This is a genomic window from Lentzea sp. NPDC059081 (genome assembly GCF_042738015.1).
Lineage (GTDB): Bacteria > Actinomycetota > Actinomycetes > Mycobacteriales > Pseudonocardiaceae > Lentzea.
The window spans coordinates 184,687-239,972 of record NZ_JBHYGW010000005.1; the positions used below are offsets into that span (position 1 = coordinate 184,687).

At 71.9% G+C, this 55,286-nt stretch carries 55 protein-coding genes (1 of these 55 running past the window's edge); 18 read left to right on the forward strand and 37 right to left on the reverse strand.

Annotated elements, in window-relative coordinates; translation table 11 throughout:
* Window positions 1–296: 296 nt before the first annotated feature.
* Genes ACFWV3_RS14000 through ACFWV3_RS14015 form a run of 4 tightly spaced genes read right to left on the reverse strand, consistent with a single transcriptional unit; the run spans window position 297 to window position 3,285 of the window.
* Window positions 297–671: an ester cyclase gene (locus ACFWV3_RS14000; RefSeq protein WP_382411501.1), complete on the reverse strand. Its 375-nt coding sequence runs from the start codon at window positions 669–671 to the stop codon at window positions 297–299.
* Window positions 668–1,090 (reverse strand): Dabb family protein, encoded by a 423-nt coding sequence (locus ACFWV3_RS14005; RefSeq protein WP_382411502.1) that lies wholly within the window; start codon window positions 1,088–1,090, stop codon window positions 668–670. The genes ACFWV3_RS14000 and ACFWV3_RS14005 overlap by 4 nt, the downstream gene beginning before the upstream one ends.
* A complete protein-coding gene (locus ACFWV3_RS14010; protein ID WP_382411503.1) occupies window positions 1,090–2,205 on the reverse strand; it encodes an MFS transporter in 1,116 nt (371 codons plus the stop codon). Before ACFWV3_RS14010 ends, ACFWV3_RS14005 begins: the two co-directional genes overlap by 1 nt.
* Before the next feature lie 45 nt (window positions 2,206–2,250).
* The gene (locus ACFWV3_RS14015) at window positions 2,251–3,285 is read right to left on the reverse strand and encodes a TDT family transporter (protein ID WP_382411504.1); all 1,035 of its coding nucleotides are present in this window, start codon (window positions 3,283–3,285) and stop codon (window positions 2,251–2,253) included.
* A gap of 70 nt (window positions 3,286–3,355) precedes the next feature.
* On the opposite strand from ACFWV3_RS14015, the gene ACFWV3_RS14020 reads away from it, so the two are divergent.
* Together ACFWV3_RS14020 and ACFWV3_RS14025 are read left to right on the forward strand one after the other, a co-directional pair.
* Window positions 3,356–4,285, forward strand: coding sequence for a LysR family transcriptional regulator (locus ACFWV3_RS14020; RefSeq protein WP_382411505.1), 930 nt, complete (start codon window positions 3,356–3,358; stop codon window positions 4,283–4,285).
* Window positions 4,269–4,625 carry an HNH endonuclease gene (locus ACFWV3_RS14025; protein WP_382411506.1) on the forward strand — a complete coding sequence of 119 codons (357 nt, stop codon included), beginning with the start codon at window positions 4,269–4,271 and terminating at the stop codon, window positions 4,623–4,625. The genes ACFWV3_RS14020 and ACFWV3_RS14025 overlap by 17 nt, the downstream gene beginning before the upstream one ends.
* On the opposite strand, the gene ACFWV3_RS14030 is transcribed toward ACFWV3_RS14025, so the two are convergent.
* The gene (locus ACFWV3_RS14030) at window positions 4,622–5,068 is read right to left on the reverse strand and encodes a hypothetical protein (RefSeq protein ID WP_382411507.1); all 447 of its coding nucleotides are present in this window, start codon (window positions 5,066–5,068) and stop codon (window positions 4,622–4,624) included. The two genes, ACFWV3_RS14025 and ACFWV3_RS14030, sit on opposite strands and share 4 nt — an antisense overlap.
* A gap of 89 nt (window positions 5,069–5,157) precedes the next feature.
* Complete coding sequence (locus tag ACFWV3_RS14035) at window positions 5,158–6,072, reverse strand: hypothetical protein (RefSeq protein ID WP_382411508.1); 915 nt, start codon at window positions 6,070–6,072, stop codon at window positions 5,158–5,160.
* Between the two features lie 138 nt (window positions 6,073–6,210).
* Here ACFWV3_RS14035 and ACFWV3_RS14040 point away from each other — a divergent pair, with 138 nt between their 5' ends.
* Both ACFWV3_RS14040 and tsaA read left to right on the forward strand, forming a co-directional pair.
* Window positions 6,211–7,614 (forward strand): YdiU family protein, encoded by a 1,404-nt coding sequence (locus tag ACFWV3_RS14040; protein ID WP_382411509.1) that lies wholly within the window; start codon window positions 6,211–6,213, stop codon window positions 7,612–7,614.
* A complete protein-coding gene (gene tsaA / locus ACFWV3_RS14045) occupies window positions 7,614–8,009 on the forward strand; it encodes a tRNA (N6-threonylcarbamoyladenosine(37)-N6)-methyltransferase TrmO (RefSeq protein ID WP_382411510.1) in 396 nt (131 codons plus the stop codon). Before ACFWV3_RS14040 ends, tsaA begins: the two co-directional genes overlap by 1 nt.
* 182 nt (window positions 8,010–8,191) lie before the next feature.
* Here tsaA and ACFWV3_RS14050 read toward each other — a convergent pair whose 3' ends face one another.
* A complete protein-coding gene (locus ACFWV3_RS14050; protein ID WP_382411511.1) occupies window positions 8,192–10,768 on the reverse strand; it encodes a hypothetical protein in 2,577 nt (858 codons plus the stop codon).
* Window positions 10,769–10,909: 141 nt separating this feature from the next.
* Here ACFWV3_RS14050 and ACFWV3_RS14055 point away from each other — a divergent pair, with 141 nt between their 5' ends.
* The gene (locus tag ACFWV3_RS14055; protein ID WP_382411512.1) at window positions 10,910–11,083 is read left to right on the forward strand and encodes a hypothetical protein; all 174 of its coding nucleotides are present in this window, start codon (window positions 10,910–10,912) and stop codon (window positions 11,081–11,083) included.
* Between the two features lie 118 nt (window positions 11,084–11,201).
* On the opposite strand, the gene ACFWV3_RS14060 is transcribed toward ACFWV3_RS14055, so the two are convergent.
* Entirely contained in the window at window positions 11,202–13,037 is a 1,836-nt protein-coding gene (locus ACFWV3_RS14060; protein ID WP_382411513.1) for a transketolase, read from the reverse strand.
* A gap of 134 nt (window positions 13,038–13,171) precedes the next feature.
* Here ACFWV3_RS14060 and ACFWV3_RS14065 point away from each other — a divergent pair, with 134 nt between their 5' ends.
* Complete coding sequence (locus ACFWV3_RS14065) at window positions 13,172–13,363, forward strand: DUF3040 domain-containing protein (protein ID WP_382411514.1); 192 nt, start codon at window positions 13,172–13,174, stop codon at window positions 13,361–13,363.
* Here ACFWV3_RS14065 and ACFWV3_RS14070 read toward each other — a convergent pair.
* Genes ACFWV3_RS14070 through ACFWV3_RS14090 form a run of 5 tightly spaced genes read right to left on the reverse strand, consistent with a single transcriptional unit; the run spans window position 13,288 to window position 17,967 of the window.
* A complete protein-coding gene (locus tag ACFWV3_RS14070; RefSeq protein WP_382411515.1) occupies window positions 13,288–14,376 on the reverse strand; it encodes a pyridoxal-phosphate dependent enzyme in 1,089 nt (362 codons plus the stop codon). The two genes, ACFWV3_RS14065 and ACFWV3_RS14070, sit on opposite strands and share 76 nt — an antisense overlap.
* On the reverse strand, window positions 14,373–15,167 hold the full coding sequence (locus ACFWV3_RS14075; RefSeq protein ID WP_382411516.1) for a Rossmann-like domain-containing protein: 795 nt from the start codon (window positions 15,165–15,167) through the stop codon (window positions 14,373–14,375). Before ACFWV3_RS14075 ends, ACFWV3_RS14070 begins: the two co-directional genes overlap by 4 nt.
* 13 nt (window positions 15,168–15,180) lie before the next feature.
* Window positions 15,181–15,948 carry an ABC transporter ATP-binding protein gene (locus ACFWV3_RS14080; protein WP_382411517.1) on the reverse strand — a complete coding sequence of 256 codons (768 nt, stop codon included), beginning with the start codon at window positions 15,946–15,948 and terminating at the stop codon, window positions 15,181–15,183.
* The gene (locus ACFWV3_RS14085; protein WP_382411518.1) at window positions 15,945–17,000 is read right to left on the reverse strand and encodes a FecCD family ABC transporter permease; all 1,056 of its coding nucleotides are present in this window, start codon (window positions 16,998–17,000) and stop codon (window positions 15,945–15,947) included. Before ACFWV3_RS14085 ends, ACFWV3_RS14080 begins: the two co-directional genes overlap by 4 nt.
* A complete protein-coding gene (locus tag ACFWV3_RS14090; protein WP_382411519.1) occupies window positions 16,993–17,967 on the reverse strand; it encodes an ABC transporter substrate-binding protein in 975 nt (324 codons plus the stop codon). The genes ACFWV3_RS14085 and ACFWV3_RS14090 overlap by 8 nt, the downstream gene beginning before the upstream one ends.
* Window positions 17,968–18,082: 115 nt before the next feature.
* Here ACFWV3_RS14090 and ACFWV3_RS14095 point away from each other — a divergent pair, with 115 nt between their 5' ends.
* The gene (locus ACFWV3_RS14095; protein WP_382411812.1) at window positions 18,083–19,261 is read left to right on the forward strand and encodes an MFS transporter; all 1,179 of its coding nucleotides are present in this window, start codon (window positions 18,083–18,085) and stop codon (window positions 19,259–19,261) included.
* Window positions 19,262–19,335: 74 nt separating this feature from the next.
* Here the strand turns inward: ACFWV3_RS14095 and ACFWV3_RS14100 are convergent, their stop codons facing one another.
* The 3 genes from ACFWV3_RS14100 to ACFWV3_RS14110 are packed head-to-tail and all read right to left on the reverse strand — an operon-like array spanning window position 19,336 to window position 20,908.
* Window positions 19,336–19,890, reverse strand: a complete 555-nt coding sequence (locus ACFWV3_RS14100; protein WP_382411520.1) for a hemerythrin domain-containing protein — start codon at window positions 19,888–19,890, stop codon at window positions 19,336–19,338.
* Window positions 19,891–19,905: 15 nt separating this feature from the next.
* The gene (locus tag ACFWV3_RS14105; protein WP_382411521.1) at window positions 19,906–20,568 is read right to left on the reverse strand and encodes a hypothetical protein; all 663 of its coding nucleotides are present in this window, start codon (window positions 20,566–20,568) and stop codon (window positions 19,906–19,908) included.
* A 13-nt stretch (window positions 20,569–20,581) separates the two neighbouring features.
* On the reverse strand, window positions 20,582–20,908 hold the full coding sequence (locus tag ACFWV3_RS14110) for a plasmid stabilization protein (protein ID WP_382411522.1): 327 nt from the start codon (window positions 20,906–20,908) through the stop codon (window positions 20,582–20,584).
* Between the two features lie 80 nt (window positions 20,909–20,988).
* Here ACFWV3_RS14110 and ACFWV3_RS14115 point away from each other — a divergent pair, with 80 nt between their 5' ends.
* From ACFWV3_RS14115 to ACFWV3_RS14125, 3 genes are read left to right on the forward strand one after another with little or no spacing between them, the layout of a single operon-like run.
* Window positions 20,989–22,173 (forward strand): cytochrome P450, encoded by a 1,185-nt coding sequence (locus ACFWV3_RS14115; RefSeq protein ID WP_382411523.1) that lies wholly within the window; start codon window positions 20,989–20,991, stop codon window positions 22,171–22,173.
* Window positions 22,170–22,964: an SDR family oxidoreductase gene (locus tag ACFWV3_RS14120; protein WP_382411524.1), complete on the forward strand. Its 795-nt coding sequence runs from the start codon at window positions 22,170–22,172 to the stop codon at window positions 22,962–22,964. The genes ACFWV3_RS14115 and ACFWV3_RS14120 overlap by 4 nt, the downstream gene beginning before the upstream one ends.
* Window positions 22,964–23,560, forward strand: a complete 597-nt coding sequence (locus ACFWV3_RS14125; protein WP_382411525.1) for a flavodoxin family protein — start codon at window positions 22,964–22,966, stop codon at window positions 23,558–23,560. The genes ACFWV3_RS14120 and ACFWV3_RS14125 overlap by 1 nt, the downstream gene beginning before the upstream one ends.
* Here the strand turns inward: ACFWV3_RS14125 and ACFWV3_RS14130 are convergent.
* The 10 genes from ACFWV3_RS14130 to ACFWV3_RS14175 form a co-directional block, all read right to left on the reverse strand.
* Window positions 23,547–24,059, reverse strand: coding sequence for a phosphatase PAP2 family protein (locus ACFWV3_RS14130; protein WP_382411526.1), 513 nt, complete (start codon window positions 24,057–24,059; stop codon window positions 23,547–23,549). The two genes, ACFWV3_RS14125 and ACFWV3_RS14130, sit on opposite strands and share 14 nt — an antisense overlap.
* A gap of 35 nt (window positions 24,060–24,094) precedes the next feature.
* Window positions 24,095–24,766: an SDR family oxidoreductase gene (locus ACFWV3_RS14135; protein WP_382411527.1), complete on the reverse strand. Its 672-nt coding sequence runs from the start codon at window positions 24,764–24,766 to the stop codon at window positions 24,095–24,097.
* Window positions 24,766–26,040: a D-glycero-beta-D-manno-heptose 1-phosphate adenylyltransferase gene (gene rfaE2, locus ACFWV3_RS14140; protein ID WP_382411528.1), complete on the reverse strand. Its 1,275-nt coding sequence runs from the start codon at window positions 26,038–26,040 to the stop codon at window positions 24,766–24,768. The genes ACFWV3_RS14135 and rfaE2 overlap by 1 nt, the downstream gene beginning before the upstream one ends.
* Window positions 26,037–26,612 carry an SIS domain-containing protein gene (locus ACFWV3_RS14145; protein WP_382411529.1) on the reverse strand — a complete coding sequence of 192 codons (576 nt, stop codon included), beginning with the start codon at window positions 26,610–26,612 and terminating at the stop codon, window positions 26,037–26,039. Before ACFWV3_RS14145 ends, rfaE2 begins: the two co-directional genes overlap by 4 nt.
* Window positions 26,609–27,811: a glycosyltransferase gene (locus ACFWV3_RS14150; protein WP_382411530.1), complete on the reverse strand. Its 1,203-nt coding sequence runs from the start codon at window positions 27,809–27,811 to the stop codon at window positions 26,609–26,611. Before ACFWV3_RS14150 ends, ACFWV3_RS14145 begins: the two co-directional genes overlap by 4 nt.
* Window positions 27,808–28,668, reverse strand: coding sequence for a glycosyltransferase (locus tag ACFWV3_RS14155; RefSeq protein ID WP_382411531.1), 861 nt, complete (start codon window positions 28,666–28,668; stop codon window positions 27,808–27,810). Before ACFWV3_RS14155 ends, ACFWV3_RS14150 begins: the two co-directional genes overlap by 4 nt.
* A complete protein-coding gene (locus tag ACFWV3_RS14160) occupies window positions 28,665–29,648 on the reverse strand; it encodes a glycosyltransferase family 9 protein (RefSeq protein ID WP_382411532.1) in 984 nt (327 codons plus the stop codon). Before ACFWV3_RS14160 ends, ACFWV3_RS14155 begins: the two co-directional genes overlap by 4 nt.
* On the reverse strand, window positions 29,645–30,160 hold the full coding sequence (locus ACFWV3_RS14165) for a D-glycero-alpha-D-manno-heptose-1,7-bisphosphate 7-phosphatase (protein WP_382411533.1): 516 nt from the start codon (window positions 30,158–30,160) through the stop codon (window positions 29,645–29,647). Before ACFWV3_RS14165 ends, ACFWV3_RS14160 begins: the two co-directional genes overlap by 4 nt.
* Before the next feature lie 76 nt (window positions 30,161–30,236).
* Window positions 30,237–31,229 carry an NAD-dependent epimerase/dehydratase family protein gene (locus tag ACFWV3_RS14170; protein ID WP_382411534.1) on the reverse strand — a complete coding sequence of 331 codons (993 nt, stop codon included), beginning with the start codon at window positions 31,227–31,229 and terminating at the stop codon, window positions 30,237–30,239.
* Entirely contained in the window at window positions 31,226–31,621 is a 396-nt protein-coding gene (locus ACFWV3_RS14175; RefSeq protein ID WP_382411535.1) for a ChaB family protein, read from the reverse strand. The genes ACFWV3_RS14170 and ACFWV3_RS14175 overlap by 4 nt, the downstream gene beginning before the upstream one ends.
* 48 nt (window positions 31,622–31,669) lie before the next feature.
* Between ACFWV3_RS14175 and ACFWV3_RS14180 the strand changes: the two genes are divergently transcribed.
* Entirely contained in the window at window positions 31,670–33,019 is a 1,350-nt protein-coding gene (locus ACFWV3_RS14180) for an aldehyde dehydrogenase family protein (RefSeq protein ID WP_382411536.1), read from the forward strand.
* Between the two features lie 28 nt (window positions 33,020–33,047).
* On the opposite strand, the gene ACFWV3_RS14185 is transcribed toward ACFWV3_RS14180, so the two are convergent.
* Genes ACFWV3_RS14185 through ACFWV3_RS14210 form a run of 6 tightly spaced genes read right to left on the reverse strand, consistent with a single transcriptional unit; the run spans window position 33,048 to window position 39,633 of the window.
* Window positions 33,048–34,262: a UDP-glucose dehydrogenase family protein gene (locus ACFWV3_RS14185; protein ID WP_382411537.1), complete on the reverse strand. Its 1,215-nt coding sequence runs from the start codon at window positions 34,260–34,262 to the stop codon at window positions 33,048–33,050.
* The gene (locus ACFWV3_RS14190; protein WP_382411538.1) at window positions 34,223–35,095 is read right to left on the reverse strand and encodes a glycosyltransferase family 9 protein; all 873 of its coding nucleotides are present in this window, start codon (window positions 35,093–35,095) and stop codon (window positions 34,223–34,225) included. Before ACFWV3_RS14190 ends, ACFWV3_RS14185 begins: the two co-directional genes overlap by 40 nt.
* Complete coding sequence (locus tag ACFWV3_RS14195; RefSeq protein WP_382411539.1) at window positions 35,092–35,991, reverse strand: glycosyltransferase family 2 protein; 900 nt, start codon at window positions 35,989–35,991, stop codon at window positions 35,092–35,094. The genes ACFWV3_RS14190 and ACFWV3_RS14195 overlap by 4 nt, the downstream gene beginning before the upstream one ends.
* Complete coding sequence (locus tag ACFWV3_RS14200) at window positions 35,988–37,583, reverse strand: carbamoyltransferase (protein WP_382411540.1); 1,596 nt, start codon at window positions 37,581–37,583, stop codon at window positions 35,988–35,990. The genes ACFWV3_RS14195 and ACFWV3_RS14200 overlap by 4 nt, the downstream gene beginning before the upstream one ends.
* Before the next feature lie 9 nt (window positions 37,584–37,592).
* Entirely contained in the window at window positions 37,593–38,510 is a 918-nt protein-coding gene (locus ACFWV3_RS14205) for an NAD-dependent epimerase/dehydratase family protein (RefSeq protein ID WP_382411541.1), read from the reverse strand.
* Window positions 38,500–39,633 (reverse strand): zinc-dependent alcohol dehydrogenase, encoded by a 1,134-nt coding sequence (locus ACFWV3_RS14210; RefSeq protein ID WP_382411542.1) that lies wholly within the window; start codon window positions 39,631–39,633, stop codon window positions 38,500–38,502. Before ACFWV3_RS14210 ends, ACFWV3_RS14205 begins: the two co-directional genes overlap by 11 nt.
* 152 nt (window positions 39,634–39,785) lie before the next feature.
* Here ACFWV3_RS14210 and ACFWV3_RS14215 point away from each other — a divergent pair, with 152 nt between their 5' ends.
* The 3 genes from ACFWV3_RS14215 to ACFWV3_RS14225 are packed head-to-tail and all read left to right on the forward strand — an operon-like array spanning window position 39,786 to window position 43,954.
* A complete protein-coding gene (locus tag ACFWV3_RS14215) occupies window positions 39,786–42,041 on the forward strand; it encodes a molybdopterin oxidoreductase family protein (protein ID WP_382411543.1) in 2,256 nt (751 codons plus the stop codon).
* Window positions 42,038–42,457, forward strand: a complete 420-nt coding sequence (locus ACFWV3_RS14220) for a hypothetical protein (RefSeq protein ID WP_382411544.1) — start codon at window positions 42,038–42,040, stop codon at window positions 42,455–42,457. The genes ACFWV3_RS14215 and ACFWV3_RS14220 overlap by 4 nt, the downstream gene beginning before the upstream one ends.
* Before the next feature lie 3 nt (window positions 42,458–42,460).
* Window positions 42,461–43,954 (forward strand): MFS transporter, encoded by a 1,494-nt coding sequence (locus tag ACFWV3_RS14225; protein WP_382411545.1) that lies wholly within the window; start codon window positions 42,461–42,463, stop codon window positions 43,952–43,954.
* On the opposite strand, the gene ACFWV3_RS14230 is transcribed toward ACFWV3_RS14225, so the two are convergent.
* Complete coding sequence (locus ACFWV3_RS14230; protein WP_382411546.1) at window positions 43,937–46,174, reverse strand: GH92 family glycosyl hydrolase; 2,238 nt, start codon at window positions 46,172–46,174, stop codon at window positions 43,937–43,939. The two genes, ACFWV3_RS14225 and ACFWV3_RS14230, sit on opposite strands and share 18 nt — an antisense overlap.
* Window positions 46,175–46,196: 22 nt before the next feature.
* Entirely contained in the window at window positions 46,197–46,805 is a 609-nt protein-coding gene (locus tag ACFWV3_RS14235; protein WP_382411547.1) for a hypothetical protein, read from the reverse strand.
* 118 nt (window positions 46,806–46,923) lie between these two features.
* Here ACFWV3_RS14235 and ACFWV3_RS14240 point away from each other — a divergent pair, with 118 nt between their 5' ends.
* Window positions 46,924–48,381, forward strand: coding sequence for a hypothetical protein (locus ACFWV3_RS14240; RefSeq protein WP_382411548.1), 1,458 nt, complete (start codon window positions 46,924–46,926; stop codon window positions 48,379–48,381).
* On the opposite strand, the gene ACFWV3_RS14245 is transcribed toward ACFWV3_RS14240, so the two are convergent.
* The 3 genes from ACFWV3_RS14245 to ACFWV3_RS14255 form a co-directional block, all read right to left on the reverse strand.
* On the reverse strand, window positions 48,371–49,132 hold the full coding sequence (locus ACFWV3_RS14245; RefSeq protein WP_382411549.1) for an endonuclease/exonuclease/phosphatase family protein: 762 nt from the start codon (window positions 49,130–49,132) through the stop codon (window positions 48,371–48,373). The two genes, ACFWV3_RS14240 and ACFWV3_RS14245, sit on opposite strands and share 11 nt — an antisense overlap.
* A gap of 53 nt (window positions 49,133–49,185) precedes the next feature.
* A complete protein-coding gene (fusA, locus tag ACFWV3_RS14250; RefSeq protein ID WP_382411550.1) occupies window positions 49,186–51,171 on the reverse strand; it encodes an elongation factor G in 1,986 nt (661 codons plus the stop codon).
* A 243-nt stretch (window positions 51,172–51,414) separates the two neighbouring features.
* Window positions 51,415–52,011, reverse strand: a complete 597-nt coding sequence (locus ACFWV3_RS14255) for a hypothetical protein (protein ID WP_382411551.1) — start codon at window positions 52,009–52,011, stop codon at window positions 51,415–51,417.
* A gap of 50 nt (window positions 52,012–52,061) precedes the next feature.
* On the opposite strand from ACFWV3_RS14255, the gene ACFWV3_RS14260 reads away from it, so the two are divergent.
* From ACFWV3_RS14260 to xylB, 3 genes are all read left to right on the forward strand, one after another.
* Window positions 52,062–52,649: an SGNH/GDSL hydrolase family protein gene (locus ACFWV3_RS14260; RefSeq protein ID WP_382411552.1), complete on the forward strand. Its 588-nt coding sequence runs from the start codon at window positions 52,062–52,064 to the stop codon at window positions 52,647–52,649.
* A 217-nt stretch (window positions 52,650–52,866) separates the two neighbouring features.
* On the forward strand, window positions 52,867–54,018 hold the full coding sequence (gene xylA, locus ACFWV3_RS14265) for a xylose isomerase (protein ID WP_382411553.1): 1,152 nt from the start codon (window positions 52,867–52,869) through the stop codon (window positions 54,016–54,018).
* A gap of 1 nt (window position 54,019) precedes the next feature.
* A protein-coding gene (gene xylB / locus ACFWV3_RS14270) for a xylulokinase (protein WP_382411554.1) crosses the window boundary here: on the forward strand, window positions 54,020–55,286 show its 5' portion. The gene runs 110 nt beyond the window's last position; 1,267 of the gene's 1,377 nt are visible here — the first part of the coding sequence; it begins with the start codon at window positions 54,020–54,022; the stop codon falls past the right edge of the window.

Consider the following 55,286-nt stretch of genomic DNA (forward strand, 5'->3'; position numbering starts at 1 on the left):
GCAGCCGGGGGCTCTCCCCCTCCCCCCTTTTTCCTATCGCGCTCACCCCCCGCCTTGGTTGTGGCTCGCTCTGGCTCGGCTTGGGACGGGACCCACCCCACCCGAACCGCACCACCTACGCAACGCGCAGCCGCCCGGCACGAACAGGCGTGCCATCAACCCGCTCACGGCGCTGGGGGTCTTTGATCAGTTGGCGGGGTCCGGGGCAGAGCCCCGCGCACGAAACAGGCACGGCACCACCCAACGCGACCACGGCCCCAAGCCGCGCAACCAAAACACCTACCCCGCAGCCGACCTCACCGAGGAACGACGCCGAGCTGCTGCGCCGCCCACAGGCTGTCCGCGTTCAGCCAGTACTCGACGATCCTGCCGTCCTCCACACGCAGGATGTCCGTGCCGTGGAAGGAGATCCCGTTCGCCTCGGCGAACCAGCGCACGACGTGGAACGGCTCCTGCGAGATCGGTCCCACCTGGACGGAGAACGTCAGGCCGGGCATGGTCTCGTGCGCCTCCCGCACCCACCCGACGACCTCCTCGCGACCCGCGCGGTCCTGCGGCGGGCCACCGGTGAGCGGGGCGACGTGCCAGGTGAAGTCGTCGTGCACGATCTTCCCGGCGAGCGCGAGGTCGCCGTTCCAGAAGTCGAGCCAGTCCTGCAGCAGCTCGTTCACCGGTTCTCCCCGTGAGGTCCGGGGGCGGCACTGCCCGAGTACTCGCCCAGGTTCGACACGAGCCGCGTGAGCTCGGGGTCGTTGTCGTAGCGCTTCCGGTGCAGAGCGGCGATCTTCCCGCCCATCTCCGGGTCCTCGTCGTCGGTGATGTCGAACGACGCGAACCGGTCCGCCAGCGGGAGGCCGATGAGGTCGGTGTGGCGGTGCGCCGGGTGCACCAGGTACTCCCAGTAGCCCTCGAGGTCCTCAATGACGAACGTGGCGCCCCACTCGTACTCGCCGCCGAAGTCGCGGCCGACGACGAACGTCTTGACCGAGGGGATCACGCGGCCCTGGTTGCGCAGGCTCTCCAGCGCCTCCTGCGCCTTCTCGGGCGGTGCGTCCTCGCGGAGCGTGAGCCGGATTCCGTGGTAGATCATCAGTTCTCCTTGTACGTCAGGGCGAGTACCGCCCCTGCGGTGGTGGTGACGACGCCGGTCCAGACGAAGGCGGTGCCGATGCCGAGCTGGACCAGCGGTGCGAGGACGAGCGGGGACAGGAACTGGCCGAGGAAGATCCCGGCCACCAGCCCGCTGAGCACGCGGCCGCGGTGTGCGGGCGGGGCGAGGTCGGCGAGCCGCAGGTTCAGGTTCGGCACGGACAGCCCGATCCCGAAGCCGCCGACGAGCAGCCCGGCCGTGACGAGCGGGACGCCGTGCGCGATGCCGATCACGAGCCAGCCCGCCCCGAGCAGCACGATGCTGACCGCGGTGAGCTTTCCCCTGGGCAGTCCGGGGAACACGAGCGCTCCGACCGCGCCGGTGAGCGTGCTGCCGGCGACGACGACCCCGATGACCGCCGGGCCGGCGCCGAGGTCGCGCAGCAGGAACGGCAGCTGCGTCGGCGCCATGTAGAACACGAGCGTGGCCACGAACGCCAGCAGGTAGATCCAGACTGCCCGCGACGGGAAACCCTTCCCCACGGCCTTCTCGGCCGGACGCGGCTCCTCCCGCAGCCCCACGGCGGCGACCGCGACGAGCGCGGCGACGCCGTAGAGCCAGAACGGCAGCCGCCAGCCGATGCCCGCGAGCACCCCGGCCAGCGGCAGGAACACGACCCCGCCGAGACTCGCGAACGCCTGCTGGAGCCCCAGGAACCGCCCGCGTTCCGGCCCGTCGAACCAGTCCGTGATCAGCGCGCTGACCGCGGTCATGATCCCGCCGACCGCGAGGCCCAGCACCGTCCTGGTGGCGAGCAGCACCGGCAGGCTGGTCACGAAGTACCCGGCCGTGCCGCTCACCGCGTAGCCGGCGAGACCGGCCAGCAGCAGCGGCTTGCGGCCGAACCGGTCCGCCACCAGGCCCGCGAGCGGCGCGCTGACCGCGATGGCGAGCGAGGTGATCGTGAGGGCCAGCCGGACCAGCACGCCCTCGCCGTAGACCTCGCCCATCGCCGGCAGGCTGGGGGCGATGATCGCCGCCGCCATGATGGTCAGCGTGGCCGAGGCCAGGACCACCGCCTTGGCGGTGCGGGGAGGAGCGATTCGCGTCGTCACACCCCCACCTTCGCGAGGGGCTGGCGCCCTTCGCGTCGGCAGGAACTACGTAGATCTTCCGCTCAGATGCAGGACGGTGCGAACACCGACGACGACCCAGGCAAGCACGAGAACGCCGTACAGCACGTCCGCGACCACGGTGAACATCGGCGACCCGACCCGCGCGCCGAGTGCGCTGCTGCCGGTCACGAGCGTGCCTAGCGGGAAGACGAAGCTCCACCACGTCAACGCGAACGGCAGCCCGCGCCGGGCCGTCCGCACGGTCACCACCGTCGCGAACGCCAGCCACAGCAGGGCGAAACCCCACGTGGCGGTGCCGTGCAGGACGGCGAACGCGACCTGTCCCGGCAGCACGGGCACCCCGGCGAGCAACGCGGCCGCGGTGATCGACTGGCCCAGCGGCCCGAGCACGATCCACAGCGTCGGCACGGTCGTGGCCGCGCCCGGTCCGTGCCGCACCAGCCGGTGCCAGATCTGCGGCACGACGACCAGCGTCGCGAACAGGCTGATGCCGAACAACGCGTAGCAGCCCAGCACCATCGTCTGACGCGCCGATCCCTCCAGGTGCTGGGCCAGCAACGCTCCCGACGCGGCGGAGACCATCGGCGGCACCACCGGCATCAGCCAGCCGCCGAACGCGAGCTCACCGCTGCCGATCATCCGCACCGGCACCAGCACCGACGTCACCAGGCCGAGGAGCGTGCCCAGGGTCCACAGCACCCAGTCGGCCGCCAGCGCGGCGGGCAGGCCGATCCAGTCCGACCCCAGCAGCAGCGTGCCGGTGCCCACGGTCATCAACGCCATCGGTGGCGCGCCCCAGAACTGCGCCATCACGGGATCGGCGACCTGGCCGCGCACCGTCGCCGGGGTCCAGGTGCGGACGGCGGCGACCACGAGCACGGTCAGCAGGACGGCGTCGAGCGCCCAGACGACCGTCGCGGCCGTGCGCAGGCCGGGCATCGAGGCACCGGCGGTGGCGACGATCCCGGTGCCCATCACGGCGGCGAAGAGGTTCGGGCCGAAAGGCGCCGCTCGTCGCACCTCGGGGGCACGGTGTGGATGAGGTGCGAGAGCGGTCACGACCTGACGATCCTCCGGCTCCCCAGGCTCCGGTAGGCGGCGATCGCCGCTGAACGCATAGGCTGTCCCTATGCCTCTGCCGTCCAGGGTCACCGACCTGACCAGCTTCGACCTCCTGCGCAGTGTCGCGGAGCTGGGCAGCATCGGCCGTGCCGCTCAGGCCCACGGCATGTCCCAGCCCAGCGCCAGCGAACGGCTGCGGACCCTGGAGGCCCGCGTCGGGGTGACGTTGCTCGAACGCACGCCGCGCGGCGCCCGCCTCACCACCGCCGGTCAGCTCGTGGCCGGGTGGGCGGAGCCGGTGCTCGCGCGGGCGGCCGACCTCGACGCCGGTCTCACCAGCCTGCGCGCCGACCGCCAGTGCCACCTCACGGTCGCCGCCAGCCTCACGGTCGCCGAGTACCTGCTGCCCGCGTGGCTCATCGCGTTGCGGGCCGTCAGCGCCGACACCGCGACCGTGCTGACGGCGGGCAACTCGGCGCACGTCGCCGAGCAGGTGCTCTCCGGGAAGGCCGACCTGGGGTTCATCGAGAGCATCGACGTGCCCGCCGGACTGGCCGGCCGGGTGGTCGCCGAGGACGAGCTCGTGCTCGTGGTCGCGCCCGGTCATCCCTGGGCCCGGCGGCGGCACGTCACCGCCGCGAAGGCCGCCACGACCCCGTTGGTCAGCAGGGAGTCCGGCTCCGGGACGCGTCAGGCCTGGGAGCACGCGCTCCGCGCGGCCGGGGTGACGTCGTCCGCGGACCCGTTGCTGGAGATGTCCTCGACCACCGCGATCAAGGCGGCCGCGACCGGCGGCATCGGCCCGGCGGTGCTCAGCGGCCACGCGGTGGCCGCGGACCTGGCGACCCGCGCGCTCGTCCGGGTCGAGGTGACGGGCGTGGACCTGCGCCGCGCGTTGCGGGCGGTGTGGCCCACCGGACAGACGCCGCGCGGCCCCGCCTCCGACCTGTTGACCATCGCGACGCGTAGTCTCACGACCCGTGCCGACCGGCGGTAGCAAACAGGTTCGCGCCGCGCGCAAGCGCAAGAAGCGCATGGCCCTCGCCACCCACGACCTCACCGACGCGCAATGGGACGCGTTGAAGACGTCGTGGGGCGGCTGCGCGTACTGCCGTGAGCCCGCGGGTTCACTGCAGAAGGACTGCGTGCAGGCCATCTCGCGCGGCGGCCGGTACACGCTCGGCAACGTCGTGCCCGCGTGCGGTTCCTGCAACGCCAGCAAGTGCAACGCCGAGGTGACCGGCTGGCTGCGGCGCAAGAAGCTCGACGAGCGCTCGTTCCTGGTGCGGCACTACGAGATCTCGGCGGAGCTCACCACCCGCTTCTCCGGCGTCTAAGCCGCGTTGCGGACCGCGTTGTAGCTCTGGAACAACGCGTCCCAGGCCTTCCCGCACCGCGTGTCGAGCTGGGCGTCACCGCTCGCACCGCCGGCCGCGAACCAGGGCTCGCACGGCGCGATCTCGGTGAGCCGGCGGCGGACGTCGGCGAGGGCGGCCTGCCCGGCCGGCGCGAGCTTCGCGGACTGCTTCTCGGCCTCGTCGATCACGCCCGTCACGTCCGGCAGGACGTGGACGCAGTTGTCGGCGGGGTCGACGGGTTCGCCGCGCAGGCGGGCGACGCAGTCGGTGAGCAGGACGCCGATGGCGTCGAGCCGGGGTTGCAGGTCCGGCAGGCCCGCGGCGGACTGGGACGGGGCGGCCGGGGTGATGGTGGGCAGCGATGTCGTCGACGTGCCGCACCCGACCAGCAGCAAAGCCAGCGCAATGGCGGAGTAGCGCATGGCGGCAGCGTAGCGAGACGGCGAGGCCGCCAGACCCGGGGTGGTCTGGCGGCCTGTGCTTTCACCCGATCAGGTTCACGCGTTCCGGATCACGTGTTGATGTACGAGCGGGCGCCGTTCGGGAAGCCGAGGGCCGCCGTGTCGCGGACGTCCTCGTCGACGATCGCGGACTTGCCCTTGCAGCCCGGCTCGGACCAGATCTTCACCGCACCGTCCGGGGACAGCGACTGGAATCCACCGCGCAGGTCGGCGCACTGCTTCGCGGGCTTGACGCCGGTGGCGAAGTTGTCGCCGCTGAAGTCGTCGAAGTTCTTGCCGGTGAAGAAGGTCACGGACGTCGCGGGCTTGGCTCCGGTCGCGGGCTCGGCCGGCTTCGGTGCCGGGGCCTCCGCGGGGGCGACGGCGCGCTTGCCCTCGGGGTTGATCACGAACCACTTGCCGCCGACGTTCTGACCCAGGATGTCGCCGGCCTTCTGGTCCTTCGAGAAGAGGTAGATCGGGCGGCCGCCGAGCGTCAGCTGGAGCTGGCCGTCCTGGCGCTTGATGACGCCGATGTTCTCCTTCTTGATGCCGGGGAAGAACACCTTGGTGCCCCTGGTGACCGTGATGGCGGGCCAGGTCTTCGCGCAGTCACCGTTGCAGTTGGACACACCGCCGTTCACCGGGTCTTCGCTGAACCAGTAGATCGTGCGGCCGTTCCCGTTGACCACAGCGGGTTCCAGGCCGCCGGCGTTCGCGACGCGGAGCTCCACCCACTTCTGCCTCACCTCGACCGGCGCGGACTGCGGGGCGCGGTCGCCGGTGGTCTTGTCCGCGTTGTTGGAGTTCGCCGAGCCCCGCAGGAAGTCCACTTCGGACTCACCCGCGGCGGCCTGGCTCTCCTGCACCTGTCCCGAAACCGGCGCCGGCGAACCGGACTGCGCGGCACCCTGGCCGCAGGCCGTCAACGTGACGGCGCCGACCGCGAAAAGGGCAGCAACGATCGCAACTTGCTTACGAAGCATGGGGTTTCTCACTCCTGAGTGGACTTACGTCAACCTGTTCCACCCCTGTCACGTACGCCCTCCCGAGACGGTTCACCGGAGTTCGATCTGAGAGCGCGGTCACATCGAACTGAGACGCGGCCCGGTACCGTGGGAGGCGTGAGCATCAGCCTGAGCAGCGACTTCGCCACCGCCGTCCCGGAGATGGCCGTCTCGTGGGAGGCCGTCCCGGTCGCGGAACCGGAACTCCTCGTCCTCAACGAGCCGCTCGCCCGTGAGCTCGGACTCGACCCGGAATGGCTGAAGGCCGACGGACTGCCGCTGCTCGTCGGCACCGCGGCACCCGGTGTGGCGCAGGCCTACGCCGGCCACCAGTTCGGGGGCTACTCCCCCCGGCTCGGCGACGGCCGCGCGCTGCTGCTGGGCGAGCTCACCGACGCCGAGGGCCGGCTGCGCGACCTGCACCTGAAGGGCTCCGGCCGCACGCCGTTCGCGCGTGGGGGCGACGGACTGGCGGCGATCGGCCCGATGCTGCGCGAGTACGTCCTCAGCGAGGCGATGCACGCCCTGGGCATCCCGACCACCCGTTCGCTGGCCGTCGTGGCGACGGGCGCCACGGTCCAGCGCGACGAACCGCTGGCCGGCGCGGTGCTGGCCCGCGTCGCCGCGTCACACCTGCGCGTCGGCAGCTTCCAGTACGCCCGCAACACCGGCGACGTCGACCTGCTGCGCCGCCTCGCCGACCACGCCATCGCACGCCACCACCCCGGCAGCACGTACCTGGAGCTGTTCGAGCACGTCGTGGCGGCCCAGGCCGCTCTCGTGGCGCGGTGGATGCTCGTCGGGTTCATCCACGGCGTGATGAACACGGACAACATGACGATCTCCGGCGAGACGATCGACTACGGCCCGTGCGCGTTCATGGAGGCCTACGACCCGGCGACGGTCTACAGCTCGATCGACCACCGCGGCCGGTACGCCTTCGGCAACCAGCCGATCGTCGCCGAGTGGAACCTCGCCCGTCTCGCCGAGGCGCTGCTGCCGTTGTTCGACGACGACGAGGACAAGGCGGTCGCGCTGGCCATGGAGACGCTCGGCACGTTCCCCGAGCGGTTCGAACGGGCCTGGATCGGCGGCATGGGCGCGAAGCTGGGCATCACCGACGACGTGAAGCCGTTGCTCAAGGACCTGCTCGCGCTCATGCAGGAGAACCACGTGGACTTCACGTCGTTCTTCCACCACCTCTCGGCCGCGGCCCGCGGCGACGCCGAACCCGCCCGGTCGCTGTTCCTCGACCTGGCCGGCATCGACGCCTGGATCGCGCGCTGGCGGGAGCACGGCCCGGACGCCGCCGCGATGGACCGCGTCAACCCGGTCTACGTCCCCCGCAACCACCTCGTCGAGCAAGCGCTTGCCGCCGGAGCCGCCGGCGACCTCGACCCGTTGCGCCGCTTGGTGGACGTGGTGACCCGCCCGTTCGGCGAACGACCCGGTCTGGAACACTTCTCCGCTCCTGCGCCGCAGGACTTCAGCGCCACCTACCGGACCTTCTGCGGGACTTGATGAAACTGCAGCCCATCGGCCACGTCGAATCTCCCTTGCTGGACCGCGCCTCCGCCCCGAAGCAGGGCGACGAGGGCGCGCCGGACGCCTGGCTCGTCTTCGCCCCGGAGTACGCGCGGGCGATGCGCGAGCTGGAGGCCGGCCAGGACGTCCTCGTCCTGACCTGGCTCGACCGCGCGGACCGCTCGGTGCTGGCCGTGCACCCGCGCGGCGACTCGGCGCGGCAGGAGACCGGCGTGTTCTCGACCCGCTCGCCCGACCGGCCCAACCCCGTGGGGCTGCACCGGGTCACGATCCTCGGGGTGGACGGCGTCAAGGTGCGGGTCGCGCACCTGGAGGCGCTGGACGGCACGCCGATCGTGGACGTGAAGCCGGTGCTGGGCACCGAACGCTGACGGGGCGCGGCGCACGCCACCCCGCCGCGGACCACGAGCAGTCCGCCGCGCCGAGCTGCCGCGGAGAACCCGCGCGGCTCACCCCGTGGCGCCACGGCTGCCGCGCCCACCCGTCACAGCCGCCGCCCGCCGCACCCGAGCTGCCGGCGCCGCCCACCGCCTCGCCGCAACCCCCGCGGGCCTCACTGCGGGTCGCGCGGGCACCCGCCGTCCGGCTCCAGCCCGGCCACCAGGTCCGCGCGGAACGGCAGCTCCCCGCACAGCACGCGCGGCGTCGAGGTCGTGTCCGTGTTGCCCCGCAGCACCAGCACGGCCTTGTTCGCCGGCAGCCGCGTGCTCGCGCTGAACCCGATCGTCCCGGTGGCGCCCTGGATCGCGTTGTCCGGCCGGATGCTGCCGATCCCCGCGAGCAGCCCCTCGCGCACCCGTGCGCCGGGGTCGGTGCGCCGCACCTGGCGCACGCCCTCGGCCAGCACCTGCATCGCGTCGTAGGCGGCGGCCGAGCGGCCGTCGCCGAGCGTGCGGCACGTCTTGCGGAACTCGTCCAGGTACACCTTGTAGAACGGCACGCGGGCGCAGTCGGTCCACGCGGCCGGGCTCGCGAACGACAGGTAGTCCAGGCGCACGTTGGGGAACTGCGCCATCGTGCCCTCGAGGATGAACCGGGTGGACGAGTCGCTCGCGAGCACCGGCGGGGTGCTGCCCTGGCACCGGCTGTTCATGCCGCGCAGGAACTCCGCCAGGTGCTGCGCGCGGCCCGCGTAGAACACGGCGTACCCCGGCCGCGCCGAGGGCGGGCACGCGCCCTGGCCCAGTGAGGCGGGTGCCAGGCCCTCGTCGTCGTTCGCCACGCGGTAGGACTTGAACTGGCTGACCGCGATCCCGCGTTCGGCGAACGCGGCCCGCGCGTCCTCGGCCAGGTTCTGGCTGTACCGGTCGGTCGGGTCACCGGAGTGGAAGATCGCCACGTCGGACACGCCAAGCCTGGTCTGCGCGTAGTAGGCGGCCACCCGCGCCTCGCGGAGGTTGTTGGGCCCGACCTGGTAGTAGTACTCGTTGACGCCCGCCATGTCGTCGGCGGAGGTCAACGTGCCGATGACGGGCAAGGCGTTGCTGCCCAACCGCTTCACGACCGAACGGGCCGTGTCGGTGCTGATCGACAGACCGGTCACCGCCACCACGCTCCGGTCGCGCGCGGCCAGTTCGATGATCTTGTCGGCGGCGAGGTCGCCGGACGCCAGGCCGCGCCCGCCCGGTCCCTCGCCGCCGTTGGCCAGCAGCATCCGGATGGGCACGTCGCTGGTCCTCTGCGCCACCCACACCCCGCGCAGCTCCTCCACCAGCGCGGAGAAGCTGTTGGCGGTGCTGGGGGTCAGCACGCTCAGGAACACGATCGTGATCGCGTCCGGCCGCGCGGACGCCTTGCGGTTCTCCGCCACGATCCGGCCGTAGACGTCCTCCAGTGCCGGGCGGATGTCGGCCGGCACGGTGTCGGGGACGAAGTGCCGCAACGGGTCCGCCGACACCCCGATGCACTCCGAGCCGACGCGTTCCAGCGGTGACCGCGGCGACACCGACCACCAGTCGTCGCACCGGGCCAGGTTCAGGAACGGCACCGCCACGAGAGACGCGGCGGCCAGGACGACCACGAGCGGTGCGGCGAGCGCTCGGCGCAGGCGCAGCGGAGGCAGCTCGGACAGCCCGCCGACCACTCCGCGGGCGGGTTCGGACGCGTCGGTGTCGAGCTCCAGCACCCAGTTGTCGGACCGCGACAGCTGCCGGAGCCAGTCGTGGTAGCCCGCCAGCGCGTCGGCGGCGTGCGTCCGCGGCACCTCCTCCGACTCGTGAGCGGCGACCACCAGCAGCGGATCGGGGCGGCTCAACGGGTTCGCGCGCCACGACTGTCCACTCCGGACACCGCCACGCGCCCGGCCGATCGCGTCGACCAGCCACCGGTCCGAGGACTCCAGCAGCAGCCACGGGTTCCCTGTCCGCCGCCGGCCGGTCCCCCACAGCGTCCACCGCCGGTGCGACCGCCGCAGGTCCTCCAGCAGCGCCCGCACGAGCAGGTCGCCGACCTCGTCCTCGTGCCGGTCCGCCAGCCGGTCCTTCACGACCGCGCGGGCCAGCCGGTAGAGGCCGTGCCGCGACCGCCCGCCCAGCGGCTGCTCGCCCACCCACGTCGCCGGCCGCCACAGCAACGCCATCAGCGCGAGCCCGATCCGCGGCATCAGCCCGATGACGAGCCTGATCCACCACGGGAAGTCCTGCGCGAGGTCCTGCGCGCCGTCCGTGGTCATCCGCACACGCCGGCGCAGGTGCTGCCGGAACTCCCGCGCGATCTCGCGTTCCTCCTCGTCGGCCTCGACACCGGCGGGCAGCGTCAGGTCGAGCACCCAGCAGACGAGCGCGTAATGCGGGAACCGCAGCCGCGCGGAGCCTCGCACGTCTCCGGCGAGCTGCCCGACCACGTCGTCGAGCAGCCGCCGCCGTGACTCCACGCGCTGCACGTGAGCGAACGCGACCCGGCGGCCCCGTGCCGTGGCAGGCCGGTTGGCCAGGGCTTCGAGCGGGCTCTCGACGCCAGTCGGGCGGCGCAGCGACACGATCGGCACCGGCACGTCCCTGGCGGGCCAGCGAGGACGGGTGGCGAGGCGGTCCAGCAGCCGGATGAGCTGCAGCGCGCCGCCGAACTGCAGGCCGCGCGTCTGCTCTGACCCGAGGAACCACCCCGCGGACGTGATCCTGGACAGCGCCATGTTCCCCGCCCGTTCTGCCGGTCCCCAACAGGATCTCGACGGATTGTCGGGCACGACACGCGGCGCATTAGCGGAAACGACCGTATTCGAGCCGGACGAGAATGCTGTGATCCCGGCGGTGCGAACGGGTATCCGGCCCGCATGAGCCAACCAGTACCGCCTCCGGGGCAGCCGCCGACCACGCCGGGACCGACGACGCCGCGCCCGCCCGGCCCGGACACCGACCCGCTGACGCCGCCGGGACCGGCCCCGGACCCGCTGCGGCCTCCCGGCCCGGACCCCGACCCGGTCCCGCCCTCGCCCGACCCGCTGTGAGCCCCACGCCCTCGGGTTGCGGATCCCCTGCTCGCGCAGGGTGATCGGCCGGGGCTCTGGTGCGGCCACACCAGAGCACCCCAACCCTCCGTCCGGGAAAGCCCCCCCAGGAGGAGATCTAGGTGGGATTTAGCAGCTGCCGCGCCGCCTCCACCACGGCCTCCGCGTCGATGTGCGCGGCGTGCAGCAGCTCGTCGGGCTTGCCGGACACCGGCATCTCCCGCACGGCCAGCTTGCGCACCACCGACCGGGCGGGGTGCTCGGCCAGCGCGCCGAGCACGGCGTCGCCCAGCCCGCCGTCGGCCCAGTGGTCCTCCACCGTCAGCACCGCCCGCGTGTGCAACGCCGCGTCGGCCAGCGTGGTCGTGTCGATCGGTTTGACCGAGTAGCAGTCGATCACGCGGGCCCGGATGCCGTCGGCGTCCAGCACCTCGGCCGCCCGCACGGCCTCGCCGACGGTGATGCCGCACGCGACGATCGTCAGGTCGTCGTCCTCGCCGCACCGCACGACCCGGCTGCCACCGACGCGGATGTTCTCGTCCGGCGAGGTGCGCACGGGCGTCTTGGCGCGCAACGTCCGCAGGTACGAGATGCCCGGCAACGTGGCCATCTCCGCGACCAGCGCCGCCGTCTGGTTGGCGTCGGACGGGTGCAGGACGGTGCTGCCGTGCAGGGCGCGGAACATCGCGATGTCCTCCAGCGCCATCTGCGACGGGCCGTCCTCGCCGATGGACACCCCGGCGTGCGAGCCGCACAGCCTCAGGTCGGCCCGCGACACGGCGGCCATCCGGATGAAGTCGTGCGCGCGGGTGAGGAACGCGCCGAACGTGGACGCGAACGCGACCCAGTCGCGTGCCTGCATGCCGACCGCCGCGGCGATCATCTGCTGCTCGGCGATGAACATCTCGAAGTAGCGGTCCGGGTGGGCCCGGGCGAACAGCTCGGACGTCGTCGAGTTGGACACCTCGCCGTCGAGCGCCACGACGTCGCCGCGCAGCCCGCCCAGTTCGGCGAGCGTCTGCCCGTACGCCTGCCGCGTCGCCACCTCGTCGCCGATCTCCCAGCGCGGCAGCGTGCCGCCGGCGGTGGCGAACCGGTGCGGCGAACCGGGTTCCGGCGTCCTGACCCGCACCGAGAGTGACCGGACGCCGCCGAGCTCCTCGATCGCCTCCTCCGGGTCCTCCAGCGGTTTGCCGTGCTTGCCGGGCTGGTCGGCGACGGCCCGGACGCCGTGGCCCTTCTCCGTCCTGGCGAACACCACCGACGGGCGGCCGGTGGCCGAGGTGGCGCAGGCCAGCGCCGCGTCGATCGCCGTCAGGTCGTGGCCGTCGACCGCGAGGGCCTGCCAGCCGAACGCCTCGGCGCGGGCGACGTAGCCGTCGAGGTCCCAGCCGAGCATCGTCTCGCGGGTCTGGCCGAGCCGGTTGACGTCGACGAGCACGGTCAGGTTGTCGAGGCCCGCCCAGCCGGCGTGCTGGAACGCCTCCCAGATCGAGCCCTCGGCCATCTCCGAGTCGCCGCACAGCACCCACACCCGGTACGGCAGCCTGTCCAGCCGCCTGCCGGTGAGCGCCAGGCCCACGCCGACGGGCAGGCCGAAGCCGAGCGAGCCGGTGGCCACGTCCGTCGGCGGGATGCGCGGCGTGGGGTGGCCTTCGAGCCTGCTGCCGAGCTTGCGGAACGTCAGCAGCTCGTCGTCGGTGATCGCGCCCGCCGCCTTGAGCATCGAGTAGTACAGCGGCGACGCGTGTCCCTTGGAGAAGATCAGGTGGTCGTTGGCCGGGTTCGCCGGATCGGAGTAGTCGAGTCGCAGGTGTCCGTCGAGCAGCACGGCCATCAGGTCGGCCGCGGACATCGACGACGTGGGGTGCCCGGAGCCGCCCGCGTCGCTCGACCGGACCGAGTCGACGCGCAGCTGCTGGGCCAGTTCGTGGCGGAAGTCGTTGTCGGGCACAGGTCACCTCCCGGGGTCTGTCCCGGTCGGCTACCCGTGGCGGACCCGGGAACACACCGCATCCGGTGGTTTGGGAGGCTGTCGCACCGGGTATCCGCCGCGTTGCGACAGCCGACCGACCTGGGGAGCGCGCCATGCTCAGTCGTCAGGAACACCAGCGGCTCATCGACATCGAGCAGCACTTCCGCGCTGCCGACCCCGACCTCGCCCGCGACCTGAGCGCCGGTCCGCACGCCCGGCGGATCCGCCGTCAGCTCGCGGCGGCCCTGGTCTCCGTTCTCGCGGGGATGCTGCTGGTCGGGCTGGGCGTGCTGATCCTGAGCTGACCGTTCGGCGGTGCGGCGGCGCGGTTCCAGCGCATCCGCGACCACGGCAGGTCCATGTCCTCCAGCACGTCGATCTGGCGCGGTTCGAGGTCCTCCGGCGGCCTCGCCGTGGCGTGCCTGGAGTAGGCGGCGTCGACGTACCGGTGCCCGGTGTCCGGCGCGAGCACGACGACGTGCCGGTCCGGGTCCAGGCGCTGCTCCCACCGCGCGGCCAGGTACGCCGCCCCCGCCGACAGCCCGGCGAAGATCGCGTGCTCGCGCAGCAGGGCCACGCTGCCCGTCAGCGCCGCGTCGAAGCCGAACCAGTGCACGGTGTCGTAGAGCGCGTGGTCGACGTTGCCGAACGGGATCGAGCTGCCGATGCCTGCGATGATGATCTCCGGGTCGTGCACGTGCTCGCTGCCGAACGTGACGCTGTCGAACGGCTGCACCCCGACCAGCTCCACGTCCGGGTCGGTCTCCCTGAGGAACCTGGTCAGCGCGCCGGTCGACGCGCCGGTGCCCACCCCGCCGACGACGCTCAGCCGTGAGCAGTCGGCGTGCTGCCGGACCAGGTCGGCGATCGGCCGGTAGCCGCGGTAGTGGACGTCGTCGTGGTACTGGCGCATCCAGTGGTGCCGCGGGTTCTCGCGCAGGATCTCCCGCACCCGTGCCACCCGGCGGCTCTGGTCGAGCTTGAGGCTCGCGGACGGCGGCATCGGCTCGACGGTGGCGCCGAGGATCTCCAGCTGGGTGCGCAGGGTCGTGTCCACGGTCGTCGAGGCGACGATGTGGCAGTGCAGGCCGTGGCGGTGGCACGCGAGCGCCAGCGCGTGGGCGTAGATGCCGCTGGAGCTGTCGACCAGCGTGTCCCCGTGCGCGATCGTGCCGCGTTCGAGGAGGTACCGGACGGCTTCGAGGGCGGAGGCGACCTTCATGGTCTCGAAGCGCAGGCAGAGGGTGCGGGAGTCGAGGCGGACGAGGGCGGGACGGCTGAGCGCGTCGGCGATGTGGTGGTCCACGGCTTCTCTCATGCTCGGTAGCGGTACAGCGCCGTCTCGTCGGCGCTGAACTGGGAGAACGGGAACGGCTCCGCGGACAGGGCGGTGACGCCCGCGCCGAGGAAGTGGCGGGCGACGGCGCTCGCGGTCTGGGCGTAGACGACCAGCGCGATCTCACGCTCCCGGCAGGTGCGGAGGATCTCGTCGAACGTGCCGTTGCCGACGGTCATGCCGGTCGCGACGACGGCGTCCGCGACGCCGAGGACGTCCCGCATGTCCGGGGTCACCGGGTCGCCCCACTGCGTCGCGCGCAGCTGGAGGTCGCACGGCAGGCACTCGGCGCCGCACTCGCGGATCGCGGCGACCAGCGGGTTCACCACGCCGATCAACGCGACCTTCGCACCCGGTGCCACGTCCAGCAGCCCGGCGACGGCGGCGTCCCTGGCGTTCGCCCGTTCCTCGGGTGTTCCCGTCGGCAGGACGACGCGTTCGGCGCCTGAAGTCCTGTGTGGACGGACGTGGCCGAGGTAGGCGTCCAGTGCCGCGACCCGCACCGGCGCCGGGGCCTCGGTGAGCAGGGTCGCCACCGGCGCGCCGGAGTAGTTCGCGCACACCGCCGGGTCGGCGTCGCCTTCCGCGAACGCGCAGGCGCCGAACGCCGACCCGATCCGGGCCAGCACGTACTGGTTGCGGTAGGTCGTGTCACCGCCCGCGAGCCTGGTGCCGTGATGGACCCAGAACACGCTCGTGGCCGGTATTTCCCGCGGATCGGGCCCGTGCCTCCCCTCCAGCACTTCCGCTGTCAGTTCGTCCACAGTGGTCATTCCATCCCCCTCTTCAACGGACCGGTGCGCGGTAGCCCACGGCCAGGTGGCCCAGGCCGTCGCGGCCGATCTCGGCTTCCACGTCGAACACCTCGCGCAGCAACGGCGTGGTCAGCACGTCGGCGGCGGCACCGTCGGCGACGACCGCACCGCGGTGCAGCAGGACCAGCCGGTCGCAGTACCGCGCCGCGAGCGCGAGGTCGTGCAGCGCCACCACGACGGTCTGCGGCGTCCGGCTCGCCAGGTCCATCAGTTCGAGCTGGTGGCGCACGTCCAGGTGGTTGGTGGGCTCGTCCAGCAGCAACGCGGACGTGCGCTGCGCCAGGGCCCGTGCCAGGTGGGTGCGCTGCCGCTCGCCACCGGACAGCTGCCTCCACGGCCGGTCGGCCAGGCCCGTGAGGTCGAGCCGGACCAGCGACTCCTCGACGATCGCGTCGTCGGCGGCGTCCGGGCCGCGCCACCGCGACCGGTGGACCGTGCGGCCGAGCATGACGACCTCGGCCACCCGCAGGTCGCTCTCCGTGTCGGCGGTCTGCTCGACGAACGCCAGCTTGCGCGCCCGTTCCTTCGACGGCCACTCCGCGATGTCGACGCCGTCGTAGCGCACGTGGCCACCCGTCGGCGTGCGCAGACCGGCGATGCAGCGCAGCAGCGACGACTTTCCGGACCCGTTCGGCCCGATCAGCCCCACGGTCTCGCCCGGTGCCACCTGGAGCGACACGTCGCGGACGATGGCCTTGCCGGGCACTCCCCAGCTCAGCTCCCGGACGTCGATCCTCACAGCTCTCCCCTCCTGCGCAGCACCAGCAGGAAGAGCGGCACGCCGACGAGCGCGGTGAACACGCCCACGGGCACCTCCAGCGGTGCGAAGACCACTCGGGTGAGCGCGTCCGTCCAGACCAGGAACACCGCCCCGACGACCGCCGACAACGGCAACAGCCTGCGGTGCAACGGACCCACGAGGAACCGCACGCCGTGCGGCACGATCAGCCCGACGAACCCGACCGCTCCGACCGCGGCCACGGCGACAGCCGTCAGCACGGAAGTCGTGACCAGCAGGACGATCCGCGTCGCGCGGACGTCGATGCCCAGCGAGGACGCCGTGTCGGTGCCGAACGCGAACCCGTCCAGCGCGGACGAACACAGCCACACCACCAGCAGTCCGACGGCCAGCACCACCGCGCACACCGTCACCGACGTCCAGCGCGCCGACGCGAGCGACCCCAGCAGCCAGTGGGTGACGGCGCGGATGCTGTCGGCGTCACCGGAGGACAGCAGGATCAACGACGTGAGCGCGGCGAACAGCTGCCCCACGACGACACCGGTCAGCACGATCCGCGACGAGTCGAGACCGGTGCGCCGCAACAGCACCAGCAGCAACCCGAACGCCACCAGCGCACCGACCAGCGCGCCACCGGTCATGCCGAGCTGCGAGCCGGCGAACCCGAGCACCACCACGACGACCGCGCCCATCGAGGCACCCGACGACACCCCGAGCAGGTACGGGTCGGCGAGCGAGTTGCGGGTGATGCTCTGCAACGCCGCACCGCACACCGCCAGCGCCGCGCCGACCAGTGCCGCGAGCAGCACGCGCGGCAGCCGCAGGTCCCAGATCAGCGAGTCGAGCAGGCGGGGCAACGGGACGACCGGCAGGCCCAGCCGTGCCCCGGCCGCGCGGCCGATCTCCTCCCAGCCCGCGCCGACGCCGATGCGGACGGCGACGACCAGGGAGACCACGAGGACGACCAGGCTGAGAGCGACCTTCAGCGCGTTCTTGTTGCTGTTCCGAGGTTTCCGGATCGCGACTGGTTCGAGGAGAGCCGCCTCAGCCACGGCCGGCGATCTTGTCGAGTCCCGCGCCGAACGCCTTCAGGGCGTCGACCGTGCGCACGGACGGGTCCATCTCGATGCCGGGCAGCTCGATGACCTTGTTCTCCCGCAACGCCTTCAGCTGCGAGACGACCGGGTGCTCGCGCATCATCGCGATCTTCTCGCTCGCCTTGTCACCGGGGTTGCCGCGCTCGGACAGGTCGCCGACGACGATCACGTCGGGGTCGCGGCGCGCGATCTCCTCCCAGGACGCCTCCGGCCACTCCTGGTTCACGTCGTCGAAGACGTTGACGGCACCGGCGATCCTGCTAATCTGGCTGGCCATGCCGTCCCTGCCCGCCACGTACGGGACGCCCTTGAACACCGAGTAGACCCACACGACCTCGACGGGGTCCCGTTTCACGGCCTGCACCTCGGCGAGCGCGGCACGCTGGTCGGCCGCCAGCCGGTTGGCCTTCTGCTCGGCGCCGAAGATCCTGCCGAAGCTCTCGTAGTCGCGGAACAGCCTTTCGAACGGCGGTGTCGTGCCGTCGGGGCAGTTCACCGCGCTCACGAACGTCGGCACGCCAAGGCTTTCCAGCTCGTCACGCGTGCCGGCGCGGTCGGCGGTGAAGAGCTCCTTGAACGACGCCACGACGACGTCCGGGTTGGCGGCTCTCAACGGTTCCGAGGTGAGGACCTTGGGCGAGAGCACCGGGATCTTCGCGTAGGCGTCGGCGAACCTCGGCGACACCTTGGTCTTGAGGTTGGCGGTGCCGGCCATGCGGTCCTGCAAACCCAGTGCCAGCAACGTCTCCGTCGAGTTCTGGTCGAGCGTCACGACCCGTTGCGGAGCACCGGCGAACGTGAGCTGCTTGCCGCAGCTGTCCACCACCACCTGAGCCGCCGGGGGTTGGGCACCTCCGGGTGCGGCACAGCCGGCGGCGAGCACCGCTACCAACGCCAGGCCGAGGCGGCCGGGGTGTGACATCAGATCCTCCAGGAACTCACTCGAACGACCTGCGCTACTGTAACGACAATCATTTTCAAATCAACCCCACCGGAAGGCCGATCGCGTGGTCCACGACACAGTGCGCAGCTCATCGGTGTTGCGCAGCACCACATTTCTCCGTCTCTGGACCGCGACCACCGCGTCGGGCATCGCGACCTGGGCACTGCCGTTCGTGCTGGGCCTCGCGGTGCTCTCGCGCTCGTTGACGGCGGTGGAGCTGGGCGTCCTGCTGGCCGCGCGCACCGCGGGCTTCCTCGCCGCTGTGCCGGTCAGCGGCGTGCTGGCCGACCGCTACGCCCGCCGTCAGGTCGTCCTGTGCTCGGGTCTCGTGTCGGCCCTCGCCGCGCCCGTGCTGGCGTTGTCCGTGGGCGGCTCACTGGTGGTCGCGGCCGTCGCGGCGGCGGCGATGGGGGCCGGCCAGGGCGCGTGCCGCCCGGCGTTCCAGGCGCTGACCGCCGAGGTGGTGCGGTCCGACCAACGCCAGCAGGCCAACGCGGCGATGACGCTGTCGGTGCGCGTGACGACGTTGGTGGCACCGGGGCTGACGGCGTTGCTGGCCCTGGTGGCGAACACGCAGGTGCTCCTGCTCGGCATCGGCGCGCTGTGGCTGGTCGCGGCTCTGGTTCCCCCTGCCGGCACCGGTGTCGTGGCGGGGTCGTCCGGCGCCGGGTTCGTCGCGGACTTCTGGGAGGGTGTGCGGGAAGCCCGCCGCCACCCGTGGTTCCTGGCCGGACTGGGCGCGCTGACCGCCGTCATCGCCACCGGGTACTCGGCGACGGGGGTGGTGCTCCCTCTGGTGAGCCGCGACCGTTACGACACCGAGGCCGTGCTGGCGGGGGCTCTCACCGCCTACACACTGGGCGCACTGGCCGGAGCGCTGCTGATCGCCCGCTGGCGTCCGCGCTTCGCCGGGTGGACGGCGCTGTCCGGCCTGGGGCTGTACGGTTTCGCGCCGCTGAGCCTGCTGCTGCCGGTGCACCCGGTCGTCGTGGTCGCGGCCTACGCCGTGGCGGGGCTGGGGATCGAGCTGTTCAACGTGCCGTGGTTCACCGCGACGCAGCGCGAGGTCGAGCCGTCGAAGCTGGCGCGGGTGTCCTCTTTGGACTTCCTGATGTCGTACGGCCTGGCACCGGTCGGGCTCGCGCTGATCGCCCCGGCGATCGCGGAGTTCGGCGCGCCGGCCGTGCTGGTGGCGTGTGCGCTGATCTGTTTCGCGGCACCGGCTCTGGCCGCACTGGTGCCGTCGTCGCGCGACTTCGGGCCCCGCACGTGAGTGCGCCGCCGGAAGACTCCGGCGGCGCACTCGGCTCGTGCTCGATCTCGCCCGTGCTCAGGACGACTCCGTGATCAGGACGACGCGGCCTTCTCCAGCTCCCGCTTCAGCTGCGCCTTGCTCATGCTCGACGCCCCGGTCACCCCGAGGTTCTTCGCCTGCGTCAGCAGCTCCTCCCGCGACGCCTGGCCGGGCATCTCACCGAGGTGGTCCGCCCGGCTGCGGGCGAACAGCTCGCCGAGCTGGTAGCGGCGCTCGGCGCTGAGCCGCTGGCGCATGCCGGGCAGGACCGTCTTCTCCTCCTCCTCGACGTGGTGCGTGATGGAGTCGACGACGTCCTGCAACGCCTTCTCGTACTTCGGGGAGTCGTACTCGCAGTCGAGGAGCTTCACGAGCAGCTCCTCGGCCTCGGCGTGCTCCTCCTGGCTGTGCTCGACCTCGTCGTCGCCGCCCGCGTCCTTGGCGGCCGGGTAGACCTCGGACTCCTCGGCACGGCTGTGGGCGACGAGCAGGCCGCAGAGCACCGGGGTCAGGAGTGGTCGCTTCTCCGGGTGGTTCTTCAGCTCGTCGAACAGGCGCTCGACCTCGCGGTGGTCCTGCATGATGAGGTCGACGACGTCGTACTGCATGGTGGTGGTTCTCCTTCAGTTCGGGTTGTTCCTCGGGTAGCGCGTGGCGATGGGCGCGAGCCCGCGCCGTCCGATCCGGCCGAGCGCGATGCCGAAGGCGCTGATCAGCGCCACGGCGACGACGGCGCCGATGACGATCGACCACGTCAGTCCCGCGCCGAGCAGGCCGGCCGCGGCACCGGCGACCACGCCGGCGACGAGTCCGTTGACCAGGTTCACCAGGCCGGACACGCCGAGCGCGGTGCCGATCAGCCGGGGGCGCCTGGCCTTGCGCCAGCCGGTCTGGCCGCTGTCCGCCTCGACGCCGAGGGTGTCGTCGTGCATCTGGCGCACGAAGACGTCCCTGGTGGACGGTTCCAGGTCGGCGTAGACGTGCCGGATGCGGTTGATGCCCAGGCCCGCCTGCACGTCCTCGATGGTCAGCTCGACCGTGCGGAAGAGGGTGGCGAGGCCGATGAGCAGCAGCGCGGTGAAGATGACGAGCACCAGCGTGAGCAGGACCGTCAGCGGCACGACCTGGGCGACGAAGCCGAGGGCGATCATGGACGCGGAGATGGTCGTGAGCAGGTGGCCCGCCCGGCCGGTCGCGTCGGTGATCGTCGCCGTGCGGATCATCTGCAACGTGTTGTGCTCCATCGTCAGGATCGTCAACGCCGCCGACTTGTCCACATCAGACACAGCTCGTGACACCTCAGCGCCCCAGGGCGTTCGCCAGTTCCTTCTTCGTCATGGTCGAGCGGCCCTTGACGTTCTTCTTCTTGGCCTCGTTGTAGAGCTGCTCCTTGGTGAGCCCCTTCGGGCGGTTCGTCCCGGAGCGCTGCCCGCCGCGCTTCTGCGGTGACATGTCCTGTGTGGACGACCTGCTCGCCGTCCTGGACTCACCGGCCTGGGCGCGGTTCTTGTTCACCGTCCGCGCGGCGATCTCCTTGGCCCGCTTCGGTGACGCGCCACGGTCCTCGGCGGAGTCCTTGATGTGCTCGTACTGGCGTTCCCGTTTCGCGTTCGATCCCGCTGGCATCACGACCTCCTGGTTCGAGCTGTCCGGCGAATACCCCCGGCCGGGACGGTTCACACCCCGGTCACCGGGTAGTCGAGCGCATGGCGATCTCATCCCGGCTCGACACCGCCCGCGTGCTCTCGACCGTCCTGCTGCCCACCCTGGCGAAGGGCGTCGTCGTTCGCAGGCCGGGTGTCCTGTCCCTCGCCGAGAGGCTGCAGTCGGACGCGACCGCGATCAGCACGATGCGCGGGCTCCGCGACCGCTACGGCCCGGAACCGGTGCGGTTGCGGATCACCGGGCGCAGCGTCGCGGTGCTGGTCGACCCCACGGACGTCGGCCGTCTGCTCGACGGCTCGCCGGAGCCGTTCGCGCTGGCCACCAAGGAGAAGAAGGCCGCGCTGAGGCACTTCCAGCCGCACGGCGTGCTGATCTCCGAGGGGCCGGAACGCGATCGGCTGCGCGAGCTCAACGAACGCGCGTTGCGGCCGGACGACGTGCCCGTCGAGGCGATCGTGCGCGACGAGGCCGACCTGCTCACCCGGCACGTGCTGAGCACCGGCGAGCTGACCTGGGACTCCTTCTCCCAGGCGTGGTGGCGGATCGTGCGCAGGATCGTCCTCGGCGACGGTGCCCGCGGCGACGACCAGCTCACCGACGACCTCAGGGCGCTGCGGCAGGACGCGAACTGGGCGTTCCTGCACCCGAGGCAGCGTGACCTGCGCGAACGCTTCCAGCGCCGGCTCGACGGACACCTCGCCCGCGCGGAGAAGGGCAGTCTCGCCGCGCAACCGGGTGACCTCGCCGGGCAGATCCCGCACTGGCTGTTCGCCTTCGACGCCGCCGGGATCGTCACGATGCGCGCGTTGGCCATCGGGGCACGCGGTGCGCACGGCGTTCTCGAGTCGGCGCGGCTGTGGCCCACGACGCCGGTCATCCTGCGGGAGAGCACCATCGCCACTCGCTGGCACGGCATGTGGCTGCCGGAGAACACCCTGTTCGTGGTGTTCACGCCGTTCTTCCACCGTGATCCCGACCGACTGCCGTACGCGGACCGCTACGCACCCGAGATCTGGGACAAACCACTCGATCCGGCGATCGTGCCGTTCAGCGGCGGCCCCGGCGTCTGCCCCGGCCGTGACCTGGTGCTGACCACCGGAAGCGCGATGCTGGACGTCTTGGGCGAGCACCTGGAGCTTCCCGCTCTCGACGCGCCGCTGCCCGCCACGCTGAACCACTTCGCACTCCGCATGCATGCGACGCCGATGGGTACACGCGTCTCATGAACGCTCCCCTGCACGCCGTCGTGACCGGATCGGACTCCGGCATCGGCAAGGCCGTGGCCGTCGCGCTGGCGGGCGGTGGTGTCGACGTCGGCATCACCTACCACCGCGACGCCGACGGAGCCGCGAGAACGGCTGACGAGGTGCGTGCGGCCGGTGCCCGGTGCGCCGTGCGGCAGCTCGACCTCACCGACCTGCCGGCCGCCGCATCCGTCGTCGACGATCTTGCCGACGAGCTGGGCGGTGTCGACGTCCTGGTGAACTGCGCGGGCACCGGCAGCAGCCAGAAGGCGGTGGAGATGTCGTTCGACACCTGGCGCGAGGTGCTCTCGGTCGACCTGGACGGCGCGTTCCTGTGCTGCCAGCGCGCGGCCAGGCACATGATCGCCGCCGGACGAGGAGGCAGGATCATCAACATCACCTCGGTCCACGAGCACCTGCCGCGCGTCGGTGCCGCGCCGTACTGCGCCGCGAAAGCCGGGCTCGGCGCGCTGACCGAGGTGCTGGCGCTCGAGCTGTCCGAGCACGGCATCACCGTCAACTCCGTGGCCCCCGGCGAGATCTCGACGCCGATGACCGGCCAGGAGGACGTCGATCCCCACACCCAGCCGCGTCCCGGCGTGCCCCTCGGCCGTCCGGGCAGTGCTCGGGAGGTCGCGGCGGTGGTGGCCTTCCTCGCCACGCCCGCCGCCTCGTACGTCACGGGCGCCTCGTTCGTCGTGGACGGCGGAATGTCCCTGATGGGTCCGCAAGCCAGTGGAATGCTCGCCGATGAGAAGTGGAGGCAGCCCTGATGCGTGCCGTGGTGCTCAACTGCACCCTCAAGAAGTCGCCCGACCAGTCGAACACCGACCTGCTGGCGCAGGTCGTGATCGACGAGCTGACCAAGAAGGACGTCGAGGTCACGTCGTTCCGCCTGGCCGACCACGAGATCCCGCCGGGAGTCGTGACCGACCTGGGCGGCGGCGACGAGTGGCCGAACATCCACCAGCTGCTCCTCGACGCCGAGATCCTGGTGTTCGCGACACCGACGTGGGTCGGCCGCCCGTCCTCGCTCGCGCAGCGGGCGCTGGAGCGGATGGACGCGATGATCTCCGAGACCGACGACCAGGACCGGCCGGTGGCCTACAACAAGGTCGCGGGCGTCGTGGTGACGGGCAACGAGGACGGCGCCCACCACGTGATCAGCGAGATCGCCGGCGGACTCGGCGACATCGGCTACACGATCCCCGGTCAGGCGTGGACCTACTGGAACCGGGGTCCTGGGCCGGGTCCGAGCTACTCGGACACCGACGAGGGTCACGAGTGGTCGGAGAAGACCGGCCGCACGATGGCCGCCAACCTGCACGCCGTGGCCCTCGCCCTGGCGGAACGGCCTATCCCCGCTTGAGCGCTGACTGACCGAGCGCGACCAGCGCGCCGATCGCCAAGCCGCCCAGGACGTCCGTGGGCCAGTGCACACGGGTCCTGAGGCGGCTGTAGGCGACCAGCAGCACCAGCGGGAGCACGACCACGGCGGCCTCCGGGGCCGCCAGCGCGGTGGCGGTGCCGAACGCGGCGGCCGTCACCGCGTGCTTCGAGGGGAACGACGAGGAGTCCGGGTGCTCCGGGAGCGCGGCGCGCGCCGGGATGCTGGCGGCCGGCGGGCGACGCCGGTGGACCACGAGGCTGACCAGGTGGCCCAGCGGCATCGCCACGGCCGCGGCGGAGAGGGCGCGTTTCGCGGCTTTCTCCCTGCCGCTCAACGCCATCAGGCCCGCCACCGGTAACCAGAGCAGTCCACCGCGGGCGGTGACGCTCGCGGCGATGATGACGGGGTGCGGTCTCCTCGTCGGCAACGCCTCGCTGTTGTGCAGCGCGTCCTGGTCCAGCTCCTGAGCAGCGTTCATCCCGGATTACTACCCAGGAGCGGTCCGCGGGGAAACTACGGCCAGGACGGCTCTTCCGCGTGAGCCACCACCAGCTCGCGCACCTCGCAGTTCTCCGGCTGGTTCAGCGCGAACACGATCGCCGCCGCCACCCGGTCCGGCGGGTTCAGCTTGTCCAGGTCCTTCGGCCGGTACTGCTCGGTCCGGTCGTCGAAGAAGCTCGTCCGCATCCCGCCGGGCACCACGAGCGTGACGCCGATCTTGCCCGCCGCCTCGGCGGCGAGCGCGCGGGTGAAGCCGACGACGCCGAACTTCGAGGCGCAGTAGGCCGTCGCGTCGCTGACCGCCCGCAACCCGAGGGTGGACGCGACCGTGACCACGCGCCCGTTCTCCAGGTGCGGCAAGGCGGCGCGGGCCACCGCCGCCGTGCCGAACAGGTTGACCTTGACGACCTGTTCCCACTCCTCCGCCGGCACTTCGGCCAGCGTGCCGCACCGGTCGATGCCGGCCGCGGTCACCACGCCGCTGAAGTTGCCGTGGCGCTTGGCCAGCGCGCGCACGGCGGCCTCGGCCGCTCGTCCGTCGGCCAGGTCCACGAGCTCGAAGTCCCCGACGGACGGCGCGGACTTGTCGAGCACCAGCGGTGTCCCGCCGGCCTCGCACACCGCCTCGGCCACGGCCGCTCCCAGACCGCCCGCGCCTCCTGTCACCAGCACGTTGCCCTGCATCAAGCCCTCCTCGACAAGATCTCGGTCGTCGAATGTCCCCGGTGGTACGGCACCACGACGGTGCGTCCGCCCCAGCGCCGCACGACCTCGGTCTCCGGCAGCAGCTCTGCGGTGTAGTCGCCGCCCTTCACCCACACGTCGGGGCGCAGCCGGCCCAGCACGGCCGACGGCGTCTCCTCGCCGAACACGACCACGTCGTCCACGGACTCGAGGGCGCGCAGCACCTCGATCCGCTCGTCCTGGTGGTTGACCGGCCGCCCCTCGCCCTTGAGCCGCCGCACCGACTGGTCGGAGTTGAGGCACACCACCAGGCAGTCGCCGAGCGCCCGTGCAGCCGCCAGCATCCGGACGTGGCCGGGGTGCAGGACGTCGAAGCACCCACCGGTGGCCACCACCGTTCCGCCCCGCTTGCGCACCGCGTCCACAGTGGACGGCAGCGGTGCACGCAAGCCCGAGATGCCGCCGTTCTCGAGGAACTCGGCCGCCGCCGCCACCGCCTCGGCGATCGCCTCGTCGTACGCGGCACCTCCGGCGAGCTCGACCGCCGCGGACACGGCGAACCGGTCCCCCGCACCGCACGGGTCAGCGGCCAGGACCTCCGGCGCGGGCACGGCGACCGGTGTCCCTCCACAGTGGAGCACAGCACCGTCACCACCCATCGTCACCACGACGGCACGCGCCTGCCACCGGTCCAGCAACACCCGCGCGGCCTCGTCGGGATCGCTGGTGTCGCTGAACTTCGTGGCTTCGGCCAAGTTCGGCGTCACGAGCCGCGCCCCCGGCACCGGTGCCGGCCCGCGGGGGTGCGGGTCCCAGACCACCGGCACACGGGCGAGCACCGACCGCAGCCGTTCGTCGCTCAGCAACCCCCGGCCGTAGTCGGACGCCAGCACGAAGTCCGCGGACAGCACCGCGTCCAGCATGTCGTCGGTGACCTGCGGCCGCCCGGAGCCACCGCGGTCGACGCGGGCCAACGACGTTCCGTCGCACCGCAACCGCGTCTTGACCGGAACGGAGTCGACGCGCCCGAACATCGCGGGCACCTCGACCAGCGACCGCAGCCGCTCCCCCGTCGCGTCCTCGGACACCGCGCTGACCAGCAGCACGTCCACGCCGTCCCGCGCGGCCATCGTCGCCGCGAGCGCCGCGCCGCCGGGGCGGGGGTGTTCGGCGGTCACGTCGAGCACGGGAGCGGGGGCGTCGGGGCACAGCCGGGAGACGGTGCCCTCGATGTCGACGTCGAGCAGGGAGTCACCCACCACGACCAGCTTCACGACGCCCTCCGGTACGCCACCGGCAGCGCCGCCTCGAACGCCTCGCACAGCGCGTGCACGGCCACCAGCTGCGCCTCCTGCACGTTGCACGCCTCGCCCGGCAGCGCCAGCACGTCGTCCGCCAGCGCGGCCAGCGGGTTCGGCGCCGAGCCGGTCAGCGCCCACACCACGGCGCCGGCGAGCCTGGCCGCGTGCGCCGCCTCCAGCAGGTTGGGGCTGCTGCCGCTCGTCGACAGCAGGACCACCACGTCGCCCGGCCGCGCGTGGGCCGTCACCTGACGGGCGAAGACCTGGTCGTAGCCGTAGTCGTTGGCGATGGCCGTGACGCTGGACGTCTCCGAGCACAGCGCCAGTGCCGAGAACGGCGCGCGGTCGTGCCGGTAGCGGCCCACCAGTTCGGCGGTGAGGTGCTGGGCCTCGGCGGCGGAACCGCCGTTGCCCGCCGCGAGCAGCCTGCCGCCGTCCAGCAGCAGGCGGGCGAGGGTCGTGCCCCAGCGCCGGACGCGCGGTGCTTGTGCGCGCAGACCTGACAGCGTGTCGGTGAGTCCGTCGAGATGGCTTTCGACCGTCACCGCGCCACCGCCAGACCGTCGGTCGCGCAGACGCGTCCGTAGAGCAGTTCCGTGCGGCTCGCGACCGTGTCCCAGGTGTACCGGGCTTCGACGCGGTCGCGGCCGGCGATGCCGTATGCCATGCAGCGCGAACGGTCCGCGATGACTTGGCGCAGCGCGCGTCCGAGGGCGTGCGGATCGCGTGGCGGCGTGAGCACACCCGTCACGCCGTGGACCACCGTGTCGGTCAAGCCACCGACCGCGGACGCCACCACCGGCACGCCGCACGCCATGGCCTCCAACGGCACGATGCCGAACGGCTCGTACCAGGGCACGCACGCCACGATGTCCGCCGACCGCAGCAGGGCGGGCATGTCCGCCCGGTCCACCTGACCGATCAGGTGCACGCGGTCCGCCACGCCGTGAGCGCGAGCGCAGTCGAGAAGGCGTTGTGCCTCCGGATCTCCCCCCAGATCCCGCGAACCGCCCGCGATCACCAGCTCGGTACCGGACGGCAGCGCGGCGATCAGGTCGTCGAAACCCTTGCGCGGCACCAGCCTGCCGACGGACACGATCCGGTGCGGCGCCGTGCGTTCCGCCACCGGACCGGTCGTGGTGAACGACGTCGTGTCGACACCGCACGGCACCACGGAGATCTTCGACCGCCACAGGCCCATGCCGATCAGCTCGCGCACCTCGTCCTCGCACGTGGCGGCGAGCGCGGCGCACTCCCGTCCGACGAGACGTTCCACCGCGATCCGTTCGGGCGGGCTGGTGTCCTGCGTGCCCTGGTGACGGCGCTTGACCGTGCCCAGCGCGTGGTACGTGTGCACGACGGGAACGCCCGAGCCCCGCGTGGCGAGCACCGAGGCGAGACCGGACATCCAGAAATGACTGTGCACGACATCGGGCACGCCGCCGGGAGCCGCAGACCAGTCCTGCCGCAGGAAGCGCGCGAAGTCGGTCATGTGCGGCAGCAGGTCGTCCTTGGGCAGCTCCCTGGCGGGACCGGCCGGGACGTGCACGACCTCGTAGCCGTCGGGGGTGACGACCCGGCGAGGCAGCCCGCGGGCGTCGCGCCGGGTGTACACCGACACGTCGTGACCTCGCCGCACCAGCGCCGCCGCCAGCGCGGCGACGTGGACGTTCTGCCCTCCCGCGTCGGCACCTCCCAGAGCCGCGAGCGGGCTGGCGTGCTCCGACACCATCGCGATCCTCATCCGATCACCTCCTTCAGCAGCACGTCCCAGTTGCGCAGGAACGCGTCCAGTCCGTAGTGGGCCAGCGCGAACTCGCGAGCCCGCAGTCCCTTCTCCGCGGCGAGCGCCGGATCGGCGACCAGCTCCCGCGTGGCCCGCGCCAGCTCGTCCACATCGGTCGAGATGGCACCGGTCTCCGGTGGCACGGCCCTGATCGCCTCGGTGCTCGCCAGCGCCACCACCGGCATGCCGATGTGCATGGCCTCCAGCAGCGACAGCCCCAGCGACGTCCAGCGCGGCGTGTGCACGTAGACGCGGCGGCGGGCCAGCTCCCGGTGCAGCGACAGGAGGTCGTGGTCTCCCAGACCGCCGATCTCCTCGGTCCCCATGCCGAACACGTCGATCGGGTCGAACCGCGGCAGCAGGTCGGTGCCCACGATCCGCCCGCGCCGCACCGGATCGTTGATCACGGCGGCCGCGCGGGGCAGCTCGCCGGTGTAGAGCGGTCCCGGGTCGACGACGCCGTGCTCGATGACGACGGTCCTGGTGCTGCCGCAGTCCCACATCAGGTCGTTGAAGTGCGTGACGTGGACCAGGGTCCCGTCCCAGTCCGCCAACGGGTGCTGCTGGGCGGGAGTACTCGGCGTGTTGTGCTCCAGGTACACGCATGGCACGTCGTGCGGGATCCGCGACAGTTCCTCCAGACGCTGCACCACGACCACGTCGGCGTCCACATCGGACGATTCGACCTCGGTCGCGCGCCACGGCCGCCCGGCGAGCCCGATGCCGTGCGGTGGGCCGGGAACCAGGTACTCATGCCCGCCCTGGACGAACGAGTGCGTCCACGAACCGTGCACGTGCCACAGCAGAATCCTCACGCCGTCACCTCCGCGACCGCCGCCACGACGTCGGCGGGCTCGACCAGGTCGAGACACGGGTGTCCGGGCACCGGGCACTCGCGCGCCCTCGTGCCGCGGCAGGCGGCGTTCTGGTCACCCAGCAGCACGTGCCTGCCCTGCGGCGCCCACCGGGCGGCCGGGACGACCGGGGCGAACAGCGAGACGACCGGCGTGCCGACGGCCGCCGCGAGGTGGGCGGGGCCGGTGTTGCCGACGACCACCGCGTCCGCACCGGCCAGAACCCCGCTCAGCTCGCGGAAGCTGGTGCGCCCGCCCAGGTCGGTTCCGCACGCGCCCGCGACGTGCTCGGTCAGCCCGGCCTCCGCCGGACCTCCGGTCACGACGACGCGGGACCCGGCCGCGGTCAGGGCGACCACGGCCTTCGCCCACCGGTCGGGCGACCAGGTGCGGGCGGGCGCCGACGCACCGGGGTGCACGACCACGTACGGGTGGTCCAGATCCATCGGAGGAGGCTCGACGACGGCGAGCCGGCCGTCGTCACCTTCCGGCAGCTCGAAACCGGCGGCCCGCGCGATCTCCAGTGCCCGCACCGACTCCGGCACGTCCCGGTCCTCGGTGAGCCGCACGTCGAGCAGCGATCCGGGGTAGTCGACCGACCGCGCCACGATCCTCGGCACACCGGCGAGCCGCAGCATCAACGCCAGCGGCAACGGGCTTTGGTGGAACGAGGTCAGGATCAACGCGACATCGGCGCGGACGCCGTGCACGAGCGCGACGACGGCCTCGACGTCGACGGGACGGACGTCCGGCGCGGGGTGCACGACCCACGGGCACTCCCACTCGACGATCCGCGACACCCCCGGCAGCAGTTCCGCCGCGTGCACGCCGTTCGGCCCGCACAGGACCACGACCTCGCCGGACGCCGCCGCGGCACGCACCGCCGGCCCGGCCAGCAGCACGTCACCGTCGCTGTCGAGCCGGGCGACGAGCGTCCTCACCGGATCATCCGGATCGCCGTCAGGAGGTCGCGCGCGGTGTGCGGGGCCTGCTGCACCTCGTCCGCCCTGGTCACCGGGGTGGGCACCAGCACGGGCACGGCGCCCGCGGCCTGGGCGGCCTCGACGTCCGCGCCGATGTCGCCCACGAACATCGTGCGCGCGGGATGGACGTGCAGCGCCTCGCACGCCGCGAACACCATGCCGGGAGCGGGTTTGCGGCACGCGCAACCGTCGTCGGGATGGTGCGGGCAGATCTGCCAGGTGCCGAAAGGGCCGAGCAGCTCCTCGACCCGCGCGTTGACCGACGCGACCTGCGCCGCGGTGACGAGCCCCCGCCCGATGCCCGACTGGTTGCTGACCACGCCCGTGCGCAGTCCACGGGCTCGCAAGGAGTCCAGCGCGGCTCGCGCGCCGGGCATCGGGGTGACGCGAGCCGGATCGCCGTTGTACGGCACGTCCTCGATGAGAGTGCCGTCGCGGTCGAACAGCACCGCGTCGAAAAGCTCGTCCATAGAGGAGAGTTAGCCTGGAAAAACGGCTTGAAACGCTACTCGCCGAAGCGGTTCTCCCCGCCGATCACCCCGCCGGTCACAGGGCGGGGCTGCCCGGCACGTGGTCACCCTCCCCGATTCCCCGCAGCAGTGCCCGAAGCGCCTCCTCGGCGTCGTGGCGGGGTTCCCAGCCGAGCTCCGCACGGGCGCGCGTCGCGTCCAGCAGCGGCGACTTCAGGGCCAGGTCGACCCATCCAGGGGGCGTCGGCTGCAACCGCAGGCGCCAGCTCACGTTCGCCGCACCCCGCACCAGCCCACCGGGGACGGCCACGTGCCGGCCGCCCAGCGCCCCCGCGAGCGCACGCGGAGTGACGACCGGGTCGGCCACCAGGTTCACCGCGCCCGGCAACCGCTGTCGCAGGATCCGGACCAGCGCGTCGGCCACGTCGTCGGCGTGGACGAACTGCAGCACCAGGTCGCGCGGCAGCGGCAGGACGGGAATCCTGTGCCGGAACAGGGCTTTCGGCACCAGGCCGCCCAGGAAGTAGTCGCGGATCTCCGTTCCGGCGTCCGACTGCAGGATCAGGCCCGGCCGCGGCCGGGAAATGAGCAGGCGCGACTCGAACTGGGTGAGCAGGTGCTCCACCGCGGCCTTGTGCCTGCTGTAGAACGACGACGTGACGCCCCTGGTCGGCCAGGACTCGTCCACACGTCGGTCCTTCGAGCCCGGCGAGTACGCGCCGACGGACGACATGTGCACGAGGTGCGGCACGCCCGCGTCCGCCGCGGCGGCGAAGACCCGGCCGGACCCGGCGACGTTGACCCGGTACGTCAGGCGCTCGTCGCGGGCGGGCTGGATGAGCCACGCCAGGTGCACCACGGCGTCGGCCTTCTCGAACGCGACGGCGAGCGGCTCCTCCGCTCCCGCCTGGCCGATGTCGATCGGCGTCCAGGTCACGCCGCGGTACGGCGGCGCGTCCCCCGGTGACCTGCGCGAGATGCCGTGCACCTCGACGTCGGGTTCGTCGGCGAGCCTGCGCAGGAGTGCCGTGCCCACGTTTCCGGTCGCGCCGGTGACGACGACCTTCACGACCGGGCTCGCGCGGTCTCGCGGTCGTTCGCCTTCTGGAGGGCGTCGACGAGCTCGTCCTTGCTCATCCGCGACCGGCCCTCGACGCCCAGCCGCTTCGCGAGGTCGTAGAGGTGCTGCTTGCTCGCGTTCGCGTCGACACCGCCCGCCGTCTCCCCCTGCTCCGGCGTGCTCCGCTCCGCCTGCGGGTCCGACGGCCCCTTCTCCTGCTTGGCCTCCCAGTGGTCGCCCACCTTCTCGAAGCTGTGCTTCAGCGCGGAGAACGCCGTGCGGTGGGCGCGTTCACCCTCCCCGTAGGTCTCGACCGCCGAGTCGTGCGCCTTGATCCACGTCCGCTGCGCCTTCTCCGGTGAGCGCGCCACCGTGCTGGGCAGCTCCTGACGTCCGGGCATGGGTGCTCCTCCCAGGTTTCGACCTGCGCTGACGGGTACCCGCCAGCCATGACCGCCATGCACGCCATCGACGTCCACAGCCCGCGCGACTCGCAGCTGGTCGGCTGGCTCCCCACCGCGACACCGGCGGAGGTGACCGCCGCGCTGACCACCGCTCGTTCCGCCTTTCCTTCCTGGGCCGCGACTTCGGCCGCCGACCGCGGTGCCGCGCTGCGGGACGCGGCGTTGTCGTTGCGCGCACGGGCGAACGACCTCGCGACGGTCGTGGAGACGGAGACGGGACGGCCGTTCGCGTCGGCCCGTGAAGGAGTCCTGGCCGGCGTGTCGACGTTGGAGCAGTACGCCGAGCTCGGTCCGGTCCACCGTGGACGGTCGCTGCTCGGCTCCGCGGTCGACTTCATGGTCCCCGAACCGCGCGGCGTGGTCGTGGCGCTGACCCCGTGGAACGACCCGGTAGCGGTGGCCTGCGGACTCCTGGGCGCCGCGGTGGTCACGGGCAACGTCGTGGTGCACAAGCCGAGCGAGCGCTGTCCGCACACCGGTCTGCTGCTGGCGACCGCCATCGCCGGTTGTTTCCCCTCCGGGGTGGTGCAGACCCTCGTGGGCGACGGAGAGGTCGGCGACGCGCTGGTGCGGTCGGCGGAGACCGACCTCGTCGCGCACGTCGGCAGCACCGCGACCGGACGGGCCATCGCGCGCGTCTCGTCGGCGAAGCTGGTGCTGGAGAACGGCGGCAACGACCCGTTGATCGTCGACGACGACGTGGACCCGGAGTGGGCGGCGGCGCAGGCGGCGCTCGGGGCGTTCACCAACGCCGGCCAGATCTGCACGTCGGTCGAGCGCGTCTACCTGCACAAGGCGGTAGCCGCCCCGTTCCTCGACGCGCTGTGCGAGCAGGCCAGGTCGTGGAACGACGACCCGCAGCCGCTCGTCGACACCCGGCAGCGCGAGGCCGTGCACGACCAGGTGGCCGACGCGCTCGCGGCAGGTGCGTCCGCGCTGGTCGGCGGCGCGGTCCCGGAGGGTGCCGGCGCGTACTACCCGGCGACGGTGCTGGCGGACTGCTCGAGCGCCATGAGGGTGATGTGCGAGGAGACCTTCGGCCCGGTCGCGCCGGTGCAGCTGGTGTCGTCGTTCGACGAGGCGCTGGCCGAGGCCTGCTCCGGCGAGTACGGGCTGGCCGCGACGGTCCTCACCGGGTCGATGGAACACGCGCACCGGGCGTGGCGGGCGCTGCCGGTCGGAACGGTGAAGGTCAACGCCGTGTTCGGTGGCGCACCGGGTGGTGCGGCCCAGCCGCGGGGCGCGTCCGGCACGGGGTTCGGGTACGGCCCCGAGCTGCTCGACGAGATGACGACGACCAAGGTGGTGCACCTCGGCCTGCCCGGTCTCATGTGAGCAGGGGCGGGTGAGCAGGGGCGCGTGCTCAGCGCCCGGTCGTGACCAGCCGGAAGCCCGCCTCGGTGACCTTGTCCCGCGGCAGGGCGTTCCGGGTGTCGAAGATCAGCGGGTTCCTGGTGCGGGCGACCAGCTCCGGCCAGTCCAGCTCGGCGAACTCCGGCCACTCCGTGAGCACCAGCAACGCGTCCACGCCGTCCGCCGCCTCGGCCGCGCTCCCCACGACCGTGATACCGGGCCTGCCCCGCGTCACGCACGGGTCGTAGGCGCGCAGGACCGCGCCCTCCTCGGACAGGATCCGCGCGACCACCAACGCGGGTGAGTCGCGCAGGTCGTCGGTCCCGGCCTTGAACGTCAGTCCCAGCAACCCGATCCGCTTGCCGGCGAGCGCGCCGACCTCGGCGCGCAACCGGTCGACGACGCGCTGCGGCTGCCGGCGGTTGGTGCTGATCGCCGCGTCCAGCGTGGCGAAGTCGACGCCGGCGGACCGGGCCGTAGCGAGCAACGCCAGGGTGTCCTTGGGCAGGCACGAACCGCCCCAGCCCGGTCCGGGCGCGAGGCACGACTCGCCGATCCGGTCGTCCAGCCGCATGCCCTCGGTGACGCCGTCGACGTCGGCGCCGACGTTCTCGCACAGCTCGGCGATCGTGTTGACGTACGAGAGCTTCAGCGCGAGGAAGCAGTTGCTGGCGTACTTCACCAGCTCGGCACTCGTGGTGTCGGTGAGGACGACCGGCGCACCGGTTCTCGCGTAGAGCTCCGCCACCTCGCCCGCCCGCCGCTCGTCCTGAGCACCGACCACGATCCGTTGCGGCCGGAGGAAGTCTTCGACGGCGTGGCCCTCGCGCAGGAACTCCGGGTTCGACACGACACCGGGATGCCTCGCCGCGGTGCCGACCGGGACCGTGGACTTCAGCACGACCGGCGTCGACGCCGCGGCGAGCACGTCCTCGACGGCGGACAGGTCCGCCTCGCCGTCGGTACCGGTCGGCGTCGGGACGCAGACGAACGTGAAGTCCACATCGGACAGTGCGTTGCCGGTCGTGAACGTCAGCCCGCCGCCGTCCAGTCCCTCGGCGACGAGCTCGGTCAGTCCCGGCTCGCGCAGCGGGACCTCGCCGTCGCGAAGAGCCGCGATCTTCGCCTCGTCGACGTCCGCACAGGTCACGTGGTGACCGAGGTGCGCGAAGCAGGCGGCCGTCGTCAGACCGACGTAACCCGCGCCGATGACTCCGATGCGCACAGCACACCTCCTACCGCGTCGAGGACTTCCGCCGGGGTGATCTCCAGCAGACCGGGATCCGGTTCGCCGGCGAACGTGTCCCCGGTCCTGCCGTGCCACAACGCCCGGTGCGGGCCGCGCAGCGGACCCCACAGCCCTGGGGACACCGGTCCGAACACCAACACCGACGGCGTCCGGTAAGCGGTGGCGACGTGCGCGACACCGGTGTCGCCGCAGATCACCAGGCGAGCGGTCGCGACGAGGTCCATGAGCTCGGACAGGCTGCCCGCGAACGGCTCCGGCGCGATCCGCCGGGCGAGGTCGAGCTCGCCGGGGCCGGCCGTCACCACGACCTCGGAACCCAGCTCACGGGCGACGGCCGCGTACCGCTCGACCGGCCACCTGCGGGCGCCGGTGCTGGCACCGGGGTGGATGACGATCCTGTCGCCGCGCTCACCGACCGGACGCAGGCGGAAGTCGTAGGGATCGCAACGGATGCCGTGCCGCTGCAGCAGCCCGCACCACCGCAGCACCTCGTGCCGTTCCGACGGCCAGTTGTCCTGCCCGTACGTGACGAGATGACGCGGGGCCGTGGCCTTCAGCAGTTCCACGCTCTGCGGTCCCCTGCCGTGCAGGTTGACCGCCAGGTCGGGTTCGGCGAAGTCGATCGGGGCCAGTTCCGCGGTCGGCAGCAACCGGTCCACGGCGTCGATGCGCTCCACGGCGTCCGCCAGCCAGGCCGGCGCCGCGAGCATGATCTCCGCCCGCGGGAACGCGAACCGCAGCCCGCGCAACGCGGGCACGGCCGTCAGCAGGTCGCCCAGCCCGAGTGCCCGCAGCACCAGGATCCTCACGGCCGCGCCTTCCGGTGCCGCACCTCGCCGCGCAGCCGGTGCCAGCAGGCGACCAGCGGGATCACCGCGCTGGTCACGGCCATCCGCACCACCTCACCCGCCGTGCGCGGTCCCGGCGCGATCCGCTCCGCCGCGAACCAGGCCGTGCGGCCCGCCCACACCAGGGCCAGCGCGCCCGCGACCCTCCGCCACCGCAACGCTCCACAGAGGACAGCCAGCAGCCCGGCCGCCGTGGTGATCGCGTGCGACCGCAACCGGCCGGGCGCACCGCCGATGCGCGACCGCCACCGCGAGCCCGCCAACCGGCGCATCAGTGCGTCGTCGGCGTTGCCGCGCTGGTCGCGCACGCTGGTCAGGAACGTGGCGGGCTTCACCGGGTGCGTCGTGACCCTGGCCCCGCGCACGATCCGGTACCCGCGGTCCTGCACGCGCAAGGCCAGCTCGGCGTCCTCGCGGTAGGCGCGCGGGAACCGTTCGTCGAAACCACCGGCACGGGCGAGAGCCTCCCGGCGGTACGCCATGTCCGCGGTGATCCAGTGCGCCGAGGCGAGGCCGGCCGTGCCGCGTTCGGCGTCGGTCGGCCTGCGGTCCTCGGGCAACGGCACGACGATCCGCGCCTGGCTCGCCCCGACGTCGTCGGGCAGCCCCTCGATGTCGGCCCAGAGCCGCTCTTTCCAGTCCGGGGCGAGCACGACGTCGTCGTCGACGAACGCCACCCAGTCGCCGCGCGCCTCCCGCCACCCGGTGTTGCGCGCCGCCGCCGGGCCCAGCCGCGTCTCGCGGTCGTCCACGACGATGATCTCGCACGGGTCCGGGCCGGTGCCCGCGACCAACGCGTCGATCAGGACGTCCAGGTTCGGACGTCCCACGGTGGGGATCACGACCGAGTAGCTCATCGGCGCACCACGTACGGGCCGATGGCGAGCAGGTCCACGGGCGAGGAACCGAAGCACTCCAAGGCGTCGCGCGGGGTGTCGACCATCGGCCTGCCCGCGGTGTTGAGGCTGGTGTTCACGACCACGGGCACGCCGCTGCGCGCCTCGAACTCGCGCAACATCCTTTCCAGCAACGGGTCGCCGTCGACGGTCTGGGCCCGCGCGGTGCCGTCGACATGCACCACGGCCGGAATCCGGCCGGCCCACTCCGGGCGGACGTCGTGCACGAAAAGCATGTACGGGCTGGGAATCGGCCCGCGCGTGAACACGTCGGCGGCCCGGTCGGCGAGCACCATCGGCGCCACCGGCCGGAACTGCTCGCGTCCCTTCACGTCGTTGAGCCGGGTCAGGTTCTCGGCGTGGCAGGGGTTCGCGAGCAACGAACGGCGCCCCAGCGCCCGCGGGCCGTACTCGCTGCGGCCCTGGAACCACGCCACGATCTTGTCGGCGGCCAACGCCTCGGCGACCTCCACGGCGACGTCGGCGGGCTTCTCGAACGGAACCGCCGCCACCCGCAGCACCGACTCGATCTCCTCGTCGGTGAAGCCCCTGCCGAGATCCGCCCCCGGCATCGCAGCGACGGTGTCGGACGTCGTGGCCAGTGCGGCGCCCAGTGCGGTCCCGGCGTCCCCCGCCGCGGGCTGCACCCAGACCTCGTCGAACGGGCCCTCGGCGAAGATCCGCGTGTTCGCCACGCAGTTCAGCGCGACTCCCCCGGCCATCGTCAGCCGCGTCTCGCCGGTGCGGTCGTGCAGCCAGACCGCGAGGTCCAGCAAGACCTCCTCGAGCCGCACCTGCACGCTCGCGGCCAGCTCGGCGTGCTCCTGCCCCAGCTCCCAGTCCTTCGTGCGCTGCTTGGCGAGCGTGCTCCAGTCCAGCGGCCGGATCTCGAAGCCGCCGTCGCGCACCAGCACGTGCTCGCGCATCAGGTCGAGGTGCACGGGCTTCGCGTGGGAGGCCAGCGCCATCACCTTGTACTCGTCGCTCGACCGCAGGAAGCCCAGGTGTTCGGTCAGGTCCTCGTACATCAGGCCGAGCGAGTGCGGCAGCCGTTGCGAGGCGAACGTCGTCAGCTCCTGGTCGACGTACCGGCCGGCGAGGTGCGAGCCGCACTCCCCGCGCCCGTCGGCGACCAGCACGGCGCAGTTGCCCCCGAACGGCGCGGCGAGGCCGGTCGACGCGGCGTGCGCGACGTGGTGCGGCACGAACCGCACGATCTCGGGGTCGAGTCCGGGCAACGCCGTCGCGAGGAACTCCGGTGCCCGCCGCGCATAGGTCGTCCGCAGTTCCTCCCACGGCGCGTACTCGGCGTCCACCAAGGACGGGTCGTAGGAGTACGCCACGGCGTCGAGGTCGGCGGGACCGATCCCCGCGTGGTCCAGGCACCAGCGCGCCGACAGCTCCGGCAGCTCCCACGTGGAGAACGGCACGGGCCGCTTGCCGTGCTTGCGGCGGGAGAACCGTTCCTCCTCCGCCGCCGCGACGACCTTCCCGTCGACCACGAGCGCCGCCGCCGGGTCGTGGAACACCGCGTTGATCCCGAGAACTCGCATGAGCAGCGGCTACCCGGCGAAATCCCGGACAAACGAGCGCAGTCCGTCTTCCAGCGCGACGGTGGGGCTCCAGCCGAGAACCTCGCGTGCCAGCGCGATGTCCGGACGCCGGCGGCGCGGGTCGTCCTGCATGGACTCGACGTGACGCACGACCGACGAACTGCCGGTGACCTCGATCGTCCGCCGGGCGACGTCGAGGACCGTGACCTCGGCGGGGTTGCCGAGGTTGATCGGTCCCGGGTGGTCGCTGCCGGCCATCGCGAGCAGCCCGCGCACCAGGTCGTCCACGTGGCACAGGGATCTCGTCTGCAGCCCGTCCCCGTGGACGGTCAGCGGTTCCCCGGCCAGTGCCTGCCGCACGAAGGTGGGGATCATCCGGCCGTCGTGCGCGCGCATCCGCGGGCCGTAGGTGTTGAAGATCCGCACGATCCCGGCGTCGACGCCGTGTTCCGCCCGGAACGCCACGGTCATCGCCTCGCCGAACCGCTTGGCCTCGTCGTAGACGCTGCGCGGCCCGATGGGGTTCACGTGCCCCCAGTACGACTCCCGCTGCGGATGCTCCTCGGGGTCGCCGTACACCTCGCTCGTGGACGCGACGACCACGCGGGCGTCCTTGCGGCAGGCCAGGTCCAGCGCGTGGTACGTGCCGAACCCGCCCGTGCGCAGGGTGTCCACGGGCGTGCGCAGGTAGTCGGCAGGCGAGGCGGGGCAGGCCAGGTGCAGCACGAGGTCGACCGGTCCGAGCAGGTCGAGCGGCCGGGACACGTCGGCCACCACCACGCCCGCACCGGCCGGCACGTTGTCCCGCGAGCCGCTGCGGAACGAGTCCACGCAGACCACGCGCGCGCCCTCGGCCAGCAACGCCTCGCAGACGTGCGACCCGAGGAACCCCGCCCCGCCGGTGACGACGACGCGCTCAGGCGACATCGAGGACCGTCTTCAGCCAGCCGTCCTCCCGCAGGTCGAACGTCTTGTAGGCCTCGATCGCGGCCGACGGCTTCTCGTGCTGCGTGATGAACCGCAGCGGGTCGACGGCACCGGTCAGCACGAGGTCCAGCAGGCGCGGCACGTACCGGCGGTGGTTGCAGTTGCCCATCCGCAGCGTGAGGTTCTTGTTCATCGCCGCGCCGATCGGGAACCGGTCGAACCCCGGCGGGTAGACGCCGATGATCCCGATCGACCCGGCCTTCGCCACGAGCTCGACCGCCCAGTCGACGGCCTGCCGCGGTGCGTCACCGGGCTTCCACTGCTCGTCCGTGCGCTCACCGGGTGCCTCGGCGTCGACGCCGACCGCCTCGATCACGCGGTCCGGCCCGATCCCTCCGGTCAGGTCCTTGACGACCTCGACGGGGTCCTCCTCGTTGAAGTTCACCGTCTCCGCGTTCTGCGCCCGCGCGATGTCCAGCCTGGACGCGATGCCGTCGACGACGATCACGCGTCCGGCGCCCTGCCGCTTGGCCGAGGCGATCGCGAACTGCCCGACCACACCCGCGCCCAGCACGAGCACGGTGTCCCCGGAGCCGACCTCGGCGAGCCGCGACCCGAACCACGCCGTCGGGAAGATGTCCGACACCAGGATCGCCTGGTCGTCGCTCACGCCGTCCGGCACCCGCACCAGCGTCGTCATGGCGTACGGGATGCGGGCGCGTTCCGCCTGCAGGCCGTTGACCGGGCCCGTCGACTTCGGGCCGCCGAAGAAGCAGGTGCCGGCCTCCGGCCCGTTCGGGTTGGCGGTGTCGCACTGGGCGTAGTAGCCGGCACGGCAGTAGGAACACGTGCCGCAGCCGACGGTCGAGGTCACCACCACGCGGTCGCCGGGCGTGAACCCGCGCACCGCGGCACCGACCTCCTCGACGACGCCGACGGCCTCGTGGCCGAGCACCGTGCCCTCGGCCATGTCCGGCATCGTGCCGCGCACCATGTGCAGGTCGGTGCCGCAGATGGCGCTGCGGGTGATCCGGATGACCGCGTCGGTGGGTTCCTGGATCTTCGGGTCCGCCACGTCGTCGAGCCGGATGTCGCCCGTGCCGTGCCACACAACTGCCTTCACGTCGTTCTCCTCCCGTTTGGTGAGCGATTCCCTGGAGGGGTCGAGGCAAACACCCGGCCCCTTCCGGTGAATTTCCTGGACATTGACCCGCAGAACGGACAAAGCGGCTGACCACGGGTTTTGGCCTGGGAGCAGCGGGTACCGCCACCTCCGTGGATCGCATCGCCGACGTATGGGGAGCCCGCACTCCGCACGGACGCGGGGCGAACTGGCCGGTGCGAGTCGACCAGCAGCTGGCGGACGGCGTCAGGGAGTCCGATGTGGACCGCTGGGTCCAGTCGGCCTGCGTGCTCTGCAGCAACGGCTGCGGCTGCGACATCGCCGTCAAGGACGGCGAGGTCGTCGGTGTTCGCGGACGGGCGGACGACGTCGTGAACCACGGCCGCATGGGCCCCAAAGGCCTCTACGGCTCCTGGCAGGCGCACGGCAAGGACCGGTTGACCACACCGCTGATCCGCCGCGGCGGCGAGCTGGTGGAAACCGGCTGGGACACCGCGATGAGCGCGATCGTCCACCGCTCCCGGCAACTGTTGGAGGACATCGGACCGCTCTCGCACGGTTTCTACACGAGCGGGCAGCTGTTCCTCGAGGAGTACTACACCCTGGGCGTGATCGGCAAAGCCGGCATCGGCACGCCGCACATGGACGGCAACACCCGGCTCTGCACCGCGACGGCCGCCGCGGCGTTGAAGGAGACCTTCGGCTCGGACGGCCAGCCCGCCTGCCACGCCGACATCGACCTGTGCGACGCGATTTTCCTGTACGGGCACAACATGGCCGCCACGCAGACGGTGATGTGGGCGCGCGTGCTCGACCGGATCGAGGGACCGGACCGGCCGCTGGTGGTCGTCGTGGACCCCCGCCGGACCCCGACCGCCGAGGCCGCCGACGTGCACCTGGCGCCGTTGCCCGGCACGAACCAGGCACTGCTGAACGGCCTGCTGCGCTCGGTGATCGAGAACGGCTGGGTCGACCGCGACTACGTCTCCGCGCACACGCTCGGCTTCGACGAGCTCAAGGCGACCGTCGAGCCGTACACGCCGCAGCGCGTGGCCGAGATCTGCCGCGTCTCCCCCGCCGACCTGCTGCGGGCCGCCGAGATCTTCGGCACCTCGCGGCGCGTGCTCTCGACCGTGCTGCAGGGCTTCTACCAGTCGCACCAGGCCACCGCCGCGTCGTGCCAGGTCAACAACCTGCACCTGCTGCGCGGCCTGATCGGCGCCCCCGGCAGCGGCGTGCTGCAGATGAACGGCCAGCCCACCGCGCAGAACACCCGTGAGGCGGGCGCGAACGGCGACCTGCCCGGCTTCCGCAACTGGAACAACCCCGACCACGTCCGGCAGCTCGCCGAGCTGTGGAACGTCGACCCGCTGACCATCCCGCACTGGGCACCACCGACGCACGCGATGCAGATCTGGCGCTACGCCGAGCAGGCGTCGATCCAGCTCCTGTGGATCTCCGCGACGAACCCGGCGGTGTCGCTGCCGGAGCTCTCCCGCATCAGGAGGATCCTGCGGAACGAGGACCTCTTCGTGGTCGTGCAGGACGCGTTCCGCACCGAGACCACCGAACTGGCCGACGTCGTGCTGCCCGCGGCCATGTGGGGCGAGAAGCAGGGCACGTTCACGAACCTCTCCCGCGTCGTGCACCTGTCGGAGCAGGCCGTCGAACCGCCGGGCGAGGCCCGCAGCGACCTCGACATCTTCCTGGACTACGCGCACCGCATGGGTTTCCGCGACCGCGACGGCGACCCGTTGGTCAAGTGGAAGGACGCGGAGGGCGCGTTCGACGCGTGGCGCGAGTGCAGCCGCGGCCGTCCGTGCGACTACACCCACCTCTCGTACGAGAAGCTGCGCGGTGGCAGCGGAATCCAGTGGGGCGGCGAACGTCTGTACACCGACGGCGTTTTCCCGACCGACGCGGACCTCTGCGAGGACTACGGCCACGACCTGCTGACCGGCGCGTCGACCACGCCGGCCGACTACCGGGCCCGGCGTCCCGACGGACGTGCGTTCCTGAAGGCGGCCGAGTACACGCCCGCCCCGGAACAGCCGAGCGACGAGTACCCGTTCCTCGGCACGACCGGGCGGTCGGTGTACCACTTCCACACCCGCACCAAGACCAAGCGCGCCCCTGAGCTGCAGAACGCGGCGCCGAGGCCGTGGGTGGAGATCTCGGTGGCCGACGCGGGTGACCTCGGGGTGGCCGAGGGAGACGTCGTCCGCGTCGAGTCCGAACGCGGCGGCGTCGAGGTTCCGGTCCGAATAGGACGGTGCAGGGACGGCGTGGTGTTCCTGCCGTTCCACTACGGCTTCCAGGCGGCCAACGAGGTGACGCACACCGAGTGGGACCCGGTGTCGAAACAACCGATGTTCAAGATCAGCGCTGTGCGGATCAGGAGGGTGTGACCGTGCTCCTCGCCCACCACCTCGGTGTCCTGCACGAGACGTTGCGGACGCTGGCCGGCACGTTCCGCGAGATCGCGGACCGCCACGGCGACGAACCCGACGTGAAGCACACCTGCGCGCTGCTGGCGCGCCGGATCGACGGACAGGCGGAGCTGCTGCGCCCGGTCGTCGACCGCTACGGCGAGAGCGACCCCGACGACCCGGACCTGCTGCGCGACCTGCAGGACCTGTACGCGCTGGCGTCGTTCACGGACATCGTCTGGACGGTCGTCGGCCAGGCCGCGCAGGGGTTGCGCGACGAGGAGCTCATCGACGTCGTGAGCTCGTGCGAGCAGGACACCGCACGGCAGCTCGCGTGGCTGAAGACGCGGATCAAGCAGAGCGCCCCGCAGGCGCTCATCGCGGCGAGGGGTTGAGAAATGGCAGAAGCCGGTGTGCGCACGCTGATTCCCGCGAGGATCGACAGGCTCCCCTGGTCACCGTTCCACACGCGGATGGTCATCGCGCTGGGGGTCGCGTGGATCCTCGACGGCCTGGAGATCACGGTCGCCAGCGCGATCGCCGACACCCTGACCAAACCGGAGACGCTGGGCCTGTCCTCCACCGCGGTCGGCCTGCTGGCCACGGTGTACCTGATCGGCGAGGTCGTCGGAGCGCTGTACTTCGGCCACCTCTCCGACAAGCTGGGACGCCGCAAGCTCTTCATGCTGACGCTGGGCGTCTACCTGGTCGGGTCCGGCCTCACCGCGCTGACGCTGGGCAACGGCGCGGGGTGGGTGGTGTTCCTGTACCTCACCAGGTTCATCGCCGGCATGGGCATCGGCGGTGAGTACGCCGCGATCAACTCGGCGATCGACGAGCTGATCCCCGCGCGCTTCCGCGGCCGCGTCGACATCGCCGTGAACGGCACCTACTGGGCGGGCGCGGTGCTCGGCACGCTCGGTTCGTTCATCCTGCTCAACCAGGTCGACCTGGCCCTCGGCTGGCGGCTCGGGTTCCTCATCGGACCGGTGCTGGGCCTGGTGATCCTGGTCGTGCGCCGCCACCTGCCGGAGAGCCCGCGGTGGCAGATCATGCACGGCCGCACCGAGGAGGCCGAGACGACGATCGCCGGCATCGAGGAGGAGGTCGAGAAGGAGTCCGGCTCGAAGCTGCCCGCGGTCGACGAGAAGAAGGCCATCGAGGTCACACCGGCCGAGCAGATCGGCTACCTGGCACTGGCCCGCGTGCTGTTCCGCGAGTACCCGAGCCGCGCGGTCCTCGGCGCCACGCTGATGGTCACGCAGTCGTTCCTCTACAACGCGATCTTCTTCACCTACACGCTGGTGCTCGGCAAGTTCTACGGCGTGCCGTCCGAGGTCACGCCGCTGTACCTGATCGCGTTCGCGGTCGGCAACCTGGTCGGCCCGTTCACCATCGGGCACCTGTTCGACACCATCGGCCGCCGCCGCATGCTGTTCCTGACCTACACGGTCTCCGGCGCGCTGCTCGCCGTCACCGCGATCCTGTTCTACGCCGGTGCGTTGAACGCGATCACGCAGACCGTCGCGTGGTGCGTGATCTTCTTCTTCGCCTCGGCCGGTGCCAGTGCCGCGTACCTGACGGTCAGCGAGATCTTCCCGCTGGAGGTCCGCGCGAAGGCGATCGGCGTCTTCTTCGCCATCGCGCAGTGCTTCGGCGCCCTCGGCCCGGTGATCTACGGCGCGCTGATCGGCACCGGTGACCAGCCCGTGCGGTTGTTCATCGGCTACCTGGTCGGTGCCGTGATCATGGTCGCGGGCGGGCTGGTCGCGCGGTTCCTCGCGGTGGACGCGGAGAACAAGTCGCTGGAGGACATCGCGATGCCGCTCTCGGCCACCGCACGACGTGGCGGTACCCGAGCGGAAGGCGCCGCGTCACCCTTCAAGACGTGAGACCAGCACTCCCCCGCGGTCGACGAACGACTCCGGCAGCCACGGCTGGTCGACCTTCCGGCCGTTCCAGCGGGTCTCCGCGAGATGGATGCCCGGAGTGCCGGCGGCCAGGATCGTGATGTTCTTCTTCGTGATCCTGGCCTTCGGGAACATCGGGCTCGACAGGTGCAGCTCGGCGCTGCTGGGCGTGCGCGGGTACAGACCCAGCGCGGCGAAGACGTACCAGGCGGACATCGTGCCCAGGTCGTCGTTGCCCGGCAGGCCCGACGGGCCGGTCTTGTAGACGAGGCTCGCCATCGCCCGCACGGTCTCCTGGGTCTTCCGCGGCTGGCCCAGCTCGTTGTAGATCCACGGGGTGTGGATGCCCGGCTCGTTGGTCGGGTCGTAGCGCAGCGCGTCACCGCCGGTCGCCCACGAGCCGTCCGCGCGGTGGAAGAACGCGTCGAGCCGGGCGGTTGCGGCCTCGTCGCCGCCCATCGCCTCGGAGAGTCCTGCGATGTCGTGCGGGACCATCCAGGTGTAGGTGGCGCTGCTGCCCTGCGCGAAGCCCTGGTCAGACGCCGGGTTGAACGGCGTCACCCACGTGCCGTCGGCCCTGCGCGCCTGCTGGTGACCGGTCTCCGGGTTGAACGTGTTGCGCCACCAGCCCGCGCGCTGCTCCATCTCGGCGCTCGGGGTGCCGAGCCGGCGGCCCAGGTCGGCGAGCGCCTGGTCCGCCACCGAGTCCTCCAGGGTCTCGGCGGCGCCGCCCCAGCAGTGACACGTGTCGTGCGGCGCGTAGCCGAGTCTCATGTACTCGGCGAGGTTCGGGCGTTGCCCCTCGCACTGGCCGGGGCAGCCCTTGTCGGACAGGCCGTCCGGGTGCGGGACGGTGGCCTGGCGCAGCAGCGAGTCGTAGGCCGCGCGCACGTCGAAGTTCCTGGCGCCCATGGCGTACATGCCCGCGACGGCCGGTGCGGACGGGTCGCCGGTCATGACGTGCGTCGGACCGGTGATGTGGACCCAGCGGTCCCAGATCCCGCCGTTGCTCCGGGAGATCTCCAGCAACGACTGGGCGTAGTCGCTCGCGACGTCCGGTGCCAGCAGGGCGAGCAGCTGGGTGTGGGCGCGGTACTGGTCCCAGCCGGAGAAGTTGCCGTACCGCGTCGGACGGCCGGCGTCGGTGATCACGTTGGGCTGCAGGAAGGTGTGGTAGAGCGCGGTGTAGAAGACCGTCCGCTCGTCGGTGGTCCCGCCGTCGACCTCGACCGCGCGCAACTGCTTGGCCCAGGCCTCCTTCGCTTCCCTCGCCACGACGGCGACGGTCGCGCGCGGCGGGATCTCGGCCGCGAGGTTGCGCTTGGCCGCGTCGAGACTCGTGTAGGAGATTCCGACGCGCATCCGCACCCGACTGTCCGCGAAGGACACGTACCCGCCGGACCCCTTGCCCGCGCGCGCACTTCCGGTCAGGTAGCCCTCGCCGCCGCTCGCCGTCGTCGTGCCCGGCCTCAGCTCGCTGTCGACCCACGTGCCGTAGTTGGCGATCGGACGGTCGAACGACGCCGTGAAGTGCAGGCGGTAGTAGGTCTTCTGGTTGTTCGTGCCGCCGTTCGCTCGCCGGCCGCAGAACGCGCCCGTGAGCACCGAGCCCGAGACGGAGTTCGTCGCCGGGTCGATGGTGATGTCGGCGTCCTCGCTGCCGTTGAGCGAGTTCGAGGTGCGGAACAGCAGTGATCCGTTCACGGGGAACGTGAACTCGCCGACGCCCGCGCGCGTCGACACGGACAGGTCCGCCGTCGCACCGGACTTCAGGCCCACCCGGTACCGGCCGGGTTCCGCGGTCTCGTCGTCGTGCGAGAAGTCGCTCGCGAAGATCTGGTCCTTGGTGTCCGCGGTCGGCGACGACGTGACGTCACCGACGAACGGCATGATCGGCACGTCACCCGCGGCACCGGGGTGGCAGCCCGCGCCGTTGACGTGCGTGAGGCTGAACCCGCGCACCCTCGTGGCGTCGTGGGCGTACCCGTTGGCGGCGCCCGTGTTCGTCTGGTCGCCGCGGGTCGACGTGGGACTCCACGAGATCATCCCGAACGGCCGCACCGCGCCGGGGTAGGTGTTGCCGCCGCCCGCCGAGCCGATCAGCGGGTCGACGTACCGGGTGTCGTCTCTCACCGCCGCACTCGCGGGAGTCGCCAGCGCGGCGGTGAGGACCAGGACCAGGGTGACCGGGAGCGCTCTCACGTTCCGGGACCCTAACCGGGTTTCAGTAAACGCAGGGTGGCCGGTAACCGTCGATCTTCAGACCGCGGAACTCCAGGTCGTTGGGCGTCTTCCCGACGAACACCAGGCCACGGGCGTCGTCGAGCGCCTCCGCGAACGGGTAGTTCGGCGCGCCGAGCTCCGGCAGAGTTGTCCAGTTGTCAGCCCGGAAGCTGAAGAACCGGGTGACGAGCCTGCCGTGCGTGGACGGGATCTTCGTGAGCCACTTAGCGCCCCCGCTCCAGTCCGAGGCGGGCCGCAGCTGGACGTAGAGGTCGTCGCTCGCGCGGTAGGTCATCAGGAACCCGTGCGAGCGGGACAGGTCCGCCTGGGCCTCGAACTGGTTGCCCAGCCACAGGACCATGACGTGCCAGTCGTTCGCGAGGAACCTGATCTTCGCGGCGTAGTCGTGCCGTCCGCGCGGGACGAGGATGCTGCCGGTCGCGGGCTCGGTGGCACCCTCACCGCTGGCGAGCCACTGCTGCAACCGGTCGATGGACGGGGTGGCGCACTCGCGGCCGGGCGAGGCGGTCGCCGCGGCCGCCGGGCCGAGCGTGGACAGGAGCGCGCACGCGATCACCGCGACGCGGCCGAGCGTCGAATTCAAGCGCATCTGGCGTACCGTAGCGGAGATTGGTATGGACCATTTCCGTTGACAGATGACAGCGGTCCCCGCCACTGCCCTGGACAGCGGATTGCCGGAACGCGCGGCGGCGGTCACCGTGTGCGTCATGCGCCCTGCCAGATGCATCGCATTCATCGGTGTCGTAACGGTTTTCGCCCTCCAACTGAGCGCACCGGCCAGTGCGTCGGCCGGCTGCTCCCCCACCGTCGACGACAGGTCGTTCGCCTCCGCCGCCGACCTCCGCGCCCTCAGCGCCACCGTCGCCGCGTTCGGCGTGCGGTCGACCGGCAGCCTCAACCACGACCTGCTGCTCTCCTGGCTGGAACACCGCGTGGACCGCCTGCCCGGCGTGACCGTGCGGTCCGAGCCCTTCACGATCGAACGCTGGCAGCCCGGCCCCGGCTTCCTGCTGTCCGGCGGCGTCGTCCCCGTCGCGGGCGCGATCCCGTACTCCGCGCCCGGAGTGGCCGCCGGCGAGCTCGTGCACCTGCCGGCGGGCACGCCGATCACCGCCGCGAACGCCGCCGGCAAGGTCGTCCTGCGCGACTTCCCCGCCCTCGACCGCGGCTACCTCGCCGAACCGCTGCTGAACCAGGACATGGTCGACGCGGGACTCGCGGGCGCCGCCGGGGTCGTCATCGCCTTCCCGTTCCCGCACGAGCAGGTGAAGGGCTACTGGGATCCGCACCTCGGCACGCACTACCGGGTGCCCGGCGTGTTCGTCGGCTCGGACGCGGCGCTGGGCCTGAAACCCGGTACGCACACGACGATCGGCGTCCTGGCCGGTCGTGCCCCCGCCGTCACGCGGTCGCTGATCGCCACGCTGCCCGGCGTGAGCAGCGAGAAGATCGTGCTCGACACGAACACCGACGGCGTGGGCTGGGTGCAGGAGAACGGGACCGTCGGCATGCTCGCCCTCGCCGAGCACTTCGCCCGGCTGCCGCTGCAGTGCCGGCCGCGCACGATCGAGTTCGTCTTCGCGACCGGCCACCTGCACCGCCCGGCGGAGGGCAGCGAGTTCCGCGCCCGCGCGCTCGACGCCGAGTACGACTCGGGCTCCATCGCGTTCGCGTTCGCCCTCGAACACCTCGGCACGCGGGAGTACCTGCCCGCCGGAGGTTCTTTGCTGCCAACGGGTCTGGCCGAGCTGTCCGGCTGGTTCGCGGGCAGTCCCGCGCTCCAGCAGGCCGCGTTCACCGCGATCGTCCTGCGAGGGGTGGACCGCACGTTCGTGTTGCCGGGCAGCGACACACCGGTACCGGGCCGGGTACCGCCGCAGTGCTCGTTCGGCGGGCTGGGCACGCACTTCCACTCGCACCTGGTCCCGACGATGGCGATGATCTCCGGGCCGTGGACGCTGTGGGCACCGTCGTTCGGCGCCGCCGCGGTCGACCACGAGCGCATGCGGCGCCAGGTGCTGGCCGCGGGCGACGCCATCACGGCGCTGGCACCGCTGCCGCGCGACCAGATCGCCGGTCCGTACCTGGACATGCGGCGGGCGCGGGCGGCCGGCGCCCCCACCTGTTCGCACGAGCTGCCGCCCGAGTGGGCGCCTACAGGCTGAGGAGCGCCTGGATCGGCAGGTGGTCGGACGGGAACTGGCCGTCGCGGTGGTAGGTGTTGATCGCGGCGGCCTCGACGGTCGCGCCGCGCGTCAGGATCCAGTCGATGCGCGGCCCGTCCGGGACGAGCGGGCCGAACCCGTGGAACGTCCCGTAGGCCGGTGTGGTCCGCGGACCGGTGACCCACGTGTCGCTCAGCTTGGACGTCAGCACCTCGTAGGCGGGCGAGCCGGGCACGTCGTTGAAGTCGCCGGTCAGCACGACCGGCAGGGTGAAGGTGCTCAGCCGGTCGCGCACGAGCTCGGCGCTGCGCAGCCGGGCGTTCGCCGACTCGTGGTCGAAGTGCGTGTTGACGGCGACGAACTGCTTGCCGGTCACCTTGTCGAGGAACCGGACCCAGGTGACCATCCGGACGACGGTGTTGCCCCACGACCGCGAGCCGACGACGTTCGGCGTGTCGGAGAGCCAGTGGTGGTCGAACTCGAGCGGCTCCACCCGGAGCGTGTCGAAGAAGATCGCCATGAACTCGTCGTGGCTGCCGCCGTGCCGGCCCTGCCCGACCCACTGGTAGTGGTCGGGCAGGTCGTGGTCGACGTCCTTGATCTGCTGGTAGAGGCCTTCCTGGGTGCCGAGCACCGCGGGCCGTTCGCCCAGCAGGAGCTGCGCCACCGCCGGACGCCGGGACGCCCACGAGTTCGGCTCGACGTCCGAGGCGTACCGCAGGTTGAACGACATGACGTTCAAGGTCGACATTCGATCGAGCATGGCACAGGGGTCGTTCCCGCCGGCGGAACGACCCCTGTGTTCTACGCCGCCGCGTAGCCGGTCGGGCGGCTCGTGAACGTGCCACGGCCCTGCGTCCGGCTGCGCAACCTCGTCACGTACCCGAACATCTCGGCCAGCGGCACGCTCGCCGTCACCACCGTCGTGCCCGCCCTCGCCTCGGAGCCGACGATCCGGCCCCGGCGCGAGGCCAGGTCACCCAGCACGCCGCCGACGTACTCCTCCGGCACCGTCACCGTGACCTCGGCGATCGGTTCGAGCAGCGTCGTGGCGCCCGCCTTCAGCGCCTCGCGCAGCCCGAGCCGGCCCGCCGTGCGGAAGGCCATCTCCGACGAGTCCTTGACGTGCGTGGACCCGTCGGTGAGCGTCACCCGCAGCCCGGTCACCGGGTGGCCGAGCGGTCCCTCGGCGAGCGCGTCCCGACAGCCCTGCTCGACCGCGCGGACGAACTCCTGCGGCACCCGCCCGCCGGTGACGGCCGAGCGGAACTCGAAGCCGTCGTCCAGCGGTTCGGTGTCGAGGACGACGTGCGCGAACTGTCCCTGACCTCCGTCCTGCTTGACGTGCCGGTACACGAAGCCCGTGACACCGGTTCGGAGCGTCTCGCGGTACGCGACCTTCGGCCGTCCCATCGCGATCTCGACGCGGTGGTCGGTGCTCGCCTTCCGCACCGCGACCTCCAGGTGCAGCTCGCCGAGTCCGGACAACACGGTCTGGCCGGTCTCGGGGTCCGTCCTGACCTGCAGGGACGGGTCCTCGTCGACCAGGTGCCGCAGGGCGTCGTTCAGCCTGGCGTTCTCCGCCGCGGTCCGCGCCTCGACGGCGACGGACACGACGGGGTCGGCCGACACCGGCGGTTCGAGCAGCAACGGCGCGCGGGGGTCGCACAGCGTCGCGCCCGTGCGGGCCGACTTCAGCCCGACGACCGCCACGATGTCCCCCGCGACCGCCTGGTCGACCGGCGTGTGCCGGTCGGCCTGGACCCGCAGGATCCGCCCGATGCGCTCGGTGCGTCCGCCCACCAGGACGGTGTCTCCCTTGTGGACGGTGCCCGAGTAGACGCGGACGTAGGTGAGCCTGCCGGTGGCGGTGGCGTTCACCTTGAACACCAGCGCCGAGAACGGCTCGTCCGGGCCGGGTCGCCGTTCCTCGCCGTCGACCCCGCGCACCGCCGGAACGTCCACGGGGGACGGCAGGTACGCGATCACCGCGTCCAGCAACGGTTCCACGCCGCGGTTCCGGTACGCCGAGCCCGCGAGCACCACGGTTCCCAGCCCCTTCCTCGTCAGCTCCCGCAACGCGTTCCTCAGCGTCCGCTCGGACAACCCGGTCTCGAAGTACTCCTCCAGCACCTCCGGGTGCAGCTCGGCCACCGTCTCCTCCAGCAGCCGCCGACGCCGTCGTGCCTCCGGCGCCAGCGTTTCCGGGATCTCTTCTTCGTTCAGCTCATCGGTCCAGGTCAACGCCCGCATGCCGACGAGGTCGACCACGCCCGTGAAGCCGGCCTCGGCCCCGATCGGCAGCTGGACGACGAGCGGCACGGTGCCCAGCCGCGTGCGGAGGGACTCGACGGCCCGGTCGAAGTCCGCGCCGGCCCGGTCGAGCTTGTTGACGAACGCGATCCGCGGCACGCCGTGCCGGTCGGCCTGCCGCCACACGGACTCGCTCTGCGGCTCGACCCCGGCGACGCCGTCGAACACCGCGACGGCCCCGTCGAGCACGCGCAGCGACCGTTCGACCTCGTCGGAGAAGTCGACGTGGCCCGGCGTGTCGATGAGGTTGATCCGGTGCCCGTCCCACGTGCAGCTGACGGCCGCGGCGAAGATCGTGATGCCGCGGTCGCGCTCCTGCGGGTCGAAGTCCGTGACGGTGGTGCCGTCGTGGACCTCGCCGCGCTTGTGGGTGGCGCCGGTGGCGAACAGGACGCGTTCGGTGAGGGTGGTCTTGCCGGCGTCGACGTGGGCGAGGATGCCCAGGTTGCGGACGGCGTCCAACGTGGTGGTGCGCATGGCTCAGTGCCTTTTCGGTGTGAAAGGACTACAGGTCAGCGCGATGAGCCGACGACCCGATCGGGTTCGTCAGACACTCCGGTGCCCGGCGCGCAGCAGGCAGCCGGGGTGCGGGGACACGAGGATCACGTCGAAACGGGACGGGAGGACGGCAGCGGTGCGCATGGCCGGTCTCCTCTCGTCGTTCGCCCGATGATGTCGATCGTGGAGTGTAGACACGGGACCACTCGCACGGCAGCGGATTTATCGGCTCAGCAGAGCCTGGATCTTCTCCGCGGTTGTTCCAACAACGGGCCACAGCTCGTTGTTCCGCGTGCCGATGAGCGCCCGCAGCTCGCGGACCGCGTCCACCTCGCGCTGGTCGCGGAACACGTCCCCGAGCTCGAACGACAGCCGCGGGCTCATGATGTCCCGGACGGCCCACTGCTGCAGGACGTGCCCCGGCCGCACCGCCCCGAGCCGGTGGTAGAAGTCGATCCGCTCCCACGGCCGACGCACCCCCGCCTGCACGGCCGCGTCCCGGGCCCACCACCCGGCGACCTTCTCCGCCTCCTCGCGCGACTCCCACTGCCGGGGCACGCTCCCCTGCCACTTCTTGGTGAGCTGGCGGCGCACGGCCGGATCGCGGACCTCGCGCACCCCGAACTCCGCGAGGTGCACGCGCGGAACGAGCAGCTGCGACAACGGCCCCGGGCTGCGGCGATGCCGGCCGGCCACCAGGACGTCCTGCCCTCCGTCACCCCACTTCGGCGGCAGCACCCACACCAGCGTGCCGGGCGCGACTTCCTCGGCCCCCGTGTCGGTGACGGTCGCGACCACGCACCAGCCCCGTGCCTCCATCGTCACAGTCTGCCGAGGAACACCGGTTCGACGCGCGCCGTTTTAGGGGCATGCGCTTGTGTTTGCTCGGCGACTCCATCGCCGCCGGGGTCGGCAGCACACGCCGCGAGGACACCCTCGGCCCCCTGCTCGCCGACCACCTCCGCACCGCCGGACACGAGGTCACACTCCGGGTCCACGCCGTCCCCGGCGCCCGCTCGTCCGACCTGCGCGCCCAGGTGCGCGCGGCGGTCGCGGGCGGCGTCGACATCGCAGTGGTGGTGATCGGCGCCAACGACCTGACCAGGTTCATCCCGGCCGACGTCGGCGCGCAGCAGCTCCACGACGCCGTCACGGACCTGCGTGCCGCGGGTGCGTCGGTTGTCGTCGCCACCGCACCGGACCTGAGCGTCGTCGCCCACGTACCTCCCGCGCTGCGTGACGTCGTGTCGGCCGTGAGCCGCCAGTACGCCCAGGCCCAGCAGCAGGCCGTGATCCGCGCCGGCGGCGTGGTCGCCCACGTCGAACGCGCCGTCACGCCCCGGTTCGCCGCCGACCCGTCGCTCTTCGCGGCCGACCGGTTCCACCCGTCCGCGGCGGGGTACCGCGAGATCGCGGCCGCGCTCGTGCCGGCCGTGGAGGCCGCGGCCGCGCGCTGACCCGCGCGCCCATCCCCTCTCTCCACGCCCGCACACCCCGGCCCACCGGGTCGCGGGTCGCCGCCCAGCCCTCGGCCCGCGCACCTCACCCGGCCCAGCCCGCCGCCCCACCACCCGCCGGGGCCACCGCCACGCAACACCCCCGAAACATTGCGATCAACGCCCCCACGTCGTACTGTCCCGACTAAGTTCAAGCATTGAACGAATGAGGTGGATCATGGCAACGCCCACTCCGGCGGACAAGTTCTCCTTCGGTCTGTGGACCGTGGGCTGGCAGGGGCGCGACCCCTTCGGCGAGGCCACGCGGTCCGAGCTCGACGTGGTCGAGGCCGTCACCCGGCTCGCCGAGCTGGGCGCGTACGGGCTGACGTTCCACGACGACGACCTGTTCGGCTTCGCGGCGGCGAACCGCGGCAAGCAGATCGAGCGGCTGAAGACGGCGCTGGCCGACACCGGGATGGTCATCCCGATGGTCACGACCAACCTGTTCAGCCACCCGGTCTTCAAGGACGGCGGCTTCACCAGCAACGACCGCTCGGTGCGCCGGTTCGCGCTGCGGAAGGTGCTGCGCAACATCGAGCTGGCCGCCGAGCTCGGCGCCGAGACGTTCGTGCTCTGGGGCGGCCGCGAGGGCTCCGAGTACGACGTGGCCAAGGACGTGCGGGCCGCGCTCGACCGGTACCGCGAGTCGATGAACCTGCTCACGCAGTTCGTCACGGACCGCGGGTACGACATCAAGTTCGCGCTCGAGCCCAAGCCCAACGAGCCGCGGGGTGACATCCTGCTGCCCACGGTCGGCCACGCGATCGCGTTCATCTCCGAGCTCGACCAGCCCGAGCTGGTGGGCCTGAACCCGGAGGTCGGCCACGAGCAGATGGCCGGGCTGAACTTCGTGCACGGCATCGCGCAGGCGCTCTGGCACGGCAAGCTCTTCCACATCGACCTCAACGGTCAGCGCAGCATCAAGTACGACCAGGACCTCGTCTTCGGCCATGGTGACCTGATGAACGCGTTCGCGCTCGTCGACCTGCTGGAGAACGCCGGCTACGAGGGCCCGCGGCACTTCGACTACAAGCCGTCGCGCACCGAGGACTACACCGGCGTGTGGGACTCGGCCAAGGCGAACATGGCCACGTACCTGCTGCTCAAGGAGCGCGCGGCCGCGTTCAGGGCCGACCAGGAGGTGCAGGAGCAGCTGCGCCTCGCCGGCGTCGACGAGCTGGGCAAGCCGACGCTGAACGAGGGCGAGTCGTACGACGACCTGCTGAGCAACGACGACGGCTTCGACCCGGAGAAGGCGGCCGAGCGGGGCTTCGGCTTCGTGCGCCTCAACCAGCTCGCGCTCGAGCACCTGGCCGGAGCGCGCTGACATGACGCTCGTCGCGGGCGTCGACTCCTCGACGCAGTCGTGCAAGGTCGTCGTCCGCGATGCGGACACCGGCGAGCTCGTCCGGGAGGGTCGTGCCTCCCACCCGGACGGCACCGAGGTGCACCCGTCGCACTGGTGGCAGGCGCTGCAGACCGCCCTGGCGGACGCGGGCGGGCTCGACGGCGTCGAGGCGCTGAGCGTCGCGGGCCAGCAGCACGGCATGGTGTGCCTCGACGAGAACGGCGAGGTCGTGCGGGACGCGCTGCTGTGGAACGACACCCGTTCCGCGGCGGCGGCCGCCGACCTGACCGAGGAGCTCGGCGCGGCCGAGTGGGCGGCGCGGATGGGTGTCGTGCCCGTCGCGTCGTTCACGATCACCAAGCTGCGCTGGCTCGCCCGGAACGAACCGGGCAACGCCGCGCGCACCGCCGCCGTCTGCCTGCCGCACGACTGGCTGACGTGGCGGCTGCGCGGCACCGGTGACCTGGCCGACCTGGTCACCGACCGCTCGGACGCGTCGGGCACCGGCTACTTCGACTCGGTGGCCAACGCCTACGTGCCGGACCTGGTGAAGCTGGGGCTGGGCCGCTCCGACGTGGTGCTCCCGCGCGTCCTCGGCCCGTCCGAGTTCGTCGACGGCCCGGTGCGGCTGGGCGCGGGTGCCGGGGACAACGCCGCCGCCATGCTCGGCGTCGGTGGTGGCGTGGTCGTCTCGCTGGGCACGTCCGGCGTGGTGACCGCGACGGCGGACGTCCGGGCGGACGACCCGTCGGGCATCGTGGCGGGCTTCGCCGACGCGACGGGTCGCTACCTGCCGCTGGCGTGCACGCTGAACGCCGCCCGCGTGCTGGACGCCACCGCCCGCATGCTGGGCGTGGACCTGGCCAGGCTGAGCGAGCTGGCCCTGTCCGCCCCCGCCGGTGCCGAGGGCGTGGTGATGGTGCCGTACCTGGAGGGTGAACGGACCCCGAACCTGCCCGACGCGACCGGTGCGCTGCACGGCCTGACCCTGACCAACGCCACGCCCGCGAACATCGCGCGTGCGGCCGTCGAGGGCATGCTGTGCGGTCAGGCCGTGGGTCTGGACGCGCTGACCGACCAGGGTGCGGACGTGAGCGCCGTGCGGCTCGTGGGCGGTGCGGCGGTCTCCCCTGCGGTGCGCGAGATCGCGCCGACGGTGTTCGGTGTGCCCGTGACGGTGCCCGCGCCCGGCGAGTACGTGGCCGATGGTGCGGCGCGTCAGGCGGCGTGGGCGCTCAAGGGCGATG

Excerpts from the sequence above, each read along its gene's own strand:
- ACFWV3_RS14205 (WP_382411541.1), bottom strand. The coding sequence starts at position 38,510 with ATGTCGCCTGAGCGCGTCGTCGTCACCGGCGGGGCGGGGTTCCTCGGG.
- ACFWV3_RS14055 (WP_382411512.1), top strand. The coding sequence starts at position 10,910 with ATGAGCCAACCAGTACCGCCTCCGGGGCAGCCGCCGACCACGCCGGGA.
- ACFWV3_RS14125 (WP_382411525.1), top strand. The coding sequence starts at position 22,964 with ATGCGTGCCGTGGTGCTCAACTGCACCCTCAAGAAGTCGCCCGACCAG.
- ACFWV3_RS14070 (WP_382411515.1), bottom strand. The coding sequence starts at position 14,376 with ATGAGAGAAGCCGTGGACCACCACATCGCCGACGCGCTCAGCCGTCCC.
- ACFWV3_RS14240 (WP_382411548.1), top strand. The coding sequence starts at position 46,924 with ATGCGCCCTGCCAGATGCATCGCATTCATCGGTGTCGTAACGGTTTTC.
- ACFWV3_RS14050 (WP_382411511.1), bottom strand. The coding sequence starts at position 10,768 with ATGGCGCTGTCCAGGATCACGTCCGCGGGGTGGTTCCTCGGGTCAGAG.
- ACFWV3_RS14255 (WP_382411551.1), bottom strand. The coding sequence starts at position 52,011 with ATGGAGGCACGGGGCTGGTGCGTGGTCGCGACCGTCACCGACACGGGG.
- ACFWV3_RS14165 (WP_382411533.1), bottom strand. The coding sequence starts at position 30,160 with ATGGACGAGCTTTTCGACGCGGTGCTGTTCGACCGCGACGGCACTCTC.
- ACFWV3_RS14030 (WP_382411507.1), bottom strand. The coding sequence starts at position 5,068 with ATGCGCTACTCCGCCATTGCGCTGGCTTTGCTGCTGGTCGGGTGCGGC.
- ACFWV3_RS14090 (WP_382411519.1), bottom strand. The coding sequence starts at position 17,967 with ATGTCACACCCCGGCCGCCTCGGCCTGGCGTTGGTAGCGGTGCTCGCC.
- ACFWV3_RS14175 (WP_382411535.1), bottom strand. The coding sequence starts at position 31,621 with ATGCCCGGACGTCAGGAGCTGCCCAGCACGGTGGCGCGCTCACCGGAG.
- ACFWV3_RS14135 (WP_382411527.1), bottom strand. The coding sequence starts at position 24,766 with ATGCAGGGCAACGTGCTGGTGACAGGAGGCGCGGGCGGTCTGGGAGCG.
- ACFWV3_RS14260 (WP_382411552.1), top strand. The coding sequence starts at position 52,062 with ATGCGCTTGTGTTTGCTCGGCGACTCCATCGCCGCCGGGGTCGGCAGC.
- ACFWV3_RS14150 (WP_382411530.1), bottom strand. The coding sequence starts at position 27,811 with ATGAGGATCGCGATGGTGTCGGAGCACGCCAGCCCGCTCGCGGCTCTG.
- ACFWV3_RS14075 (WP_382411516.1), bottom strand. The coding sequence starts at position 15,167 with ATGACCACTGTGGACGAACTGACAGCGGAAGTGCTGGAGGGGAGGCAC.
- ACFWV3_RS14180 (WP_382411536.1), top strand. The coding sequence starts at position 31,670 with ATGACCGCCATGCACGCCATCGACGTCCACAGCCCGCGCGACTCGCAG.
- ACFWV3_RS14200 (WP_382411540.1), bottom strand. The coding sequence starts at position 37,583 with ATGCGAGTTCTCGGGATCAACGCGGTGTTCCACGACCCGGCGGCGGCG.
- ACFWV3_RS14020 (WP_382411505.1), top strand. The coding sequence starts at position 3,356 with ATGCCTCTGCCGTCCAGGGTCACCGACCTGACCAGCTTCGACCTCCTG.
- tsaA (WP_382411510.1), top strand. The coding sequence starts at position 7,614 with ATGAAACTGCAGCCCATCGGCCACGTCGAATCTCCCTTGCTGGACCGC.
- ACFWV3_RS14115 (WP_382411523.1), top strand. The coding sequence starts at position 20,989 with ATGGCGATCTCATCCCGGCTCGACACCGCCCGCGTGCTCTCGACCGTC.
- ACFWV3_RS14120 (WP_382411524.1), top strand. The coding sequence starts at position 22,170 with ATGAACGCTCCCCTGCACGCCGTCGTGACCGGATCGGACTCCGGCATC.
- xylA (WP_382411553.1), top strand. The coding sequence starts at position 52,867 with ATGGCAACGCCCACTCCGGCGGACAAGTTCTCCTTCGGTCTGTGGACC.
- ACFWV3_RS14065 (WP_382411514.1), top strand. The coding sequence starts at position 13,172 with ATGCTCAGTCGTCAGGAACACCAGCGGCTCATCGACATCGAGCAGCAC.
- ACFWV3_RS14245 (WP_382411549.1), bottom strand. The coding sequence starts at position 49,132 with ATGTCGACCTTGAACGTCATGTCGTTCAACCTGCGGTACGCCTCGGAC.
- ACFWV3_RS14235 (WP_382411547.1), bottom strand. The coding sequence starts at position 46,805 with ATGCGCTTGAATTCGACGCTCGGCCGCGTCGCGGTGATCGCGTGCGCG.
- ACFWV3_RS14110 (WP_382411522.1), bottom strand. The coding sequence starts at position 20,908 with ATGCCAGCGGGATCGAACGCGAAACGGGAACGCCAGTACGAGCACATC.
- ACFWV3_RS14100 (WP_382411520.1), bottom strand. The coding sequence starts at position 19,890 with ATGCAGTACGACGTCGTCGACCTCATCATGCAGGACCACCGCGAGGTC.
- ACFWV3_RS14225 (WP_382411545.1), top strand. The coding sequence starts at position 42,461 with ATGGCAGAAGCCGGTGTGCGCACGCTGATTCCCGCGAGGATCGACAGG.
- ACFWV3_RS14035 (WP_382411508.1), bottom strand. The coding sequence starts at position 6,072 with ATGCTTCGTAAGCAAGTTGCGATCGTTGCTGCCCTTTTCGCGGTCGGC.
- ACFWV3_RS14130 (WP_382411526.1), bottom strand. The coding sequence starts at position 24,059 with ATGAACGCTGCTCAGGAGCTGGACCAGGACGCGCTGCACAACAGCGAG.
- ACFWV3_RS14195 (WP_382411539.1), bottom strand. The coding sequence starts at position 35,991 with ATGAGCTACTCGGTCGTGATCCCCACCGTGGGACGTCCGAACCTGGAC.
- fusA (WP_382411550.1), bottom strand. The coding sequence starts at position 51,171 with ATGCGCACCACCACGTTGGACGCCGTCCGCAACCTGGGCATCCTCGCC.
- ACFWV3_RS14005 (WP_382411502.1), bottom strand. The coding sequence starts at position 1,090 with ATGATCTACCACGGAATCCGGCTCACGCTCCGCGAGGACGCACCGCCC.